Annotated in this window: 60 protein-coding genes (1 of these 60 cut by a window edge); 25 read left to right on the top strand and 35 right to left on the bottom strand. The window is 63.6% G+C overall.

The annotated features are described in order from the left end of the window. A protein-coding gene (locus AC04PH_RS08070; protein ID WP_483065229.1) for a beta strand repeat-containing protein crosses the window boundary here: on the bottom strand, positions 1–1,358 show its 5' end (the start). It extends 1,618 nt beyond the left edge of the window; 1,358 of the gene's 2,976 nt are visible here — the first part of the coding sequence; the start codon lies at positions 1,356–1,358; its stop codon lies off the left edge, out of view. Positions 1,359–1,722: 364 nt separating this feature from the next. Here AC04PH_RS08070 and AC04PH_RS08065 point away from each other — a divergent pair, with 364 nt between their 5' ends. The 3 genes from AC04PH_RS08065 (at position 1,723) to AC04PH_RS08055 (ending at position 3,598) form a co-directional block, all read left to right on the top strand. Further along, complete coding sequence (locus AC04PH_RS08065) at positions 1,723–2,169, top strand: DUF2852 domain-containing protein (RefSeq protein ID WP_483065228.1); 447 nt, start codon at positions 1,723–1,725, stop codon at positions 2,167–2,169. Between the two features lie 69 nt (positions 2,170–2,238). Beyond that, a complete protein-coding gene (locus AC04PH_RS08060) occupies positions 2,239–2,691 on the top strand; it encodes an RDD family protein (RefSeq protein ID WP_483065227.1) in 453 nt (150 codons plus the stop codon). Between the two features lie 91 nt (positions 2,692–2,782). Next, positions 2,783–3,598 (top strand): arginyltransferase, encoded by an 816-nt coding sequence (locus tag AC04PH_RS08055; RefSeq protein WP_483065226.1) that lies wholly within the window; start codon positions 2,783–2,785, stop codon positions 3,596–3,598. A 195-nt stretch (positions 3,599–3,793) separates the two neighbouring features. Here the strand turns inward: AC04PH_RS08055 and AC04PH_RS08050 are convergent, their stop codons facing one another. The 3 genes from AC04PH_RS08050 to AC04PH_RS08040 form a co-directional block, all read right to left on the bottom strand. After that, positions 3,794–6,148, bottom strand: coding sequence for a TRAP transporter large permease (locus AC04PH_RS08050; RefSeq protein WP_483065225.1), 2,355 nt, complete (start codon positions 6,146–6,148; stop codon positions 3,794–3,796). Between the two features lie 18 nt (positions 6,149–6,166). Further along, a complete protein-coding gene (locus AC04PH_RS08045; RefSeq protein ID WP_483065224.1) occupies positions 6,167–7,171 on the bottom strand; it encodes a TRAP transporter small permease subunit in 1,005 nt (334 codons plus the stop codon). Positions 7,172–7,298: 127 nt separating this feature from the next. Further along, the gene (locus tag AC04PH_RS08040) at positions 7,299–8,381 is read right to left on the bottom strand and encodes a TRAP transporter substrate-binding protein (RefSeq protein WP_483065223.1); all 1,083 of its coding nucleotides are present in this window, start codon (positions 8,379–8,381) and stop codon (positions 7,299–7,301) included. 255 nt (positions 8,382–8,636) lie between these two features. On the opposite strand from AC04PH_RS08040, the gene AC04PH_RS08035 reads away from it, so the two are divergent. From AC04PH_RS08035 to ilvN, 7 genes are all read left to right on the top strand, one after another. After that, positions 8,637–10,055 (top strand): cache domain-containing protein, encoded by a 1,419-nt coding sequence (locus AC04PH_RS08035; protein ID WP_483065222.1) that lies wholly within the window; start codon positions 8,637–8,639, stop codon positions 10,053–10,055. Next, complete coding sequence (locus AC04PH_RS08030; RefSeq protein ID WP_483065221.1) at positions 10,052–10,681, top strand: response regulator transcription factor; 630 nt, start codon at positions 10,052–10,054, stop codon at positions 10,679–10,681. The genes AC04PH_RS08035 and AC04PH_RS08030 overlap by 4 nt, the downstream gene beginning before the upstream one ends. Before the next feature lie 31 nt (positions 10,682–10,712). After that, entirely contained in the window at positions 10,713–12,695 is a 1,983-nt protein-coding gene (locus AC04PH_RS08025) for a PEP/pyruvate-binding domain-containing protein (RefSeq protein ID WP_483065220.1), read from the top strand. A gap of 200 nt (positions 12,696–12,895) precedes the next feature. Next, entirely contained in the window at positions 12,896–13,762 is an 867-nt protein-coding gene (gene yghU / locus AC04PH_RS08020; protein WP_483065219.1) for a glutathione-dependent disulfide-bond oxidoreductase, read from the top strand. A gap of 133 nt (positions 13,763–13,895) precedes the next feature. Next, positions 13,896–14,828 carry a fatty acid desaturase gene (locus AC04PH_RS08015; RefSeq protein WP_483065218.1) on the top strand — a complete coding sequence of 311 codons (933 nt, stop codon included), beginning with the start codon at positions 13,896–13,898 and terminating at the stop codon, positions 14,826–14,828. 259 nt (positions 14,829–15,087) lie between these two features. Next, the gene (locus AC04PH_RS08010; RefSeq protein ID WP_483065217.1) at positions 15,088–16,839 is read left to right on the top strand and encodes an acetolactate synthase 3 large subunit; all 1,752 of its coding nucleotides are present in this window, start codon (positions 15,088–15,090) and stop codon (positions 16,837–16,839) included. Between the two features lie 91 nt (positions 16,840–16,930). Beyond that, a complete protein-coding gene (ilvN, locus tag AC04PH_RS08005) occupies positions 16,931–17,503 on the top strand; it encodes an acetolactate synthase small subunit (protein ID WP_483065216.1) in 573 nt (190 codons plus the stop codon). Between the two features lie 70 nt (positions 17,504–17,573). Here ilvN and AC04PH_RS08000 read toward each other — a convergent pair whose 3' ends face one another. Further along, the gene (locus AC04PH_RS08000) at positions 17,574–17,852 is read right to left on the bottom strand and encodes a hypothetical protein (protein WP_483065215.1); all 279 of its coding nucleotides are present in this window, start codon (positions 17,850–17,852) and stop codon (positions 17,574–17,576) included. Between the two features lie 138 nt (positions 17,853–17,990). Then, positions 17,991–18,248 (bottom strand): EF-hand domain-containing protein, encoded by a 258-nt coding sequence (locus AC04PH_RS07995; protein WP_483065214.1) that lies wholly within the window; start codon positions 18,246–18,248, stop codon positions 17,991–17,993. A 330-nt stretch (positions 18,249–18,578) separates the two neighbouring features. Between AC04PH_RS07995 and AC04PH_RS07990 the strand changes: the two genes are divergently transcribed. From AC04PH_RS07990 to AC04PH_RS07970, 5 genes are all read left to right on the top strand, one after another. Next, positions 18,579–19,739 carry an aromatic ring-hydroxylating oxygenase subunit alpha gene (locus tag AC04PH_RS07990; RefSeq protein ID WP_483065213.1) on the top strand — a complete coding sequence of 387 codons (1,161 nt, stop codon included), beginning with the start codon at positions 18,579–18,581 and terminating at the stop codon, positions 19,737–19,739. After that, complete coding sequence (locus tag AC04PH_RS07985) at positions 19,736–19,945, top strand: hypothetical protein (RefSeq protein ID WP_483065212.1); 210 nt, start codon at positions 19,736–19,738, stop codon at positions 19,943–19,945. Before AC04PH_RS07990 ends, AC04PH_RS07985 begins: the two co-directional genes overlap by 4 nt. Before the next feature lie 74 nt (positions 19,946–20,019). Next, entirely contained in the window at positions 20,020–20,961 is a 942-nt protein-coding gene (locus AC04PH_RS07980) for a nucleoside hydrolase (RefSeq protein ID WP_483065211.1), read from the top strand. Beyond that, a complete protein-coding gene (locus AC04PH_RS07975) occupies positions 20,958–21,407 on the top strand; it encodes a GNAT family N-acetyltransferase (protein ID WP_483065210.1) in 450 nt (149 codons plus the stop codon). The genes AC04PH_RS07980 and AC04PH_RS07975 overlap by 4 nt, the downstream gene beginning before the upstream one ends. A gap of 1 nt (position 21,408) precedes the next feature. Beyond that, positions 21,409–22,821 carry a protein adenylyltransferase SelO gene (locus AC04PH_RS07970; protein ID WP_483065209.1) on the top strand — a complete coding sequence of 471 codons (1,413 nt, stop codon included), beginning with the start codon at positions 21,409–21,411 and terminating at the stop codon, positions 22,819–22,821. Here the strand turns inward: AC04PH_RS07970 and AC04PH_RS07965 are convergent. The 3 genes from AC04PH_RS07965 to AC04PH_RS07955 all read right to left on the bottom strand — a co-directional run bounded on the left by AC04PH_RS07965 (position 22,796) and on the right by AC04PH_RS07955 (position 24,930). Continuing rightward, a complete protein-coding gene (locus AC04PH_RS07965; protein ID WP_483065208.1) occupies positions 22,796–23,695 on the bottom strand; it encodes a DMT family transporter in 900 nt (299 codons plus the stop codon). The two genes, AC04PH_RS07970 and AC04PH_RS07965, sit on opposite strands and share 26 nt — an antisense overlap. A gap of 190 nt (positions 23,696–23,885) precedes the next feature. Beyond that, positions 23,886–24,431: a peptidylprolyl isomerase gene (locus AC04PH_RS07960; protein WP_483065207.1), complete on the bottom strand. Its 546-nt coding sequence runs from the start codon at positions 24,429–24,431 to the stop codon at positions 23,886–23,888. Further along, a complete protein-coding gene (locus tag AC04PH_RS07955; protein WP_483065206.1) occupies positions 24,424–24,930 on the bottom strand; it encodes a peptidylprolyl isomerase in 507 nt (168 codons plus the stop codon). The genes AC04PH_RS07960 and AC04PH_RS07955 overlap by 8 nt, the downstream gene beginning before the upstream one ends. Positions 24,931–25,059: 129 nt before the next feature. Here AC04PH_RS07955 and AC04PH_RS07950 point away from each other — a divergent pair, with 129 nt between their 5' ends. From AC04PH_RS07950 to AC04PH_RS07910, 9 genes are all read left to right on the top strand, one after another. After that, the gene (locus AC04PH_RS07950) at positions 25,060–26,250 is read left to right on the top strand and encodes a phosphoglycerate kinase (protein WP_483065205.1); all 1,191 of its coding nucleotides are present in this window, start codon (positions 25,060–25,062) and stop codon (positions 26,248–26,250) included. Positions 26,251–26,340: 90 nt separating this feature from the next. After that, positions 26,341–27,234, top strand: coding sequence for a fructose bisphosphate aldolase (locus AC04PH_RS07945; RefSeq protein WP_483065204.1), 894 nt, complete (start codon positions 26,341–26,343; stop codon positions 27,232–27,234). Between the two features lie 228 nt (positions 27,235–27,462). Beyond that, entirely contained in the window at positions 27,463–27,906 is a 444-nt protein-coding gene (locus AC04PH_RS07940) for a hypothetical protein (RefSeq protein ID WP_483065203.1), read from the top strand. A gap of 84 nt (positions 27,907–27,990) precedes the next feature. Continuing rightward, positions 27,991–28,290 carry an FtsB family cell division protein gene (locus AC04PH_RS07935; protein WP_483065202.1) on the top strand — a complete coding sequence of 100 codons (300 nt, stop codon included), beginning with the start codon at positions 27,991–27,993 and terminating at the stop codon, positions 28,288–28,290. Positions 28,291–28,453: 163 nt separating this feature from the next. Next, complete coding sequence (gene pdhA, locus AC04PH_RS07930; RefSeq protein ID WP_483065201.1) at positions 28,454–29,476, top strand: pyruvate dehydrogenase (acetyl-transferring) E1 component subunit alpha; 1,023 nt, start codon at positions 28,454–28,456, stop codon at positions 29,474–29,476. A gap of 3 nt (positions 29,477–29,479) precedes the next feature. Continuing rightward, positions 29,480–30,862, top strand: coding sequence for a pyruvate dehydrogenase complex E1 component subunit beta (locus AC04PH_RS07925; RefSeq protein ID WP_483065200.1), 1,383 nt, complete (start codon positions 29,480–29,482; stop codon positions 30,860–30,862). Further along, complete coding sequence (locus AC04PH_RS07920; RefSeq protein ID WP_483065199.1) at positions 30,859–31,167, top strand: hypothetical protein; 309 nt, start codon at positions 30,859–30,861, stop codon at positions 31,165–31,167. Before AC04PH_RS07925 ends, AC04PH_RS07920 begins: the two co-directional genes overlap by 4 nt. Before the next feature lie 13 nt (positions 31,168–31,180). Continuing rightward, positions 31,181–32,524, top strand: a complete 1,344-nt coding sequence (locus AC04PH_RS07915; protein WP_483065198.1) for a pyruvate dehydrogenase complex dihydrolipoamide acetyltransferase — start codon at positions 31,181–31,183, stop codon at positions 32,522–32,524. Positions 32,525–32,562: 38 nt separating this feature from the next. Further along, the gene (locus tag AC04PH_RS07910) at positions 32,563–33,117 is read left to right on the top strand and encodes a potassium channel family protein (protein ID WP_483065197.1); all 555 of its coding nucleotides are present in this window, start codon (positions 32,563–32,565) and stop codon (positions 33,115–33,117) included. Between the two features lie 171 nt (positions 33,118–33,288). On the opposite strand, the gene cysE is transcribed toward AC04PH_RS07910, so the two are convergent. The 24 genes from cysE to fabD form a co-directional block, all read right to left on the bottom strand. Further along, positions 33,289–34,098 carry a serine O-acetyltransferase gene (cysE, locus tag AC04PH_RS07905; protein ID WP_483065196.1) on the bottom strand — a complete coding sequence of 270 codons (810 nt, stop codon included), beginning with the start codon at positions 34,096–34,098 and terminating at the stop codon, positions 33,289–33,291. Positions 34,099–34,196: 98 nt separating this feature from the next. Further along, positions 34,197–34,478, bottom strand: a complete 282-nt coding sequence (locus AC04PH_RS07900) for a DUF7742 family protein (RefSeq protein ID WP_483065195.1) — start codon at positions 34,476–34,478, stop codon at positions 34,197–34,199. A gap of 3 nt (positions 34,479–34,481) precedes the next feature. Next, positions 34,482–38,390, bottom strand: coding sequence for a baseplate multidomain protein megatron (locus AC04PH_RS07895; protein WP_483065194.1), 3,909 nt, complete (start codon positions 38,388–38,390; stop codon positions 34,482–34,484). 4 nt (positions 38,391–38,394) lie between these two features. Beyond that, positions 38,395–38,823: an NlpC/P60 family protein gene (locus AC04PH_RS07890; RefSeq protein WP_483065193.1), complete on the bottom strand. Its 429-nt coding sequence runs from the start codon at positions 38,821–38,823 to the stop codon at positions 38,395–38,397. Continuing rightward, positions 38,820–39,701 carry a DUF2163 domain-containing protein gene (locus AC04PH_RS07885; protein ID WP_483065192.1) on the bottom strand — a complete coding sequence of 294 codons (882 nt, stop codon included), beginning with the start codon at positions 39,699–39,701 and terminating at the stop codon, positions 38,820–38,822. The genes AC04PH_RS07890 and AC04PH_RS07885 overlap by 4 nt, the downstream gene beginning before the upstream one ends. Beyond that, a complete protein-coding gene (locus AC04PH_RS07880; RefSeq protein WP_483065191.1) occupies positions 39,698–40,330 on the bottom strand; it encodes a phage distal tail protein, Rcc01695 family in 633 nt (210 codons plus the stop codon). Before AC04PH_RS07880 ends, AC04PH_RS07885 begins: the two co-directional genes overlap by 4 nt. Before the next feature lie 13 nt (positions 40,331–40,343). Continuing rightward, positions 40,344–41,003: a phage tail tape measure protein gene (locus AC04PH_RS07875; RefSeq protein ID WP_483065190.1), complete on the bottom strand. Its 660-nt coding sequence runs from the start codon at positions 41,001–41,003 to the stop codon at positions 40,344–40,346. After that, complete coding sequence (locus AC04PH_RS07870; RefSeq protein ID WP_483065189.1) at positions 41,000–41,194, bottom strand: rcc01693 family protein; 195 nt, start codon at positions 41,192–41,194, stop codon at positions 41,000–41,002. Before AC04PH_RS07870 ends, AC04PH_RS07875 begins: the two co-directional genes overlap by 4 nt. Beyond that, on the bottom strand, positions 41,191–41,505 hold the full coding sequence (locus tag AC04PH_RS07865; RefSeq protein WP_483065188.1) for a gene transfer agent family protein: 315 nt from the start codon (positions 41,503–41,505) through the stop codon (positions 41,191–41,193). Before AC04PH_RS07865 ends, AC04PH_RS07870 begins: the two co-directional genes overlap by 4 nt. Continuing rightward, the gene (locus tag AC04PH_RS07860; protein WP_483065187.1) at positions 41,505–41,921 is read right to left on the bottom strand and encodes a phage major tail protein, TP901-1 family; all 417 of its coding nucleotides are present in this window, start codon (positions 41,919–41,921) and stop codon (positions 41,505–41,507) included. Before AC04PH_RS07860 ends, AC04PH_RS07865 begins: the two co-directional genes overlap by 1 nt. 25 nt (positions 41,922–41,946) lie before the next feature. Beyond that, entirely contained in the window at positions 41,947–42,363 is a 417-nt protein-coding gene (locus AC04PH_RS07855; RefSeq protein WP_483065186.1) for a DUF3168 domain-containing protein, read from the bottom strand. Then, entirely contained in the window at positions 42,360–42,698 is a 339-nt protein-coding gene (locus AC04PH_RS07850; RefSeq protein WP_483065185.1) for a phage head closure protein, read from the bottom strand. The genes AC04PH_RS07855 and AC04PH_RS07850 overlap by 4 nt, the downstream gene beginning before the upstream one ends. After that, positions 42,695–43,297 (bottom strand): head-tail connector protein, encoded by a 603-nt coding sequence (locus AC04PH_RS07845; protein ID WP_483065184.1) that lies wholly within the window; start codon positions 43,295–43,297, stop codon positions 42,695–42,697. Before AC04PH_RS07845 ends, AC04PH_RS07850 begins: the two co-directional genes overlap by 4 nt. Before the next feature lie 169 nt (positions 43,298–43,466). Beyond that, entirely contained in the window at positions 43,467–44,648 is a 1,182-nt protein-coding gene (locus AC04PH_RS07840; protein WP_483065183.1) for a phage major capsid protein, read from the bottom strand. Between the two features lie 39 nt (positions 44,649–44,687). Beyond that, entirely contained in the window at positions 44,688–45,242 is a 555-nt protein-coding gene (locus tag AC04PH_RS07835) for an HK97 family phage prohead protease (protein WP_483065182.1), read from the bottom strand. Between the two features lie 11 nt (positions 45,243–45,253). Continuing rightward, a complete protein-coding gene (locus AC04PH_RS07830) occupies positions 45,254–45,463 on the bottom strand; it encodes a hypothetical protein (RefSeq protein WP_483065181.1) in 210 nt (69 codons plus the stop codon). Then, positions 45,456–46,631, bottom strand: a complete 1,176-nt coding sequence (locus AC04PH_RS07825; protein ID WP_483065180.1) for a phage portal protein — start codon at positions 46,629–46,631, stop codon at positions 45,456–45,458. The genes AC04PH_RS07830 and AC04PH_RS07825 overlap by 8 nt, the downstream gene beginning before the upstream one ends. Before the next feature lie 130 nt (positions 46,632–46,761). Then, a complete protein-coding gene (locus AC04PH_RS07820; RefSeq protein ID WP_483065179.1) occupies positions 46,762–48,141 on the bottom strand; it encodes a DNA-packaging protein in 1,380 nt (459 codons plus the stop codon). Beyond that, on the bottom strand, positions 48,029–48,385 hold the full coding sequence (locus tag AC04PH_RS07815; protein WP_483065178.1) for a hypothetical protein: 357 nt from the start codon (positions 48,383–48,385) through the stop codon (positions 48,029–48,031). Before AC04PH_RS07815 ends, AC04PH_RS07820 begins: the two co-directional genes overlap by 113 nt. Before the next feature lie 183 nt (positions 48,386–48,568). After that, complete coding sequence (gene mltG / locus AC04PH_RS07810; protein ID WP_483065177.1) at positions 48,569–49,723, bottom strand: endolytic transglycosylase MltG; 1,155 nt, start codon at positions 49,721–49,723, stop codon at positions 48,569–48,571. Continuing rightward, positions 49,723–50,982 (bottom strand): beta-ketoacyl-ACP synthase II, encoded by a 1,260-nt coding sequence (gene fabF / locus AC04PH_RS07805; protein WP_483065176.1) that lies wholly within the window; start codon positions 50,980–50,982, stop codon positions 49,723–49,725. Before fabF ends, mltG begins: the two co-directional genes overlap by 1 nt. A gap of 167 nt (positions 50,983–51,149) precedes the next feature. Continuing rightward, a complete protein-coding gene (locus tag AC04PH_RS07800; protein ID WP_483065175.1) occupies positions 51,150–51,383 on the bottom strand; it encodes an acyl carrier protein in 234 nt (77 codons plus the stop codon). Positions 51,384–51,530: 147 nt separating this feature from the next. Continuing rightward, positions 51,531–52,268 (bottom strand): 3-oxoacyl-[acyl-carrier-protein] reductase, encoded by a 738-nt coding sequence (gene fabG / locus AC04PH_RS07795; RefSeq protein ID WP_483065174.1) that lies wholly within the window; start codon positions 52,266–52,268, stop codon positions 51,531–51,533. Between the two features lie 24 nt (positions 52,269–52,292). Continuing rightward, positions 52,293–53,225 (bottom strand): ACP S-malonyltransferase, encoded by a 933-nt coding sequence (gene fabD, locus AC04PH_RS07790; protein ID WP_483065173.1) that lies wholly within the window; start codon positions 53,223–53,225, stop codon positions 52,293–52,295. A gap of 160 nt (positions 53,226–53,385) precedes the next feature. Here fabD and AC04PH_RS07785 point away from each other — a divergent pair, with 160 nt between their 5' ends. Beyond that, positions 53,386–54,576, top strand: coding sequence for a cytochrome b/b6 domain-containing protein (locus tag AC04PH_RS07785; protein WP_483065172.1), 1,191 nt, complete (start codon positions 53,386–53,388; stop codon positions 54,574–54,576). A gap of 63 nt (positions 54,577–54,639) precedes the next feature. Here AC04PH_RS07785 and AC04PH_RS07780 read toward each other — a convergent pair whose 3' ends face one another. Then, positions 54,640–55,230: a YceI family protein gene (locus tag AC04PH_RS07780; RefSeq protein WP_483065171.1), complete on the bottom strand. Its 591-nt coding sequence runs from the start codon at positions 55,228–55,230 to the stop codon at positions 54,640–54,642. Between the two features lie 146 nt (positions 55,231–55,376). Then, on the bottom strand, positions 55,377–55,964 hold the full coding sequence (locus tag AC04PH_RS07775) for a hypothetical protein (RefSeq protein ID WP_483065170.1): 588 nt from the start codon (positions 55,962–55,964) through the stop codon (positions 55,377–55,379). Positions 55,965–56,182: the final 218 nt, after the last annotated feature.

Genomic DNA, 56,182 nt, shown 5'->3' with positions numbered 1-56,182 from the left:
TCACCGGTCACGGTATTCACGTCGCTGTAAACGCCAAGACCAAAATCGAAAACCCGTTCGAAGCTGCTGGTATCGATGCCTCCCATGATGATCGTGTCGATACCGCCACCACCGAAATAGTTATCGGCGTCGCTCAGATCCTCCGCATCCCCGTTCAGGGTGACAAAGTCGTCCCCTTCGCCGCCGAAAATCGTGTCGTCGTCCGCTCCGCCAAGGAAATTGTCGCTACCCGCGTCGCCGGAAAGCATATCGTTGCCACCGCCGCCGAAAAAACCGTCGTTGCCGTCACCGCCGAAAAGTTCGTCGTTCCCGCCGACGCCGGTTGCGACGTCGTTGCCCTTACCGCCGAAGAAAACATCACCCTGTTGATTCCCCGTGTAGTTGTCGTTTCCGAAAAACCCGAAGATCGGGTCACCCGGCATTCCCGGCGGTGCCACGTCGACGGGCGACAGGGTATCGTTACCGTAGGTGCCCGAAATGTTCGCTATCTCCGTGATACCGTTCTGTGTCCCGCCGAGAACTTTCAGATCGCTGTCGCCCGGGCTGCCATCAACGAGGAAACTACTGGAGCCGCCCATACCGCCATTGACGGTATAGGTGATGAAAGAATTGTCGGTATCGATAGCAAGACCGTCGACACTGCCGGTGTTGATGATACCGGCCGCGTTACCACCGTCTCCGCCAACGTCGAAACCGTCAAAGTCATTGCCGCCGTCACCACCGGTCACCGTCCCGCCAAAGACGACCTGCGTTCCCTCGACCGAACCAGCATTGAGAATCAGCCCCGCATCTCCACCGTCCGTGGCCTCCTGGAAAGTACCTCCGTCCGCGTCCGCGCCGGCGCCGCCACGCACAGTGTTCGTGTCTTCGAAAATGACATCCCGCAGGACAAGGCTCCCGGCGAGAATGTTTTCGATGATCGCGGCACTGTCGCCTGCAACGCCAGACCCCTCCAAGGCATCAAACCCCTCCAGGACGTGATCCGTCAGCAGAACGTCTTCGAGCTCAAGCGTGGCAGAGTTGCGGATGATAGCGCTCCCGCCGTCCAGATCGCCGTCCGCAAGTGTCAGGTTCCGCAGAATGAGCGAATCCAGCATCTTGTCGCCGCTCACATCGAGCAACCGCGACGTGCCGCCCCCCGATATCGTGATCCCCTGATCCTCTCCCTCGACGATCAAATCCCCGCCGTCGATCCATTCGAGCTTGTCATCCAGCGTGATCGTCTGTCCGGCGATCGCGTCGTCGAACAAAATCCGGTGCGGTGTCGCAGGCCGCGGCCCGACGCCCGCGTCAAGAAACGCCTGCCGCAGACTGCCTGCGCCTGCATTGTTGGTGTTCGTCACGATAAAGTCGGTCATATTCCGTCCCCCGATCGGCGGGCCGAATATCCGGCACACCGCGTTGCGGTCGGAACACCGACCGGTATTGAATTACTTTTCACGATACTTCGCGCCAAGGTTCCGGTCATAGGCCACTATCGGGTGCTCTAAAGTCAACCATAATCGCCTTGAGTGCATACCCGTAGTCCGGCAGGTCCGCCTGCACCGGACGTTGTATCGCCTATTCTCTGAAAAAATCTCGACCCTAAGCGGCTGATCTTAATGCATTTCATAAGTTAATGTAAAAAACATTTACATCATCCCTTGTGGAACCTGCCATGCTGCCCAATATTGGTAATGTGAAAAGCATTCACATCACAAACGCATCAGAGGAGACATCGCAATGAACACCGCAACCGCGCAATACCCGGCGCAATCCACCTACAGCCCCGACCGACCCGGTTTCTTCGCCCGGTCCGAGGCCTGGCTGGACGCGCGCGGCAAGGGTGCCTGGATCGCTGCCATGGTGCTTGGCTTCGTGTTCTTCTGGCCTGTCGGTCTCGCCCTTCTCGCCTATATGATCTGGAGCAAACGCATGTTCGGCAAATCCTGTACGACCTCGACCTATCACCCGGCCCGCGCGATGCGCTCGGCCATGAAAACCTCCGGCAACAGCGCATTCGACGCCTACAAGGCCGACACGCTGCGCCGCCTCGAAGACGAGCAGGCCAGTTTCGAAAACTTCCTCGAACGCCTGCGCGAGGCCAAGGACAAGGCGGAGTTCGACCAGTTCATGGAAGACCGTGCCGGTCGCAACGACACCGCGTCCAAGGACGACGACGCGGCCTGATCCCTCCCGGCCGGCCCTTGCATCGTCGCAGGGGCCGCCCCACCTTTTCTGCAAAGACCCGAGGACCCGATGACAACTGCCCCGCTCCGCCTGCCCGATCCCGCCATGCGCCCCGATTTCTATGCCGGTGTCGTCACCAAGCGCACGCTGGCATGGGCCGTCGATCTGGCGATCACGGTGCTGATCGCGGCCCTGATCGTGCCGTTTACGTTCTTCACCGGGCTGTTCTTTTTCCCCGTGCTGGTGATGACCGTCGCCTTCTTCTATCGCTGGTTCACCTTTGCCGGTGCCGGCTCGACCTGGGGTATGCGCCTGATGGCGCTCGAGCTGCGCGACATGGATGGCAATCGCCCCGACGGCACGACGGCGCTGGCGCATGCCTTCGGGACGACGGTGGTTCTCACGATCCTGCCGCTGCAGGTCGTCTCGATCGTGATGATTCTGACCGGTGCACGCGCGCAAAGCCTGACCGACGCCCTGCTCGGCACGGCGATGCTCAACCGCGCACAGGCCCGACGCTAGGATCTCGGCGGCCATCATTGGTTTTCAGGGGGTTGGCCTGTGCGGCTGCGGTTGCTAACGTGATCACGCCCCGACACCACAGCGACCGATCATGCGTCACACCCTGCCCCTTGCGCCCCAGTTCTATGTGACGGCCCCGCAACCCTGCCCGTATCTTGACGGGCGGATGGAACGGAAACTGTTCACGGCCCTGCAGGGCGAGCAGGCGACACGGTTGAACGACGTGCTGTCGAAACAAGGGTTCCGTCGCTCCCAGAACGTGCTTTACCGTCCGTCCTGCGCCGAATGTTCGGCCTGCATGTCCGCGCGGGTGGACGTGACGCAATTCGCCCCGTCGCGCAGCCAGCGCCGGGTGATGAAACGCAACGCAGGGCTGATCCGGCGCGCGACTTCGCCCTGGGCTACGGAAGAGCAGTATGAATTGTTCCGCCGGTATCTTGACGGGCGTCATGCCGACGGCGGCATGGCCGATATGGATATGTTCGAATTCGCGGCCATGGTCGAGGAAACGCCGATCCGCTCGCGACTGATCGAATATGCGCCGGAAAATGCGCCCGTAACCGCCGTCTGCCTGACGGATATCCTCGATGACGGGCTGAGCATGGTCTATTCGTTCTTCGATCCCGCGCTCGAAAAATCGTCGCTCGGCACCTATCTGATCCTCGATCACATCGCCATCGCGCAGGAACTGGGCCTGCCTTACGTCTATCTGGGCTACTGGGTCCCCGGCAGCCCGAAGATGAGCTACAAGGCCAAGTTCAAGGGGCTTGAAATCTACTTCAACCGGGCCTGGACCCCCCTGACCGATCCGGAGGCGTTCGACAACGACGCCCATCCGCTCGCGGTGGATCCCATCGCGCAACAGGTGGCCAGCATCACGCTGCCGGACAGCCGCCCGGTGAAATGACCCCTGCCGGATGCGGTCCCGTTTCCCGTGGGTCCGGCGATCTGCATTATCTTGCCCGAAATACTCACATCCGGCGGGGGCGGCGCAGCCGCCCCCGCCCCCAGGCGACGTGCGCAGCACGGCGCAAAACCTCCCCCGAACGGTAAAAGGCCCACCGGTATGGCGGGCCTTTCGGGTTCACAGGCGACGCCGCCCCTATTTCAGCAGGTTCGGCACGATGGTCACCACGCTCGGCACCAGCGCCAGTAGCGTCAGTCCCACGACCTGAATCCCGATGAAGGGCATCACACCACGGTAGATCTGGCCGGTGGTAATCGACTTGGGTGCCACGCCGCGCAGATAGAACAATGCAAAGCCGAAGGGCGGCGTCAGGAACGACGTCTGCAGGTTCACCGCGATCATGATCGTCACCCACTTCGGATCGAAGGTGCCACCGTAGATCACCGGCCCCACGATCGGGATCACGATGTAGATGATTTCGAGGAAGTCGAGCACGAAGCCCAGCACGAACAGCACCAGCATCACGATCAGGAACACCGTCCACTCGTTGTCGAACGACCGCAGGAACTGCTGGATGTAATGCTCTCCGCCAAACGAGATCAGCACGAGGTTCAGAAGCTGCGACCCGATCAGGATGGTGAACACCATCGACGTGACCTTGGCCGTCTCGCGCACGACCGGTGACAGCACACCGCCCAGGAACAGCGTCCAGCAGCACCAGACAAGCCCGAACATCGCGAACAGGAACGCGCCGAACGCGACGAGGAACGCGATGTAGTTCTCGAAGGCGATGTCGTCCTGCCCCAGCCGCATGTCGAAGTTGGTGCCGATGATCAGCATGATCGCGATGGCCGCCGTGGTCCACAGCACCATGCGGCCCGAACGGCCCTGATCCTGCAGCTTGCGGAAGGTCGCCAGCATGATCGCACCGCCCGCCCCCAGCGCCGCGGCGGGCGTCGGGTTGGTGATCCCGCCCAGGATCGACCCCAGCACCGCCACGATCAGCACCAGCGGCGGGAACACGACACGCAGGATTTCATTGGCGAACATCCGGCGCGTCGCATGTTTCATGCCGTAGTAGAGCAAGGCCAGCGGGATCGCGAGCAGGACAAGCGTGGTCCCCGGCGAGGTCAGCGGCCCGATCAGCAGCAGATCGACCAGAAGCACGCCCAGCACACCCACTGCGCCCACGATCAGCGGCTTGGGATCGGCGGAGGGTGCCACACCGCGCCCGATCATCAGCGCCAGCCCGGCCAGCAGCGCCGTCAGCGCAAGCCCGGTGCCCAGCGAAGGTGCCGCGGCGATCTTGGCGGTCACGGCCTCCGCCCGTTCCTCGACGGACAGGGCGCGCGCCTCGGTCACGCCGCCGGCCTCGTCGATCGCAGCCTGCTCGGCCAGTGCCTGATCCCAGGCGTCCTGCCCGTGCAGGTCGATCATGGAGGCCGCGCACTCCGGGCTGACGTTGGTGCGTAGCGATGCGGTCTGCCCGGCATCGGTAAAGCTGTCGACGATCACCGACTGGCTGCCCACGACGTTGGCCTGCCCCATGCCGATGAAAAGCGCGATGGCTGCGACCGGGGCGGCCAGGAACCAGAACAGCGCGTCGTTGCGGGTGATCACCTCGCGCCCCGATGCGGCGCCGAGTTCCACCGCCGGTGCCTTCGACGGGTTCAGCAGTGCAAAGCCGAACGCGTAGGCGGCATAAAGGAACGCCAGCAGGATACCGGGCAGCAGGGCCGCCTGAAACAGCGTGCCCACGGATACGACCGCCGGTTCGCCCAGCAGCGTCAACGCGTCCGAACAGCCCGCCAGTTGCGCGCGGTCTTCCTGTGCTGCCGAATAAAGGTCACCGGCCAGGGTGCCCAGCAGCACGATCACGATGGAGGGCGGGATGATCTGCCCAAGCGTGCCGGACGCCGCGATCACGCCGGTGGACAGTTCGGGGGAATAGCCGTTCTTGAGCATCGTCGGCAGCGCCAGCAGACCCATCGTCACGACGGTCGCACCCACGATGCCCGTAGAGGCGGCGAGGAACGCGCCCACGATCACGATGGATACCGCCAGACCGCCGGGCAGCGGGCCGAAGACCTTGGCCATCGTGGTCAGCAACTCGTCGGCGATGCGCGAACGTTCCAGCACGATGCCCATCATCACGAACATCAGCACCGCCAGCAGCGTCTCGATCGACTGGCCTGCCAGCACCCTTTCGTTGATGCGGTTGACGAGGAAGCCGATGTTGCGGTCCAGTGCCTGCTCCCAGCCCTGCGGGAACAATGCCGTGGCATAGCGCGGCAAATCCGGGTTTCGGAATAGCGATATCGCCTCCGGCGGGGTGCCGGACGCCACCACCGCGCGGTATTCCGCGGTGCTGGTGTCCACCGCCATGTGGATCAGCAGACCGCTGGAATCAAGCGCCGCGATGATCGCAAAGGAAATGACCGCCGCTCCGCCGATGGCAAAGGCCACCGGAAAGCCCGATAGGATGCCCGCGAACAACGTGAGGAACACGATGATCAGGCCGATTTCTACGCCATCAAGACCAAAGAGCATGGGGTGTCCGTCCTAAATTCAGTGGATGTCAGCGGCGAGTTCGGCGGTCGGGTCGCCAAGGCTGTCTTTGTCGAGGTATTTTCCCTCGCTCTCCGGGCCTTCCTTCCACTCCAGATAGGAGCGGTAGAAGAACGCGACCGCCTGCAGCATGACCATCAGGGTGAAGGTCACCAACAGGATCTTGAAGAGGAAATAGGCGTTGAAGCCGCTGGGCGAAAACCCGATGGTTTCCACGTTCCAGCGCAGCGCGCGCGCCTTGTTGAGCAGGCGGTCCAGCGTATCGGAGGCCGAGGGGTTCGGCACGACCAGCACCCGCCACAGGAAGAACCAGCCATATAGCCAGGTCAGGAACGCCGCAGGCAGCATGAAGACAAGGCTGCCGAACATATCGATCACCCGTTTGGTGCGGTAGCTGACTGCGGAATAGACCAGATCGACCCGCACGTGGCTGCCCTGAACGAAGGTATAGGTCGCGCAGAGGCAAACGATCATCGCGTTGTAGAGCTTGAGTTCTTCCGACCACCAGCTGACGTCGTAGGAAAACGCCATCCCGAAGCCGAGACTGATTTCGGAGACCGCAAAGACCCGCTGCATGAAGATGATCACGATCTGCTGCAGCACCATGAGCAGACCCGCCCAGGCAAAGAACCGTCCGACCGAGTTGGCGAAGGTCTCCAGCACCCGCACGCAGCCCCACATGAACCGGTTGCTGACGAAACCGATGATCGTGCAGACGAGGAAGACGAAGAACACCGCAAAGAACAGCTCTGCCGACGCGCCGTAATAGATGAACCGCATCAGCGATTGCTTGACCTCTAGGTCTTCCATGTTGGCGTTCGTGTAGGGCACCCAGGCCAGCCATTCGGACGGGTGGGTCAATGCGTAGATCAGGTTATAGGGTGCTTCGAGAAGGTTGCCGGACAGATACTGCCAGGTTCCCTGCGATTGAAACTTGTCAAGGCAACTGACCGTTTCCTCGGTCGCGGCGCTGAAAAAGCCCGTGCAGGCAATGTCGTCTTCCATAAAGCCCCCCGATTGGTTGCGCGGGGTCCGTTGTATCCGGCCCGCTCCGCGCGAAATCTGTGTGTCGGGCCCCGCATCCGGCAGATGCGGGGCCCGACTTTTGCCGTCAGGTCAAACCCGTACGGGGTCAGCCCATGACGCGGTCACGCTGGGCGCGATACGCACCTTCGGACTTCTGGATCCAGCCAGAGGATGCAGCCATGGATTCGTTGTAGGACGCGCGCAGACGGTCATAGATGTCGTCGCCCGCATACTGGTCGAGGGTCTCGCTCGCGGCGGCACCCATGGCGTCCCAGACGCTTTCGGGGAATTCCAGAACCTTAACACCACCGGCCTGCAGACGCTGCAGCGCCGCACCGTTGTTGTTCATGAACTGCGCCAGGTTCCACTGGTGCGCCTCGCCGGATGCGATCTCGATGATCTTCTGGTGCGTCGGCGACAGCGATTCCCAAACGTCGAGGTTCGTGGCCAGCGACAGGGCTGCACCCGGCTCGTGCATACCGGCGGTGTAGTAGAACTTGGTGATCTCCTGGAAGCCGGCCTTTTCGTCAGCCCATGGGCCAATCCACTCGGTTCCGTCGATGGCGCCGGATGCCAGCGCCTGATACACCTCGGCGCCGGGCAAGTTCTGCACGGATGCGCCCATCTTGCCCAGTGCTTCGCCGCCCAGACCGGGCATACGGAACTTGAGACCCTGGAAGTCCTCGGGGCCCGCGATCTCCTTGGAGAACCAGCCACCGGCCTGTGGACCGGTGTTGCCGGCCAGGAACGACTTCAGACCGAAGATCTGGCCCAGCTCGTCGTGGAACGCCTGACCTTCGCCCTGGTAGTACCAGTTGGAGATTTCCTGCGGCGTCATGCCGAACGGCACGGAGGTAAAGAACGCATAGCCCGGATGCTGACCGACGAAGTAATAGTCGGCACCGTGGTACATATCGGCCTGACCGGACGTGACCGCGTCGAAGACCTCGAACGCGCCGACAAGCTCGCCTGCGGCTTTCAGGTCGACGGTCAGCGCACCGTCGGTCATCGCGGTGATTGTGTCGGCGGCACGCTGTGCGGCGTCATGCACACCGGCAAGGCCGCGGCCCCATGTGGTCACAAGCGTCAGCGTCCGGTTGCCCTGCGCATAGGCCGGCGCGGCCAGTGCCGTTGCAGCGGCAGCAGAGCCGCCAAGCGCGGAATTTCTCAGAAAAGAACGACGATCCATTTGGTTTCCTCCCATTATGTCACCTCTCCGGCGGGCGGACCCACACGGTAAGGCTGATCAATTCGTAGGCGGATGCTAGCCAATGCCGGTTCGGATCGGAATACGTAGTTCTGCGTAGTTTCGCCGTTTCCACCACATTTTCGGAGAGGATCGCGCCGGTGATGGCGCTAACGGACACGCGGATGCAGGCATTTGTGACGCCACGGCACGAATCGGCGTGGCGAAAGCGGCGATTCCCCGCTAACGATTCGTGGCATGGAAAAACCCGCTTTCCGCCTGCCCGGGCTATTCGCCATATCCTATGGCCAGAAGGTGTTTCTGCTGGCCACCGTTCCGCTGATCCTTGCGGTGACGCTGATCGCCCTCGTGGTATCGCGCGAATCGCGCCAGCTGGCCGAACGCGAGATTGCGGCGCTTGAGACCCAGCTAATCGACGCCAAGCGCGAAGAATTGCGCAACTACCTGTCCATCGCGCGCACCGCATTCATCAACACCTACGGGCGTGCGGCACCCGACGATGACGCGGCCAAACTCGCCGTGACCCGCGAACTGGCGGCGATGCTTTACGGGCAGGACGGCTATTTCTTCGTTTATGACTACGACGGGACAAATCTGGTGGCCCCCCGCCAGACGAACCTAATCGGGCGCAACTGGTCGGGTCTCGAAGACCGCAACGGCGTGCCGATCACCGACCGAATTATCGAAATCGCGCGCTCGGGCGGCGGCTATCACAGTTTCGACTGGCCCAAACCATCCACCGACGAGGTCGCACGGATGATCGTCTATGTGAACGGCTTGCAGGACTGGCGATGGGCCATCGGCACCGGCATCTTTATCGACGACGTGCTCGACACCGTGGCCACCGCCCGCGCGGACGTGGAGGACCGGATCAACCGCACGTCGTTCTACATCGCCATGATCGCCAGCATCGCGGTGATCGGCGTCTTTGTCTCTGGTCTGCTGCTGAACCTGCGCGAACGCAGGCTTGCCGATACCAAGCTCAAGGCGCTGACCCAGCGCATCATCGACACGCAGGAGGAAGAGCGCGGCCGCGTGGCGCGCGAGTTGCACGACGGGATTTCGCAGATGCTGGTCGGCGTGCGCTATGCGCTGGAACTGACCCGGCGGCGGCTGGGCAAGGACGACGACCGCGCCGACGAAAGCCTTGGCAAGGGCATCGACGGTCTGGGCGGCGCCATTCAGGAGGTCCGCCGGATCAGCCGCGACCTGCGCCCCGGTGTGCTCGACGATCTGGGGCTTGGCCCTGCCCTGCAGGCACTGACGGATGATTTCGAACAGCGCACCGGCATCACCACCGCCTTCGAGACGGTCGTTTTCCGCAACCGGCTGGACGAGGAGGCCCGGATTTCGCTTTACCGGATCGCGCAGGAGGCGCTGACCAACGTCGCGCGTCATGCCGGGGCCACGCATGTGTCCGTCACGCTCAAAGGCAATCGCAAGGGCGCGGTGCTGCGGATCACCGACGACGGAACCGGGATCGCACCGGGCCGCGACCGCGCCGGGCTGGGCCTGCGCAACATGCAGGAACGTGTCGAACTGCTGGGCGGAACGCTGCGGATCGACACCAGCCGCCGCGGGACCACGATCGAGGCCATGGTGCCGCTGACCCATATGCTGCGCGCGCAGGACCAGCAAAAGGAGTTCGCAACATGATCCGCGTGGTCATCGTCGACGACCACCCGATGGTGGCCGAAGGCATCCAGTCGATCCTCGAAAGCTATGACGACATCGCCGTCGTGGGGCTTTTGTCCAACGGTCAGGCCGCCGTCGATCAGGTTTTGGCTCTGGCCCCGGACGTGATCCTGATGGATCTGAATATGCCAGGTATTTCAGGACTTTCCGCGACGGAGATGATCCTCGAAATTCGCCCCGAGACCCGCATTCTGGTGCTGTCGATGCACGACAGTCCGGAATATATTTCCACCGCCCTGTCGCATGGCGCCAAGGGTTACGTGCTCAAGGACGTCCCAACAGAGGAAATCCACACGGCGATCACCGCCGTCATGGCCGGAGGGGAATATCTATGCACAGGTGCCGCGACATCGCTGAAACCCACAATCGCGGACGGACGCGAACCGCTGACCGGGCGCGAACAGACCGTGCTGCTGGAACTGGCGCAGGGCAAATCGAACAAGGCCGTGGCCGCACACCTGAATATTTCGGTGCGCACCGTGGAAACGCACCGCAACAACATCCGGCGCAAGCTGGGGATCAGCTCGACCGCCGGGCTGACGCGTTATGCGCTGGAACACGGTGTTTTGCAGGGCCCCGGTTTCTGATAGGATCTGTTGACCTGTCAGGAGGTGCCGCATGAGCCGCCTTGGACGCAACGCCGTCATCGTCCCGCCGCTGCCCTTGGGTGCAGACGCGGACCGCCTGCCGGACCGGCGCATGCTCTGGCGGGCGCAAGGCAGCGACCTGCACCGCTATGGCGCGCTGATGCTGCCGACCCGCGCCCGGTTCGAGGATTTCGCCCATCGCGACACAGTGCCCGGTGCCATCGGTGTGCGCGAGGTCAAGTTCATGATAACCGGCATCGGCAGCGGCCAGCCGATCCTTTATCTGATGAACATGGCTGCGGCGCAGCTGCACTATGACTTTGTGCGTCTGGGGCTGGGGCAGCGCATGCCGGTGCAGGAGTTCAATCGCCTGACCTATTTCGCCGAGGATCGCAGCTTTCTGGCAGGCTCGATCATCGCCCACGACAGCTATACCGACGCGGCGGGCGAAACCGGCATCTACACGATGGAGTTCTGGCCGTCCGATATCGTGCGTTTCCCGCAGGTGCGGATGGCGTACAGGGCGGTCAACGACGCCCTGCCCTTCGCGCGCGGGCGCATCGCCTATCATCCGACCGGCGACGGGCAGCGCGATCTGCTGGAGCGCGAGACGGCGCAGTTCGCCGCGGCGGGCATCCGCACGATCCAGACCGACGACCTGTTTGCCGGCGTGGCCTACAGCCCGCTGAACCTTGGCGTCACCTACGGGCGGCTCGACGTGTTCGACGGGCAAAGCGGCCGGCCCCCCGGCCCCACCGACATCGCGATCTTCCAGCGGTTGCCCAACGATCTGGCCCGCGTGGCCGGGGTGATCACGGAAATGCCGCAAACCCCGCTGAGTCACGTCAACCTGCGCGCGCAACAGAACGACATACCCAACGCCTATCTGGCGGATGCGGCGGAGGACCCGCGCATCGCACCGCTGCTGGGCGAGATCGTGCGGCTGGACGTGACGGCGGATGGGCTGACGGTCGCACCGGCGACGCGCGCGCAGATGGAGGCGCATTTCGCCACCCTGCGCCCGGCGGCGGGCCCCGCCCCGACCCGCGATCTGTCCGTAACCTGCATCGCGCCCCTGTCCGACATCGGTTTCGCCGATCACGTGGCATTCGGGGCCAAGGCCGCCAATGTCGCCGAACTGCGCCGGGTGCTGGAACCGCACCGGGTACCCGACGGCTTTGCCGTGCCCTACAGTTTCTACGACCGGTTCATGACCGAGACCGGGCTTTACGACGCGATCCGCACCATCATCGGCGATTTCGACTTTGTGGAGGTAGACGACATCCGGCGCGACCGGCTGAAGCATATCCGCCGCCTGATCAAGGACGCGCCCTTGCCCACAGACATCCATGACGCGCTGAGCGTGCTGCAGGCCAGCTTCCCGCCCGGCATCACGCCGCGCTGCCGGTCGTCAGCCAATGCCGAGGATCTGGCCACGTTTTCGGGCGCCGGGCTTTACGACAGCTATACCCACAAGGCCGACGAGGGGCATATCGGCAAGTCGATCAAGCAGGTCTGGGCGAGCCTGTGGACCTTCCGCGCGTTCGAGGAGCGCGAATGGCACCGGATCGACCATTTCGCCTGTGCCATGGGCGTGCTGGTGCATCCCAACTTCAAGGACGAGTTGGTCAACGGCGTCGCGGTCACGCAGAACATCTATTTCCCGAACTTCCCCGGATTCTATGTCAACGCGCAGGTCGGCGAAGACATGGTCACCAACCCCGAAGGCGACACGATAGCCGAGGAGGTCCTGATCATGCAGAACGCGGGGCTTGAGACGTTGCAGGACTATGTCACGCTGCGCATCCGCGAAAGCAATCTGGTGCCCGATGGCGGGGCGGTCCTGTCGCTGTCGCAAACCAACGTGTTGATCGCGCAGATGACCGCGATCCAGGCCCATTTCGCGCGCGCCTACGACCGCGTGGCGGACAAGACATTCGCGATGGAGATCGAATTCAAGGTGGATCGCGATGGTGTGCTGATCGTCAAACAGGCCCGCCCCTGGACGGCGTAACGCGGTTTGACCCGGCGGAGCGGCTGCGCCGCACGACATTTTTGGTAATTTGGCCCGTGCCGGGCCAAGCGGGGATTTTGCATCCCCACACCCCTGCAAGGTATTTCCGACCAAAAGAAGAGTGGCGCGCAGGGATGTGTTTTGCATCCCGCCGCCCCCCGCCCTACATCTGCGGCAGTGCAATGAAAGCGAGACGGCAGATGACACAGGACTATACACCCCCGAAAGTCTGGACATGGGATGCGGAAAGCGGCGGCAAGTTCGCCAGCATCAACCGCCCCATCGCGGGTCCCACCCATGACAAGGAGCTGCCGGTGGGCAAGCATCCGTTGCAGCTTTATTCGCTGGCGACACCCAACGGTGTGAAGGTTACGGTGATGCTGGAGGAATTGCTGGCTGCGGGCCACGCGGGGGCGGAATACGATGCCTGGCTGATCGACATTGGCGAAGGTGATCAGTTCGGATCGGGTTTCGTCGACGTGAATCCCAATTCCAAGATCCCGGCGCTGATGGACCGGTCCGGCGACGCGCCCGTGCGCGTGTTCGAAAGCGGCGCGATCCTGCTGTATCTGGCGGAAAAATTCGGTGCATTCCTATCCACCGAACCGGCGAAACGCACCGAAGCGCTGAACTGGCTGTTCTGGCTGCAGGGCTCCGCGCCCTATCTGGGTGGCGGGTTCGGGCATTTCTATGCCTATGCGCCGGAGAAATTCGAATACCCGATCAACCGCTTCGCGATGGAGGCCAAGCGACAGCTCGACGTTTTGGACCGGCGGTTGGGTGAAAGCGCCTACCTGGGTGGCGAGGATTACAGCATCGCGGACATGGCGACCTTCCCCTGGTATGGCGCGTTGGTGAAGGGGTTGGTCTATGACGCGGCCGAATTCCTTGACGTGGCGAGCTACGCCCACGTGAACCGCTGGGCCGATGCTATCGCCGAACGCCCCGCCGTCAAGCGCGGCAAGATGGTGAACCGCACGTGGGGCGACCCGGAAGGGCAGCTGCACGAACGCCATGACGCAGGCGATTTCGACACGAAAACCCAGGACAAACTAGCGCAGGATTGAGCCGTCGCGCGGCAGGCGCAGATCGCCCTGCCCGCCGCGCAGCTTGACAGAATGACGCACCTGCCTCAGTCTCTGGCCGTCCAGCACCGGTGGCGTGCGGACATTCTGACAGAGGCAACGCAAAGGGGCATTTGTGCGGACAGGTAAGGTGCGGGTCGAATGGGCCACGCTTGGGTTGATCGCCGCGGCCTATGCGCTGTGGTTTCTGGCGGGGCTTGCCTACACGACCGCCCTGTGGCCGCTGGGCATGTTGACCCTGCCTGTGCTGGCGGCCTTTCATACATCCTTGCAGCACGAAACCATCCACGGCCACCCGACGCAGCGGCCCTGGCTGAACGAGGCGCTGGTCAGCCTGCCACTTGCCGCCGTCTTTCCCTATCGCCGCTACCGCGACCTGCACCTGCGGCATCACCGCGACGAACATCTGACCGATCCCTACGAGGACCCCGAAAGCTATTTCTGGCCCGAAGATGCGGTCAACGGGATGAGCGATTTCGCCCGGCATGTCTTTGCGCTCAACAACACCTTCGTGGGGCGGCTGATCATCGGACCGGTGCTGACGATCATCGGGTTCGGGCGCACCGAGTGGGCGCTGCTGCGCGCGGGCGCGCCGGGTGTCCGGCTGGCCTGGGCGCTGCACGCCCTGGGACTCGTGGCGCTCGTCTGGATCGTCACGCAGGTCTTCGCCATGCCGCTCTGGGTCTATGCGCTGTGCGTCGTCTATCCCGCATTGTCGCTGACGGCGATGCGCTCCTACGCCGAACATCAGGCCGCCGAGAACGTCGGTGCAAGGTCAGCCGTCGTCGAAACACATCCCGTACTCGCCCTGCTCTACCTCAACAACAACCTGCATATCGTGCATCACGCCAGCCCCGCGACGCCGTGGTATGCGATCCCCGCGCTTTACCGCGAACGCCGTGCGCAATACCTCGCGGCCAATGAAAACACGCTGTTTCTGGGCTATGGCGACATCGCGCGGCGCTTCGCGTTTTCCGTCAAGCAGCCCGTGGATCACCCGCATTTGCACCGCGCGCAGGCCGGCGTGCGGGCTCGGGAAAACGCCTGAGACAACGCCAGAAATAAAGTTGCGAAAAATGTCCCGCAGACGACATTTTCTCCACCGGCCCCGGTTGACCCTGCAAATCGGGGTGGCTAGTGTCGCGCCACACGAAAGGGCCTTACGATGAAAACTGTCGTCGTCATTCTAGGAATACAGCGCATGGGCCGGTAACGGTAAAGCCATAACAGCTTCCCATGCGCCCCCGACAAAATCGGGGGCTTTTTTGTGAGACATCGAAACACGTGACGCGAAGGACGCGAGTGATATGACAAAACCCATGACGGGCGCGAGAATGGTGGTGCAGGCTCTGACGGATCAGGGCGTGGACGTCGTCTTTGGCTACCCCGGTGGTGCGGTCCTTCCGATCTATGACGAGATTTTCCAGCAGAACCACATCCAGCACATCCTGTGCCGTCATGAACAGGGTGCGGTGCATGCGGCCGAGGGCTATGCCCGCTCCACCGGCAAGGTGGGCGTGGCGCTTGTGACCTCCGGCCCCGGTGCGACCAACGCGGTGACGGGCCTGACCGATGCGCTGATGGACAGCATTCCGATCATCGTACTGACCGGTCAGGTGCCGACCTTCATGATCGGGTCCGACGCCTTTCAGGAAGCCGATACCGTCGGCATCACCCGGCCCTGCACGAAACACAACTGGCTGGTGAAAGAGACCGATCAGCTGGCGCAGACCCTGCACGAGGCGTTCCATGTCGCCCGCTCTGGCCGCCCCGGCCCGGTGCTGATCGACATTCCCAAGGACGTGCAGTTCGCGACCGGCAAATACATCCAGCGCAAAGAGATGCAGACGCATTACGCCCCACAGGTGAAGGGCGATCTGGAGGCGATCAAGGAACTGGCGAAAGCGATGGAAACCGCCAAGCGGCCCGTCGTCTATACCGGCGGCGGGGTCATCAACTCCGGCGATGCAGCCACGCAGCTGCTGCGCGAGCTGGTCGAGGCGACAGGCTTTCCCATCACCTCCACCCTGATGGGGCTGGGCTGTTATCCAGCCTCGGGCGACAAATGGCTGGGCATGCTGGGGATGCACGGCACCTACGAGGCCAATATGGCGATGCACGGCTGCGACCTGATGATCAACATCGGCGCGCGTTTCGACGACCGGATCACCGGCCGGATCGAGGATTTCAGTCCGAAGTCGAAGAAGGCGCATATCGACATCGACCCGTCGTCGATCAACAAGGTGATCCATGTCGACATTCCGATCATCGGCGACGTGGCGCATGTGCTGGAGGATCTGCTGAAGGTCTGGAAATCCAACGGCCGCAAGACCAATCGCGAGGGGTTGGCCAAATGGCACGCCCAGATCGACGAATGGCGCAAGGTCGACTGCCTGAAATTCGAGCAAACCGGCAGCATCATCAAGCCACAGCACGCCATCGCCCGGCTGGAGGCGCTGACCAAGGACCGCGACCGCTATATCTGCACCGAAGTGGGCCAGCACCAGATGTGGGCGGCGCAGTATCTGGGGTTCGAGGCGCCGAACCGCTGGATGACCTCCGGCGGGCTGGGCACGATGGGCTACGGCTTTCCCGCCTCCATCGGCGTGCAGCGCGCGCACCCGGACAGTCTGGTGATCAACGTCGCGGGAGAAGCATCCTGGCTGATGAACATGCAGGAGATGGGCACGGCGATGCAGTATCGCCTGCCGGTCAAGCAGTTCATCCTGAACAACGAGCGGCTGGGCATGGTGCGCCAGTGGCAGGAGTTGCTGCACGGCGAACGCTATAGCCAAAGCTGGTCGGAGGCGCTGCCCGATTTCGTGAAACTGGCCGAGGCCTTCGGTGCCAAAGGGATCAAGGTCGACGATGTCGCCGATCTGGACGATGCGATCATGGAAATGATCGACCACGACGGGCCGGTGGTTTTCGACTGTCTGGTGGAAAAGCACGAAAACTGCTTCCCGATGATCCCGTCGGGCAAACCGCACAACGAAATGCTGCTGGGCGATGCCTCGACCCAGGGCGCGATTTCCGGCGCAGGGGAGGCTTTGGTATGACCCGACTGACCCGCATTTCCGGTGCACGTGCTGTGCACGCCCGGTGCACGCTTTTCACACACGTAATTTCCGCCAATAAAGGGGCGCTTCCATGTCTCCGCTAAAACTGAAAAAAGGCGCGTCGAGCCACTCCGCCTATGACCTCAAGAACGCCTATGGCGACCGTGTCGAACAGCATACGCTGGCGGTGATCGTCGAAAACGAACCGGGTGTGCTTGCCCGCGTCATCGGCCTGTTTTCCGGGCGCGGCTACAATATCGAAAGCCTGACCGTCGCCGAGATCGACCACACAGGCCACCGGTCGCGGATCACCATCGTGACCTCCGGAACGCCGCAGATCATCACCCAGATCAAGTCGCAGCTTGGTCGAATCGTGACGGTGCACAAGGTCAACGACCTGACCGTCGAAGGCCCGTCGGTGGAACGGGAACTGGCGCTGTTCAAGGTCGCCGGAAAGGGCGACAGCCGGATCGAGGCGATCAGGCTGGCCGATATTTTCCGGGCCAACGTCGTCGACAGCACCTTGGAATCGTTCGTTTTCGAGATCACCGGCACACCGGAGAAGATCGACGCCTTCGCCGATCTCATGCGCCCTTTGGGATTGCAGGAAGTGGCGCGCACGGGTGTCGCCGCTCTGTCGCGTGGGGCGGACGCGACGATCTAAAGAATTGAATTAAAAAAAGGCCCGTGACACATGATGCCGCGGGCCTTTTTGTCCTGATCGAGCGTGCCGATCAGTTGTCGTCGTTGTCGATATTGAGATCCTGCGCGCTGGTCGCATCGCTCTCGCTGCGTGCGATATTGCTAGCCTCTTGCGCGTCGAGCACCTGATTGCCGTCGGTGTCCAGCACCGCGAATTCGGACAGACCCAGATCAGGGTACTGCGCCTGCGCCTGCGCAAAGGTCAGACCGGCGCTCGCCGGAGCGGCGGGTGTCGGCGTGATGCCGTCGCATGCCGCGAGGGTGACGACGGCGATACCGCCCAGGGCTGCAGTTTTCAAAGTGGTGTACATATTACTTCCTTTCGTCTTGTTGTCGGCACAACCCCGCATCGGCGCGGATCGTTCCATCACACAAACGTGCGGCCCCCCGCGCCCGATTGGGGCAAGCGCGAAGGGCCGCACAGGCCGAACGGGAAGGATAGCCCTCCGTCAGCCGTTCGCGGCAGGCAGGATACCCGCAGCGATCCCAACCGTGATTTCATCCTCATCCAGCAGCCCGTCACCAGAGGTGTCGAGCACGCCGAAAGTCTCTTCCGTCATGTCAGGCATGGCCGCCTGCACTTCGGGAAAGCTGTACATCCCGTCCCCGTTCACATCGATCACGGGATCCACGGCCTGCGCGAACGCCGGGGCGGTCAGCGACAGGGTGAGGACGGTCGTTGCAGCAAGGGATGTCTTCAGGGTCATTTTCAGTCTCCATGTGGAAATGCGAAGGCATCAGCGCCTTCTGAATAAAACCTCTGCCCTGTTTGCGTCCTTCGCCAGCATCACGGTTTAAGCCGCCCGAAAACGGCGCAGCGCCGCGCGTTCCGGGCCGGGTCATGGGCGGGCGATGGCTGACCGCGAAGGCCCGCGCCCCTGTCAGCGGACAACCGCGTCGCGCAAGGCGGTAATCTGGCAGGAAACAGCCTTGGTCCCGTGTCGCTCCGTGACAATCCGAAGTCGCGCCCATGGAACAAAGTCGCGACCCATTGGGCTATTTATTGAATTATCCAGACTGACCGAGGGAGATGCGCCATGCCCCGCGATTCGATCCAGACCGATCTGTCCGTCGTACGGCAACCGCTCGACCGGGCGCAGGGTTTGCCGAACGCGCATTACATCGACGAAGGTATTTTCGAAGAGGAAAAACACGCCGTCCTTTTTGCTAACTGGGCGGGTCTGGCCGCCGCCGCCGATGTGCCGGAGATCGGCGACGCAAAACCGATCGAATTTCTCGGCATTCCGCTGCTGCTGATCCGCGACCGCAGCGGCACTGTGCGCGTGTTCCAGAACATCTGCCGCCACCGTGGGATGATCCTGGTGTCCGAGCCGCGCAAGATCGAAGGCGCGATCCGCTGCCCATACCATTCCTGGTGCTATTCCACCGACGGCAAGCTCGTATCCACGCCGCATGTGGGCGGGCCGGGTCACAACACCCATGCGGCGATTGACCGCGACACGCTGGGGCTGACCGAAATCCGCAGCCACATCTGGTTCGGCGTCGTCTTCATCAACGTCGACGGCAAGGCCCCACCGTTCGAGGAGGCCCACGCCGACCTGCTTTCGCGCTGGTCCGAATTCGATCAACCACTCTATCACGGCGGCGACGACAGCCGGTTCGATCTGGCGGTGGCGACGAACTGGAAGCTCGCGGTCGAGAACTATTGTGAAAGCTATCACCTGCCGTGGATCCACCCCGGGCTGAACAGCTATTCCCGGCTGGAGGATCACTATCATATCGAACAGCCGGGCGCGTTTTCCGGGCAAGGCACCTATGTTTACCGGCAGTTGAAAGGCGACGAGGGACAGGTCTTTCCCGATTTCGCGGGTCTCTCCGCCAAATGGGACACAGGTGCCGAATATGTCGCGATCTATCCCAATGTCCTGCTGGGTGCGCAACGCGATCATTGCTTCGTGCTGATTCTGCAGCCCGATGCGCTGGACCGCACGACAGAGCACGTGCACCTGTTCTACGCCACCCCGGACACCGATCCGGCGATGCGCGCCAGAAATGCGACCCTGTGGAAAGGCGTGTTCGAAGAAGACATCTTTGTCGTTGAAGGTATGCAGAAGGGCCGTCGCGCGCCGCATTTCGACGGTGGCCGGTTCAGCCCGGCGATGGACGGGCCGACGCATCTGTTTCACGATTGGGTCGCGGCACAGGTCGAGGCGGGCCGGGCCATCGCCGCGGAATGAGCGCGCTGGACGCGCAGCTGCTTGCGGCCCATGCCGCCGATGACAGACGCGCGCTGGTGACACTCTATACGGAGGCCGCCGATCAGGCCGACAATCTGGATGCGGCGTGCTTCTATCTCACACACGCCTATGTCTTCGCGTTGGAAACGGCGCATCCTGATACGGTAACGCTCCTCGCGCGGCTACGCGCGCACGGGCGCGCCTGACGCCGCTTTCGCCTTGCCCCTGCCCCGCGCAAACGGCACTGTCCCGGCAATCCACGACAGACCTGAGGCATGACATGGCACCGCGCAAGATCATCATCGACACCGACCCCGGACAGGACGACGCGGTGGCGATCCTGCTCGCACTCGCCTCGCCCGAGGATGTCGACGTGTTGGGCATCACCGCAGTCGCGGGCAACGTGCCGCTGCCCCTGACGCAAAAAAACGCGCGCATCATTTGCGAATTGGCCGGCAAGACCGACGTGCCAGTGTTCGCGGGCTGCGACGCACCGCTGAAACGCAAACTGGTCACGGCCGAACACGTGCACGGCAAGACCGGGCTGGACGGCCCGCAGATGGCCGACCCGACGATGACCTTGCAAGACAAACATGCCGTCGATTTCATCGTCGACACCCTGCGCGCCGAACCGGCAGGCACCGTCACGCTCTGCCCGCTCGGGCCGCTGACGAATATCGCCACGGCGTTTCAGAAAGCGCCCGACATCGTGGAAAAGGTACAGGAGATCGTCCTGATGGGCGGCGGCTTCTTCGAGGGCGGCAACATCACCCCCGCCGCCGAATTCAACATCTACGTGGACCCGGAGGCCGCAAAGGCCGTTTTCGGCGCGGGCGTGCCGCTGGTCGTGATGCCATTGGACGTGACGCATAAAGCGCTGACGACAAAGCCGCGGGTCGATGCGTTTCGTGCCATGGGCACCAAGGTCGGCGATATGGTCGCCGCATGGACCGATTTCTTCGAACGCTTCGACAAGGAAAAATACGGCTCCGAAGGCGCGCCGCTGCACGACCCCTGCGTCATCGCATACCTGCTCCGGCCCGACCTCTTTTCCGGTCGTCACATCAACGTGGAGATCGAGACGCAGTCACAGCTGACGCTGGGCATGACCGTTGCCGACTGGTGGCGGGTCAGCGACCGCCCGGCCAATGCGCTCTTCATGGGCGATATCGACGCCGCTGGGTTCTTTGATCTGCTCGCAACGCGACTGGCCCGCCTGTGACCGCCGCGATCACATTGGCCGGGCCAGACCATGCGCCTGCCCTGCTGGGGCTGATGGCACGGTTTCACGACGAGCGCGGCATTGTGCTGAACGACGACCGCCGCGCCAAGGCCACGGCCCCCCTGCTGGCAGGCAGCCCGCTGGGCGCGGTCTGGCTGATCGGGCCGGTGCGTGCGCCGCTGGGCTATGTGCTGGTCACCTTCGGCTGGTCGGTGGCCGCTGGCGGCATGATCGGCTGGGTCGACGAGATCTACGTGCGCCCGTCGGTCCGCAGGCGCGGGATCGGCACAGAGGTGCTGCACGCCGTCGCCGTTTCGCTGGGCAAGTCCGACGTGAACGCGCTGCACGTCCGCGTGGATGAGGGTGACGACGCGGCTGCACGGTTCTGCGCGCGCGTCGGTTTTGCCGATGCGCCGCCCGCGCGCTGGATGACGGACACGCTGTAATATGCGCATCCCATTCGACAACAGTTTTGCCGCCTTGCCCGACGATATGTTCACACGGCTGCGCCCGTCATCGGTTGCCGATCCCTCGCTGATTGCGGTGAATGAAGAACTGGCCGAAACGCTGGGCATCTCGGGCGACCTGACCGGGCCGGAGGCGGTGACCGTCTTCGCAGGCAATGCCGTGCCGGAGGGTGCCGCACCACTGGCACAGCTTTACGCGGGGCACCAGTTCGGCAACTGGAACCCGCAACTGGGCGACGGGCGCGCGGTGCTGCTGGGCGAGGTCGTCGGCAAGGACGGCATCCGTCGCGATATACAGCTGAAAGGGTCCGGCCCTACGCCCTATTCACGCGGCGGCGACGGGCGCGCAGCGCTTGGCCCCGTGATGCGCGAATATCTGGTGTCGGAGGCGATGCACGCCCTTGGCCTGCCCACGACGCGGGCGCTGGCGGCGGTGCGCACAGGCGAAACCGTAATGCGCGAAACGCCCCTGCCCGGCGCGGTGCTGACGCGCGTGGCGCAAAGCCATATCCGTGTCGGCACCTTCCAGATCTATGCCGCGCGCGGCAACCTGCCCGCCCTGCGCGCGCTTTACGACCATACGGTCGCGCGCCACTACCCCGATGCCAAAGGCCCCGCCGATCTGCTCCGCGCGGTGCTGACACGGCAGGCCGATCTGGTCGCCCGCTGGGTGGGGCTGGGCTTCATCCACGGGGTGATGAACACCGACAACGTCAGCATCGCCGGCGAGACCATCGACTATGGCCCCTGCGCGTTCATGGATGTCTTCCATCCCGATACGGTGTTCAGCGCCATCGACCAATATGGCCGCTACGCATATTCGAACCAGCCCGGGATCGCGGTATGGAACATGGCGCAATTCGCGACCAGTCTGATCCCGCTGATGCCCGATCAGGACGCGGCCATCGAAGAGTTCACCGAAATCGTCAACGGCTTCTCAGCTATCTACGATACGTCCTATCGCCGCGTCTTCGCCGCCAAGCTTGGCATCGCAGATCCGACCCCTGACGACGACGCGCTGATCGCGGAGTTCCTTGCGATGATGCAGCGAGACGGGGCCGATTTCACCAACAGTTTCGCCGCGCTGTCGGGCGACGCCTTGCACGACCAGTTTCTAAGCCACCATGTGCTGGAAGCGTGGCAAGCCCGCTGGGACAAGCGCAAGACACCGAACGCTATCGAAATTATGGGTCGCGCCAACCCGAAGATCATTCCGCGCAACCACCGCGTGGAACAGGCGATACAGGCGGGCGTGGCAGGCGATGACGCCCCGTTTCACGCTTTGCTCGCCGCCGTCACCGCCCCCTATGCAGCCTTGACCGACGCTACGAGGAAATACGCCCGTCCGCCGGCTGACGATGAAAAGGTCACGCGGACGTTCTGCGGGACCTGACCGGACGGTTGATCAGGAAAATGCCCGCCGCGACCAGGACGAGCGCCACGATCAGCCACGGACCAACCACCTCGTCCAGCAGCAGCCACCCCAGAAACACGCTCAGCACCGGCGACAGAAAACTGAAAGAGGCGACACCGGACGCCGGGTAGATCGACAGCAGCCAGAGCCAGAAGATAAACCCCGCACTGACCACCACGACGATCTGAAACGCCAGCCCCGCCAGATGGATCGGTTGCAGATCACGCACCAGATCGCCCAGAAACAGCGACAGGACCAGCAGGAGAGGCGCAGAGACCGCAACCTGCCAGAACAGTTGCACCTCGGGTTTTACCTTCGACAGTTCCGTGCCCTTGACCACCAGCGCCGTCAAAGCCCAGCAGATCGCCGCCCCCAGCGCGAAGAAATCGCCCAGAAGGCTGCCGCCGCCCTGTGCACGGGTCAGGATCGCGACAGCGACACCGGTAAAGGCGCAACCCAGCCCTACGGTCTTGATCGTGGTCAGACGGTCACCGGGCAGAAAGAAATGCGCCATCAGCGCCAGCCACAAGGGCATAGAGTAGAAGATCACCGAAGATCGCGCGACGCTGGACAGATCGAGCGCCAGAAACAGAAAACTGAATTCCAGCGCGAAAACCCCGCCAAGAGCGATCCCCAGCCACATCACCCGTGGCGTCGTGCGTAGCGCGATCCCGCGCCAGCGCATCCAGCCATAGACACAGACCGCAGCCCCGAGCGAGCGCAACCCGGCAAAGAACACCGGCTGCAAGCCACCGTTGGTGACTTTGATGACGACCTGATTGAAAGCCAGCAAAAGCGCGAACCCCGTGAGCGCCACGGTGCCGAACAGGTCGATCTGGGATTTCTTTTCCATGGCGCCACCGGATGCGCAGCACCGAGAAGAGTCAAGCCGCCGCCTTGCGTATCACCTTGCCCGAAATACTCCCGCCGGAGGCATCCACCAGCTGCAAAAGGCGCGGCCCCCGAATGCGGACCGCGCCCTCTTTTCAAACGAAACCTGAAAAAGCGGGGTGCGGCCCGCAGGGCCGCTCCGCCGGATCAGGCTACTCCGTTACGCGCACGTCGACCATGCGGTCAGGCTCGCCGACGACAGCACCGTTCGGTCCTGTCCCGCGCTTGATGGCATCGACCACCCCCATGCCCGATGTCACTTCGCCGACGACGGTATATTGCCCATTCAGGAAGTAACCCGGTTCGAACATGATAAAGAACTGGCTGTTGGCGCTGTCGGGGTTCTGGCTGCGGGCCATGCCCACCACGCCGCGCTCGAAGGCGCGGTCAGAGAATTCCGCCGGGATATTGCCCAGATCGGACCCGCCTGTTCCGGCGCGGCTCAGGTCGCCACCGGCGACACCGTTCTGCACGTCGCCGGTCTGCGCCATGAAACCGTCGATCACGCGGTGAAAGACGACGCCGTCGTAGGATCCGGCCTCGGCGATGGCCGTGATCTGGGCCGCGTGCAGCGGGGCCACGTCCTCGAACAGGTCGATGACGATCGTGCCCTCGGCCTCTCCGGCCACGTCGATCTCAAGACCGGCTGCGAATGCAGGGCTGGCGACCAGCGCCAGAACGGATGCCAGCTTATACATCTGCTGCCACCTTCACGCTGATCATCCGGTCGGGGTTTGCGGGCGGCTCACCCTTGGCGATGTTGTCCACGTGTTCCATGCCCGACGTCACCATGCCGTAGACGGTATACTGACCGTTCAGGAAATCGTTGTCCTTGAAGTTGATGAAAAACTGGCTGTTGGCGGAATTCGGGTTCTGCGACCGTGCCGCACCCAGACTGCCACGGGCGTGCGGCACCTTGGAAAACTCGGCGGGCAGATCGGGCATGTCGGACCCGCCGGTGCCTGCGCGACCGGGGTTGTAGTTGTTTTCCATGTTGGCGTGTTCCACGTCGCCGGTCTGCGCCATGAAGCCGTCGATCACCCGGTGAAAGGCCACGTTGTCGTATTTGCCGGCACGAGCGAGGTCTTTCATCCGGGCCACGTGCTGCGGGGCCACGTCGGGCAAAAGCTCGATCACGACATCGCCGTCCTTCAGCGTCATGATGATGGTGTTCTCGGGGTCTTTGTACTCGGCCATGTGGCGCTCCTGTTGTCCGTTGTCCCGCTCCACATATTGCGCCGCGTCCCCTTTGCCAAGCGCGGGGCGGTTGACTGCAGCGGGGGCTTGCCGCAGGTAACGATGGAAACCTGCGACAGGAGCGTGACGATGACCGGCGACAAGACCTGGAAAACCCTCGACGACATGGACCTTGCTGGCAAGCGCGTGCTCGTGCGCGTCGATATCAATGTGCCGGTCGAGGATGGCCGCGTGACCGACACCACCCGGATCGAGCGGATCGCCGATACCGTCGACGACATCCGCGAAGCCGGTGGCAAGGTGATCCTGATGGCGCATTTCGGCCGTCCCAAGGGCAAGGTCGTCCCGGAAATGTCGCTGGAACACATCGCCCCCGCGGTGGCCGATGTGCTGGGCTATCCCGTCACTTTCGTGGACAGCGATTATGCCGGCGCGGTGGCCGAGATGGACGACGACGAGGTGCTGCTGCTGGAAAACCTGCGCTTCAACCCCGGCGAGGAAAAGAACGACGAGGCGTTTGCCAAGCGCCTCGCCTCGCTGGCCGACGTCTATGTCAACGATGCCTTCTCCGCCGCCCACCGCGCCCATGCCAGCACAGAGGCCATCGCCCACCTGCTGCCCGCCTGCGCGGGTCGCCTGATGGCCGAAGAACTGGCGGCACTTGAAAAGGCGCTCGGCACGCCTGACCGGCCGCTGGTGGCCGTCGTGGGCGGGGCGAAAGTGTCGACCAAGCTGGACCTGCTGGGCAATCTGGTCGGCAAGGTCGATCATCTGGTGATCGGGGGCGGTATGGCGAACACCTTTTTGGCCGCACAGGGCCATGACGTCGGCAAATCGCTGTGCGAACACGATCTGGCCGATACCGCGCGCGAAATCCTGAAAAAGGCTGACAAGGCCGGATGCGAGATCGTCCTGCCGCGCGATGTCGTCGTGGCGCGCGAGTTCAAGGCCGGTGCCGAGAACGAGGTCGTGGCCCCCGATGCCTGCCCCGCAGACATGATGATCCTGGATGCCGGACCCGACACCGTCACCTACATCAGCGAAGTTTTTGCCGGCGCGAAAACGCTGGTCTGGAACGGCCCATTGGGCGCCTTCGAAATCGCGCCCTTCGACCGGGCCACAAATGCCGCCGCCGGTGTGGCCGCGGCCCTGACCGACAGCGGCAAGCTGATTTCCGTCGCAGGCGGCGGCGATACGGTCGCGGCGCTCAATCAGGCCGGGGTCGCGGATAACTTCAGCTATATCTCCAGCGCGGGCGGAGCCTTTCTGGAATGGATGGAGGGCAAGGAATTGCCCGGTGTCGCGGCACTGCGCAACTGATTGCGCTACCGTTAGCGCGACCAGCATTGAGGGGACCGCGCGCCCGTGCTTAACGAGAGGTGAGGTTCAATCCGGCACAGGGACAGGCACATGACCAATCAGGCGCAACTGGATCAGGTCCGCAACGGCAAGGGCTTTATCGCCGCATTGGATCAGAGCGGCGGGTCGACCCCCAAGGCGCTGCGCCAGTACGGTATCGCCGAGGACGCCTATGCCAGTGACGACGAGATGTTCGCGCTGATGCATGCCATGCGCAGCCGGATCGTCACGTCACCTGCTTTTACCGGTGACAAGGTGGTCGGTGCGATCCTGTTCGAAATGACGATGGACCGCGAGATCGGCGGCAAACCGGCGGCGACCGCGCTTTGGGAAGATCATGGCGTCGTCCCGTTCCTGAAGGTCGACAAGGGGTTGCGCGACGCGCATGACGGCGTGCAACTGATGAAGCCCATCGACGGGCTGGACACCCTGCTGGCGCGGGCGGAGACGGCGGGCATGTTCGGCACCAAGATGCGCTCGGTCATCGGGGCGGCCAATCCTGACGGGATCAACGCCATCGTCGTGCAGCAATTCCAGATCGCGCAGCAGATCATCATGCACGGGCTGGTGCCGATCATCGAACCCGAGATTTCGATCGGCATCCCGGACAAAACACAGGCCGAAGACATGCTACTGGCGTCGCTGACGCAGGCCCTAGACGCCCTGCCCGACGACCAGCTCGTCATGCTGAAGCTGACATTGCCGGAGACGGCGAACCACTACAAACCTCTGGTCGACCACCCGCGTGTGCTGCGCGTGGTTGCCCTGTCGGGCGGCTACAGCCGGGACGAGGCGAACGCCCGTCTGGCGCAGAACGCAGGCGTGATCGCCAGCTTCAGCCGCGCGCTGACCGAAGGGCTTTCGGCGGACCAAAGCAATGCTGATTTCGACGCCACACTGGCCGCGACCATTGACAGTATCTATCGCGCATCCATCGCTGGCTGATAGACGGCCAGATCGAATCTGATATTGTGGCGTCACACCATTTGACGCGAGCGATTGATGCGAAACCACATTTTTGCGACGGCCAGCGTTGTCGCGCTGGCATCCTGTACTTCACCGCCTGCAACACAGTCCGGCCCGGCCCCGGACCTTACCCCTGTCGGCGAGGAAAATATCCGAACGGTCATGCCACCGCAGCCGACATTCGCGACCATTCCGAAGCTCGGCACGATGTCTTTGACCGCCGGGAATGAACAGATCGAACGGACCCTTGTGGATTTCTCTGTCGGCGCAATCGACCCGAGCGCATGGTTCGAAATCGTCGATGGTATTCCGACACTGTTCCTGCAGGGCTATGACCCCGAGGACGCGGACCTGACCGGCAATCGGCGGATCGAGATTATGGCGACCTTTCCCACCATCGGGCCAGGCGTGTCGGACACGGCGCGACTGCAGGCCATCGGCGACGGCGGGCGTGACGATCTGCGGGTCCTTGCGGAAACACGCGGCGATTTTCAGGTCTTCATCACCGGCGTCACTGAAACCGACAATCCCAACTTTCGCCGCATCACAGGCACCCTCACCGGGGAGATATGCGAACTGGAAGATCGTGAACCCACGCGATGCAGCACCGTCACCGGATCGTTCGACACGGCGGCGGGATTTGTGAACTGATCCTGAATTAAGGGATTCACAAAGCGAATCGGATGTGCGATTCTGCCGATCAGTCGCCCGTCAGAGGCGACGCGCGAGGCAGACATGACACGACGCAGCCGCCCGGCGATGGGCACGCTTTTGACATTTCTGGGCCTGTTGATGCTGGGCCTCTATTTCACCTTTGCCGCGGTGCAGGGTGACTATGGTGTCTTCAAGCGCGCCGATGTGAAGGCAGAGGCCCGCGCCCTGGAGCAGGAGCTTGCGGTTCTGCAGGCCGAGGTCACGCGGCTTGAGAATCTGACGCACCGGCTCTCCGACACCTACCTCGATCTTGACCTGCTGGATGAACAGGCCCGCGATGTGCTGGGCCTGATCCGTGCGGATGAAATCGTCATCCGCTGAAGGCCGCAAAGAAATCTTTCATACCAAGAATGGAACCCTGCCATGCGCCCGGCGCTTGTCTTTGCGTCACTTTGACTCTCGCCATCCACTCGGGCATGCTCTAGGAAATGGTTTAACGCTAAACTACTTTTGAACGCCCGGTCTGCACGACGGAGGAAACCAAATGCCGCCCAAGAAGGCTTCTGCCAAATCGAAGAACAAGGCCAACGTCTCGGCCGAGGAATTGCTGGGACACTATCGCGAAATGCTGCTGATCCGGCGGTTCGAGGAAAAGGCGGGCCAGCTTTACGGCATGGGTCTGATCGGCGGTTTCTGTCACCTTTATATCGGTCAGGAGGCGGTCGTCGTGGGGCTGGAAGCGGCGGCAGAGGAAGGCGACAAGCGCGTTACATCCTACCGCGACCACGGTCACATGCTGGCCTGTGGCATGGACCCAAAGGGGATCATGGCCGAACTGACCGGACGCGAGGGCGGCTTTTCCAAAGGGAAAGGCGGCTCCATGCATATGTTCTCGAAGGAAAAGCATTTCTACGGCGGCCACGGCATCGTCGCGGCACAGGTGCCGATCGGTGCGGGCCTCGCCTTTGCCGACAAATACAAGGGCAACGGTCGCGTGACCTTCGCCTATTTCGGTGACGGTGCAGCCAACCAGGGCCAGGTGTACGAGACCTACAACATGGCCGAACTCTGGGACCTGCCGGTCGTCTTCGTAATCGAGAACAACCAGTATGCGATGGGCACCTCGGTCAAGCGGTCGACCAAATCGCCATCACTGTGGGAACGCGGCGCGGCCTACGGCATCCCCGGGGAAGAGGTCGACGGCATGGACGTGCTGGCCGTCAAGGAAGCAGGCGAACGCGCGGTGGCGCACTGTCGTGCCGGCGAAGGGCCGTATATCCTCGAAGTGAAAACCTATCGCTACCGCGGGCACTCCATGTCGGACCCCGCGAAATACCGGACCCGCGAGGAAGTCCAGAAGATGAAAGACGAGCGTGACCCTATCGAACAGGTCCGCGACATGCTGCTGACCGGCAAGCACGCCTCCGAGGACGACCTCAAGGGCATCGACAAGGAGATCAAGGCCATCGTGAACGAGGCCGCCGAATTCTCCAAGGAAAGCCCGGAACCGGCACTCGAGGAGCTGTGGACCGATATTTACGCAAAAGAAGATCCGACGGAGGCTTGAGATATGGCTACTGAAATCCTGATGCCCGCCCTGTCGCCGACGATGGAGGAAGGCACGCTGGCCAAATGGCTCGTCAAAGAAGGCGACACCGTGTCGTCCGGCGACATCATGGCCGAAATCGAAACCGACAAGGCCACGATGGAGTTCGAGGCCGTGGACGAAGGCACCATCGGCAAGATCCTGATCGAAGAAGGCACCGAAGGTGTGAAGGTAAACACCGCCATCGCCATACTGCTGGAAGACGGCGAAAGCATGGACGATGCCGAGATCGACGACGGGAAGTCTCAACAGCCCGCCCCCGCCGGCAAGGAACAATCGTCGGAAACCGCACCTGCCGCCGGGATGTCGCACCCCTCCCCCGCGCAGCCCAAGGATACGTCACCCGACTGGCCCGAGGATACGGAGGTCAAGCAGACGACTGTGCGCGAAGCCCTGCGCGACGCCATGGCCGAAGAGATGCGCCGCGACGAGGATGTGTTCCTCATGGGCGAGGAAGTCGGCGAATACCAGGGGGCCTACAAGATTTCGCAAGGCCTGCTGGACGAGTTCGGCCCCAAACGCGTGGTCGACACGCCGATCACCGAACACGGGTTCACCGGCATCGCCGTCGGCGCGGCCTTCGGCGGCACGCGGCCCATCGTCGAGTTCATGACTTTCAACTTCGCCATGCAGGCGATCGACCAGATCATCAACTCCGCCGCCAAGACGCTCTATATGTCCGGCGGCCAGATGGGGGCGCCGATGGTGTTCCGTGGACCCAACGGTGCCGCCGCCCGTGTGGGTGCACAGCACAGCCAGGATTATGCCGCGTGGTATATGCAGATCCCCGGACTGAAGGTCGCGATGCCCTACTCCGCATCCGACGCAAAGGGCCTGATGAAGACCGCGATCCGCGACAACAACCCGGTGATCTTCCTCGAAAATGAAATCCTCTATGGCAAGTCCTTCGACGTGCCGGTGATGGATGATTTCACCATCCCCTTTGGCAAGGCCAAGATCGAACGGGCGGGTGACGACGTGACCATCGTGTCCTTCGGCATCGGGATGACATATGCGCTGGCCGCCGCTGAAAAGCTGGCAGAGGACGGTATCGACGCCGAGGTCATCAACCTGCGCACCCTGCGCCCGATGGACACCGAAACGATCCTCGAATCCGTGCGCAAGACCAATCGCTGCGTCACGGTCGAGGAAGGCTGGCCGCAGGGCAGCGTCGGCGGCTACATCAGCACCGTGATCATGCAGGAGGCGTTCGATTACCTCGACGCGCCGGTGATCAACTGCACCGGCAAGGACGTGCCGATGCCCTATGCCGCGAACCTCGAAAAACATGCGCTCGTCACCACGGACGAGGTGATCGAGGCCGTGAAAAAGGTGACTTACAAGTGATCCGGCTGGCGGGCATGATCGGGGCGATACTGACCGCCTCCGCGGCCGGTGCCACAACACCCGCCTGCCCACCTGCCGGATTGACCGTCGCCCGATCAGAGACCGCCATAACCGTCACGATCCTTCCCGATTGCCTCGGCGATCCCACCGATGTCGGCATCGTCCTGGGCGAAGCCGCACGCCACGCCATCGACGCGCTGCTGAAGGAAAATCCCGCCACCAGCTACGTCGCGGTCGAGGAAGTCGTCGTGGAATCCCTCGTATCCGAAATTCTGGAACCCAGCGTTCCCGCGCCCGCCAACTAACGGAGCAACCGATATGCCCACCGAAATCCTGATGCCCGCCCTGTCCCCCACGATGGAGGAAGGCACTCTCGCGAAATGGCACGTCAAGGAAGGCGATACCGTCTCCAGCGGCGACATCATGGCCGAGATCGAGACCGACAAGGCCACGATGGAGTTCGAGGCGGTGGACGAAGGCACCATCGGCAAAATTCTGGTCGAGGAAGGCAGCGAGGGCGTGAAGGTGAACACCCCTATCGCCGTGCTGCTGGAAGACGGCGAAAGCGCCGATGACATCGGCGAAGTTTCCACTGCCCCCAAGCAAGAGGCCAGCAGCAATGCCGCCCCCGCCGATGCCTCCGACAAGACCGAGCCGGAGAAGGGCTATGGCCGGGGCGAAACGGCTGCCAACGACAGTAAATCCGCCGCGCCCGCACCCAGGAAAGACGGCGAACGCATCTTCGCCTCCCCCCTCGCCCGGCGGATCGCCGCGGACAAGGGACTTGATCTGGCCGACATCAAGGGCTCCGGCCCGCACGGCCGGATCGTGAAAGCTGACGTCGAGAACGCGAAACCCGGCGCGAAGAAGGCCGAGGCGTCCGCACCAGCAGCAAAGGCTGACGCACCCGCCGGGGCCGCAATGGCCGCCGGTCCGTCGACCGAAACCGTCATCAAAACCTACGAAGGCCGCCCCTTCGAGGAGGTCAAGCTGGACGGCATGCGCAAGACCATCGCCGCCCGCCTGACCGAGGCCAAGCAATCGGTGCCGCATTTCTACCTGCGCCGTGACATCCAGCTCGACGCGCTGATGAAATTCCGCAGCCAGTTGAACAAGCAGCTGGAGCCGCGCGGCGTGAAACTGTCGGTCAACGATTTCATCATCAAGGCCTGCGCGCTGGCGCTGCAACAGGTGCCGGAGGCGAACGCCGTCTGGGCCGGCGACCGCACGTTGAAGTTCGAGAAATCCGACGTTGCGGTTGCCGTGGCGATCGAAGGCGGGCTGTTCACGCCCGTTCTGAAAGACGCAGAGATGAAATCCCTGTCGGCGCTGTCGGCAGAGATGAAGGACCTCGCCACCCGCGCCCGCGACCGCAAGCTCGCCCCGCATGAATATCAGGGTGGCAGCTTCGCCATTTCCAATCTGGGCATGTTCGGCATCGACAACTTCGATGCGATCATCAACCCGCCGCATGCCGCCATTCTCGCGGTCGGTGCCGGGGTGAAGAAACCCATCGTGGGGGCCGACGGTGAGTTGACCGTGGGCATGGTCATGTCCGTCACCCTGTCGGTCGACCACCGCGTGATCGACGGCGCGCTGGGGGCGAACCTGCTGCAGGCGATCAAGGACAACCTCGAAAGCCCGATGACCATGCTGGCCTGATGCTGCGGTGGGAGTTCCCGCCCGGTCTGATTAACTGTGTGCTGCCGACGGTGTTTCTGTTTCTGGCAGCGCTCACGGCGTTTTTCGGTTCGGCAAATATCCTGTCTAACAGCATCTTCGGCCTGCCGACCGTCTGGGTCGCGATCCCGCTCGTCTGTCTCGCCCTCTTCGCCGTGTTCCGATCGCATTTCAACGCAAGCGTCAGCGACCGCATTGTATGGGTCGCCATCGCCGCTTGCGGACTGTCACTGATCTCCTTTTTCGGGTTTCTGCACCACGCGGACGGTATTCTGTGCACCGCACCGGTCTGTCCAGGCACTGTCCGTATTGCAGCGGACGATCCAGCGCTATCGTCAGCTTTAGGAGTGGAAATAACGGCACCCCTTGTGATATCGGAAGGTGAAATAGCGCTGGACCGCTCGCGCTGGTCGGCGATCTACTTCTCGACAGTGACCTTCACCACGCTCGGCTACGGCGACTTCCAACCGACACCGCGCATGCGCCTGATTGCCGGAATCGAGGCGATTGTCGGATATCTCTATCTGGGTGTAATCGTGGGATTGCTGATCGACCTCGGCAACCGCCGGGGTTAGCCGATGACCGCCGCCTGCACGATCAGGACCAGCCCAAGACAAGACGCCGCGGTCAGTGCCACGTTCAGCTTGTAGGTCGTGATGATCGTTTTCAAGCTCATGATGTGGTCCTCCGCGCTACGCGCAATATAGGCGATACCGCGCAATTTTGCAATCGCGCCCGAAACCACCCTACCCCATGGATTTGAACAAATGGTCCATGGATACCGAAGGCTGCGAACATCCCGCCTCGCCCACGATCTTGGCCGGAATACCTGCGACGGTTTTCATCGGCGGCACGTCTTCCAGCACCACCGACCCGGCTGCAATGCGGGTGCAATGGCCGATCTTGATGTTGCCCAGCACCTTGGCCCCCGCCCCGATCAGCACACCATCGCCGATCTTGGGGTGACGGTCGTCGTCTTCCTTTCCGGTGCCGCCAAGCGTGACAGAATGCAGCATCGACACGTTGTCGCCCACAACGGCAGTCTCACCCACGACGATGGAATGGGCGTGGTCGATCATGATGCCCTTGCCGATCCGTGCGGCGGGGTGGATATCCACCCCGAACACTTCCGACACGCGCATCTGCACGAAATATGCAAGGTCCTTGCGCCCCGTCGTGAACAGCCAATGGCCAAGACGATAGGCCTGAACGGCCTGAAATCCCTTGAAAAACAGCAGCGGCTGCATCAACCGATGGCAGGCCGGATCACGCTCGAAAATCGCCACGAGATCGGCGCGCGCCGCATCCACGATCGTGCCATCCTCATGCAGTGCCGCATCGGCGATCTCGCGCAGAATCTGCTCCGACATCTCGGCCGAGGCGAGTTTCATCGACATCCGGTAGGCCAGCGCATCGGCGAAGGCCGCATGGTGCAAAATACCCGAATGGATCAACCCACCCATCAGCGGCTCTGCCACGATTGCGTCAGACGCTTCCTCGCATATCCGGTGCCAAACGGGATCGACTTCGGTCACGGTGGGGTGTCGTTGGGCCATGGTGCGGTGTCCTTCGCGCGGGCTGTCGGATCAAAACGGATGTCCGTCATAGATCAGATAGGCACGATGCGCCAAGAAAAAACCCGTGATCTGCGCCATCAGCGCCCGTGATGTGCCAGCAATGCCGACGTCAGGGTTTGAAGGGCAAGCAGATAGGCGGCGTCGCATCGCACGGGGTGCGGAGCATCGCACGACGAAACTGCCGACCCCAGCGTACCGGTGCCCCAGTCCGGATGCGCGCGGTGCAGGCGTTTGCGAAACCTGTCGGCGCAATCCGCCCGCGCGACGATCCTGTCGGCCAGCGCAGCCCGTTCGCCCGGCGGCACTAGCAGGAGCGCCCGCGTCGCACGGTCAAGATCGGCGATGTGAACAGGACGCATCGGCTAGCCTGCAACGCCAACGCTTTGAAACGGACCGGGACCAAAGCGCGCCGAAACCTGCGCCACCTGCACCTCGAACGCGCCGGTAACGCCGTCGGCGGCTTGTTGAGCGTCGGAATAGACGAATTGCGGGGTTGCAAGCACCGCCTCGTGCCGGGTCTGCCCCTGATCCAAGACGCGCAGCAGATAGGTCTCGGTATCCTCACCCAGCGGCACGTCCAGCCCGCCCCAGTCGTCGCCGTCGATACGGGTCTGTCGTATCCAGGTGATGTTTGTCTGCCCCGGTTCGGGCGTGGCCCGCAGATGCACCACCGGATATGGCCGCAATCCGTTGCCCTGAAACGCCTGCGCTTCATAGCGATAGCTGGCGTCACCCAAGGGGCGCTTGGCCGGGCCAAAGCGAAAGTGCCGCGTGGTCCCGCGTGCCGTCACGGGCAGTTTTATCTGCTTTGGCGTGCCGTCGATCAAAACCACGCGCGCGCCGGCGTCCCACTGCGGCGGCATCAACCCGCTGCTCCCGGCCTGCCCGCGTAGCATCTGTGACACCACGAAACGCCCGTCACCCAGCGGCTGAACGTCGGCCGCCTGCACAAGCTCCCAGTTTTTGGCAGACCCGTCACCGATCGCAAACAGGTTTGCGCCTGACAGGATGGCCTCTGTCGCCTGCCCCGACAGGCTCCCACGAAACAACCTGATCGTCAGGGATCGACGGTCCCAGCGTCCGACCGGCCCCGCGGTCAAATCCGTCTCGGTCACGCCCATTGCGGCCGCACGTGTCACAAGCTGCAAGTAGCTGTAGTTGCTGTCCTGCGGTGCGGTGTAGATCGCAACCGCGCCGGGCCAAGGCCGGGCAAAGGCGGCGACATGCGGGGCATGCGAGACCTCGGCGCCGGTCAGCAGCGGCAGGTCGAGGAATGCGAGTGTCACCGGAACCGGTGCGACGTAGGGTTTGAGCACCGCGCCCTCCTCGGGAATTTGCTGCGGCACATAGACCTCCGGCGCGACCCGCGTCGCCTCGATCAGCCGCAATCCGGCATCCTCGACCCTGTCGATCCTGAACCGCCCGTCCGCCTGCGGTGTCCTGATGCGCACCACATCGCCTGCCCCCGGGTCCGCGATGGACGGTGGCAGCGCAAAGCTGACGCTGTCCTGCGCCACCCGTGTCTCTGCGATCCAGCGGGCGACCGTCCGCGCGCCCTCGGCCCGGGTCAGGGCAATCGGGAACGTACTCCGCGTAAGGCCCAGCGTGCGCTCGTTCGGATGTACGGCCTCCGCGACGCCGCCTTCGTAATCGGCCTCGGAGTCGATGTACTCCAGTTGCACGCGGCCCGCGATCTCCGCCTCGGGCGCGCGTGTGACGCTGACCGCGGTGTCCTGCTCGGGATCCTGAGCCAGGTCATCCGCGGTGATCGTCGCGGATGCGCGGCCGTCACGGTTGGAAAATACGATCAATCCATCCCGGTCGGCAACCTCGATCCCATAGGTCAGGATCAGCGGTTGAAGCGCCGCGCGCGCAGAGCCGATGTCGGCCACGCTATACCCGCGCACGAGTCCGTAAAGCCCACTGACATCGATCTGCCCGATGCCGGAACGCGCGCAAATTTCCGCCACCACGCTGGCCAGCGTCCTGCTGCTGGCGCGCCCGTTCAGCCAGTGCCCGCGCGCATAGTTTTCGCTATCGGCCCACAACGACGAAATTGCTGGGAAGTGCGGAAACGGGCGCGCGTCCCAGGCCCAGACATGGGCACGGTCCATCGCGACCATCCGCCCGTTATAAACCTGCGAAACCGGATTGTTGGCGCCTTCGGCATAGTGCCGATAAATCGCCCGCAGATACTGCGCCTGCATCAGGTCGTCGCGCATACCGTTTGAATAATAGGGTAATTGCGATTCCGACGATTTCGGATCGAGAAACTTGTTCGGCTGGTTGGTGCCCTTGTCGATGGCAGCACACCCTAACTCGGTGAACCAGATCGGTTTCGACTGCGGCACCCAAGGTGTCGGCACCGCCGATCGTTGCCCGTCGATACGGTCATGATGGACGTTGCCCCACCACCCCGGCAGGTCTTTGTAGCGCCAGACCCAGGGTTCACCGTCGCCATCGGTGATCGGCGTGCGTCGCTGCGCATCGCGCGCCTGCGGGGTGGCGTAGTACCAGTCATAGCCTTCGCCGCCCGCAACATTGCCTGCAAGATAATCGGTATCGTAGATCGTGCCGAAATGGGCATCGGCGTGATCCTCGCCGTCGCGCCAGTCCGACAGCGGCATATAGTTGTCGATGCCGACAAAGTCGATCTCGGGCGCGGCCCAAAGCGGATCGAGGTGGAAAATCTTGTCCGCTGTCCCCGGCGGTTGATAGCCGTGATATTCAGACCAATCGGCGGCATAGCTGATCTTTGTCTCCGGCCCCAGAATACCGCGCACATCCGCGGCCAACTGCCGGAGTGCGGTGACATAGGGGAACATGCCACCGTCCCCCCGCACCTGCGTCAGCCCGCGCATTTCGGACCCGACGCAAAAGGCAGAGACACCGCCCGCCGCCGCACAAAGATGCGCGTAATGCAGGATGAACCGGCGATAGCCCCAGTCCGGCGGGCCGGTGTAGGTCACAGTCGTGCCGCTCACCGCAAAATCTCCGGCATCCGCCTGCCCCATGAATGCGGCCACCTGCGCATCTGCCGCTGCTGTCTGGTCCGGCGAGCCATCGACACCCGGCGCAACCGACAGCGTGATGCGGCCACGCCACGGCAAAACCGGCTGGTCGCTCCCCGGCGACCACGGGTTGTCGCGCCCGTTACCGGCAAGCTGCTCCATCAGGATGAACGGGTAGAATACCGGGCGCTGGCCCTTGATCTTCAGGGCGGCAATCGCCTCCACGACGGACGCATCGCAGGGTGTTCCACCATAGACCGGGCGACCATCCTGCTGGGCCACGGCCTGCGCCTGCGCCCGTGGCAACCCCGATACGATCCAGGGCATCGCGTCCGCGTCGATGTCCGTCTGTTCGACCTTGGGGCGAACGACGCAGTCGCCGCACCGCAGGTCATCGCCGAACCACGACACGACTACTAGCGCCGAACCGGAGCGCGGCAACTCCTCGGCCAAAGCTGTCGAAGACACGTCGAAGTCGGTCAACCCGGCAGGCGTGTTCAGGTTGACGCCAACCTGCGCGTTCAATTCCGAAGCCATATAGACGGGCGTCGTCGCCAACCCGTATTCACCGGTGCCGGGGATCAACGCCACGCCTTCTATCAGATTGGCGATATCTGCCGTCTCGACTGAGGCATCGGCAGCGGCCGGCCGCATCACCTCGAAGGTGAATTGAGGCACCCTGTTGCCGAATTGCGCAAGCGGCAGGTCCTCGAACACGACGTAAGCCAGCCCGCGATAGGCCGGGGTCTGGCCTGCGCCTTGCACGGCACTGATCTTGGGGTCGGGTTGTTGGTCAGCCGTTCCGGTGTAGATGCGCATGTTCAGATCGCGCGGCGCGACCTCCTCGCCATCGGCCCAGACACGACCGACGCGCGCGATCACGCCCTCGCAAAGCGCGATCGCCAGGCTGATGGAATAGCTGTATTCCGTCACCTCTGGCTGTTGCGGTGCGCCTTTTCCGCCCCCCGTGGTATTGCTGGTCTCGGCGAATTTCGTGGCCCAGATCACCTGCCCCGCCACCCGCATCCGGCCATAGACCTGTTGCACCGTGGCCCCTTCGCTGGCCCCGGTGAGGCGAAACCGGTCGACCTTGCCGGTTTCCACTGCCTCGGACCCGGCACCCAGCAGGCGCTGGTCGATGACCCGCCCCAGCGTCGCACCTGCGGCACGCCCGATCACGGCGGTCGACAGCCCCAGAACGGTCCCGCCAAGCGACGAGCCCAGCGCCAGACCGGCGGCGGACAGTACGAGAGTGGCCATGTGGCTATCCTTTCACAAATGCAAATCGCGCGACGATCCGGTGCCGCCATGCGTCCGACAACGGGCTCTCCACAACCCCGTGTCCGGCATAGGCGTGGATGAACGTCGCCGCCGGACGCATGGCGGCCAGAATGCCCAGATGCTTGGCGACCGCTCCCGGCCGCATCCGAAACAGCAGGATGTCACCCGGACCGGCGGCATCCGACGCGACCTGCTGGCAATGACGCAACGCCGCCCGCCAGAGTACCTCGTCCCCCTGCGGCTCCGACCAATCGGGCGTGTAGGGCGGCACGGCTTCCGGCTCGGCACCATGCACCTCGCGCCAGACGCCGCGGATCAGGCCCAGACAATCGCAGCCCGCACCCTGCACAGACGCCTGATGCAGATAGGGCGTGCCGATCCAGCGGCGCGCGATGGTGACGATCGCGCTCATCCGGTCAGGCTCCCGCCGGAATTGTCCTGATCCGCACGCGGCACCGACATCAGCCAATCGTCGCCGGGGATATGCGGAAAACCCTGAAAGTTGATGAGGTTGGCAAATTTCTGGGCACAGGTCGCGGCGCGCTTGTCACATCCCGCGACCAGTTTGATCGCGTCGCCGGGCGCAATCGGCACCGGTATCGCCTGCCACAGCGTCACCTCACGGCGGCCACCACCTGCGCGGTCGTGCTTGATGGCCGCCCGCAGGCCCTTGGCCGCGCCTGAAAGAACGTGAAGCATCCCGCCTTCGAACCAGCGGTCGTTGAACGTCTGCAACGCCAGATCGAAACGCTCGCCGTCCTGTGACCTGTCCACGACCGCCTCGCCCACATAGCGCGTATCGTCCAGTGAGACACCGCACCGCGCATCCCCCAGAACGGCCGAACAACTGCGCAGGTAGGATCGCCCCTGCGGCTGGTTCAGCGCCTCGGTCAGCCCGCGCAACTCGGCGCGGAAGGCGCTGCCGGCGCGGGTGATCTCGCCGATGCTGCCACGAAAGGTGATCTTGCGCGCTTCTACATTATCCCATTGGACCATCCACACCGTCACCTGCGCGTCGTCGTAACGCCCGGCGGCGATGTCGACCTCGGTTACGCTGTCGTCGGTCAGTATTCCCAGCGCCTCGGTGTTGTTCACCGACAGGCCGGACGTGCTGGCCAGCGCCTTCGCCGCCATCCCGCTGTCGGCAGCAAAGGTGATCCCGTCGAACTGCAAAGGCGTGTCATGATCGGTAAAGCCCAGCGTCACACCGTCACTGCGGGCAATCGCCCAGCAGCGGCAGATATGGGTCAGCCCGGTGGCCAGATGTGCGTGCAGATCGGCGCGGCTCATACCCGCACCTCGACCACCGGCACGTTCGGCACGTCGCCCGCGCGAAAGCTCGCCACCGAAGTCTGTATCCGGTCGGCATCGAACCGGACCGGCACATCGAACTCGAATCCTGCGCGAATTTCGGCCCCCATGTCCGGCGCGCGGACAAAGCTCACTGCACCGGTCGTGGTATCGACCTCGAAATCCACCGCTTCCTGCAACGTATCCCCCCCGACAGAGATCTGGACGGTTCCAGCCACAGGCTTCGTGATCGGGCGCGCATAGCTGTGTCCGCCCGACCGGTAGGTCTTGATCAGGCGCCAGGTCGCGGTCTCCTCGTCCCCCATGCCGATCAGCTGATCCAGCGGCGCGGGTTTCGCGGATGCGGTGCAGGATTTGAAATCGCCCCAATCCTTCCAACGGAAACCATGCAACTGCCCCTGCCGCGCCTCGAAGAACGCGACAAGCTCCGCCACATCGTCGAGCGACCGCAGCCCCAACCCCGCGTCATAACGCCTGCGCGAATGCGCCCACGGCGTGTTGCGCTCCTCGTGACCGTTGGCAAGTGTAACGATCTCGGTCCGGCGCTCCGGACCACCCATCGCACCGAAGGACAGCGATGCAGGAAAGCGGATTTCGTGAAATGACATCTGTGTCCCCCTCTCAACGGTTGCGGTTGGCATGGCCCAGCGCCCGCGACATCCGCGCCGCGATCTGGGATTGGCTGCGTTGGAAGCCCTGCACATCCGGGGTCTGGATATTCATCGTGACGTTGACCGCCCCACCCCCTTGCGTGCGCACGCCCAGCCGCCCGTCGGCACCCCGTGCCAACGGCATGATCGCCTCCGGCCCGGCCTCGCCCATCAAACCGGTGCCGCCGCGCATCGGAAACGTCGTCGGCCCGCTGACGACCCCGCCACGGGCGAAGGGCATCACCCGGCCCTGGCTGAACGGCGCACCGTCCGCGTGGGGCAACAGCCCCGAGACGAGCGAATTCACCCCGTCCGACAGCAGCCCGCCCAGATGCCCCGTCACCGGGCGCACCGCCGCGTTGTAAACCGTGTCGGCCATAGAGGTCGCCACGACCGACAGCGCGTCGGACAGTTTCAGCCCGTCGAACACCAACCCATCGAACGCCTTGCGCAGCCCACCAGAAAACCCGCGCTCCAGATTGCCCAGATCGCGGGTCGTGGCATCCAGCGTGCCCTGCACGTCGCGCAGCTGCCCGTCAAAGGCCGCGGTCATCGCCGCCGTATCGCCAAGCGTGCGCTCCAGTGCAGCGACATCGCTGTCCAGCACCTCCAACTCGTCGATCTCTCTCATGATCTCTCTCCTCTATCTGGATAGGCCGCCTGCAAGGTGGCCAGCGTCGCGCGGCCCATGGGCCTGCGCGCCGCGCCCCGCCCCAGCATCACCTGCAACTCCGCAGGCGTCAGCGCCCAGAATTGTTCCGGGCGCAACGCCAGCCCATGCAGCCCCGCCTGCATCAGCGTAGGCCAGTCCAGCCGGGTCATGCGGGCGGCGTGAAGGCGCGCGCCAGCAACAGCGCCGCCGTCTGCGCCGCCGCAATTGGCCCGCCAGCGATCTCTGCGGTCAGCAGGTCACCTGCAGTCCCCTGCCAGCCCCCGCCGCGCAACCCCGCCACCAGCAGCGCCATCACGTCGCGGCTGGCATAACCGCCCCCCTCAAACCGCTGCACCAGCGCCATCAGCGTGTCCTCGCCCAGCTGCGCCTCCAACTCCGCCAGCGCGCCCAGCGTCAGCTTGCAGACGTGTCGCTCGCCATCCACAGTCAGCGCCACCTCACCGGCATAGGGGTTGACCATCAGACCAGCGCCGTGAAGGTCAGCGCCCCGGCAGAGGCCAGGCTCAGCTCATAGGTCGCTTCGCCGTTGTGACTGCCCGCATATTCGACGGATGTGATCTGGAACGCGCCCTCGACGATGCCGAAATCCGGGATCACCACCTGAAACTCCGGCGTTTCCCCGTCAAAGAATATCTGCCGCGCCCGCTCGTCCGTCGTGTCGTCCTTAAACACGCCCGAGCCGGAAATCGCCGCCGTTTTCACACCGGCCCCCGCCAGCAACTCGCGCCAGCCGCCGCTGCTTTCCAGGCTGGTCACGTCGACCGCCTCCGCGTTGAAGCTGATGCGCGTGGCGCGCAGTCCCGCCACTGTTTCAAACGATCCGTCGCCGGTCATGTCGATCTTGACCAGCAGGTCCTTGCCGTTCTGAGCCACCATGTGTCAGGTCTCCTGTGAATTGAAATCAGACTGCGTCGTCATCGACGCGGGCGCGAAAGATCAGCGTGATCCGCCGCGTGTCGCCCGTGCCGATCCGCGCGGCAGAGGCTTTGAGGAAATTGAGCGCGATCACCCGCCCCCGCAACAAAACCGGCGTATGGTCAACCAGCGCGTCGGAAATCGCCGCCGACAGCGCCTTGGCCCCCGCAAAACCCGCGGCCTCGCTCACCACGTCGATGCGCAGATCGTGGATCGCGCCAGCGCCAGATTTGCTCGACGCATCGCGCACCGTTTCCGATCCCAGCACCGCATAAAGCGGCGGCACCTCGCCTGCCGGGATCGCGTCATAGATCGCCGTGCCCGCCAGCCCGGCCACGACCGGATCGGTATAAAGCTGCTGAAAGATCGCCGCCTGCAGCGCCTGAGACATCGCGTAACTCATGACGCCACCTCTTCCAGGCACAGGCAGGTCAGGTAATGCGCATCCAGATCACGCTCAACCACCGAGGAAATATCAAACACCCGTCCCGCCTTGGTGAACCGCTGCCCGGGGCGCGGCCTGCGCGGCGAACCCACCGGCGCCGCGCGCACGGTAATCCTGTAGGCACTGCGCGCCAGCGGCCCGCCCGCACCTGTCACCTCGCGGTGGCTAGCAGGCTTCATCTCGGCCCAAAGCACACCCAGCGAGGACCAGTTGGTCACGAACCCGCCCGCGGCATCGGGGCTTTGCACCGGGGTCTCCAGCGTCACGCTGCGGTTCAGCCGCGGCACGCTCATTGCCCCGCCCCCCCGCCGAACAGGCGCACGGTGCGGTAGGGCGCGATCAGCGCATCCACCGTGCCGGGGAACCGCACCGCGGCCCCGCCCGCATCATGGCGGAATTCATAGAAGTGCGCCGCCAGCATCAGCACCGCCTGCGCCAGATCGGCGGGGATACCGTCCCAATCGGCGGCATACCCGGCCTCCAGCGTCACCTTCACCGACGCACCCTCTGCAATCGTCGGCAGTGCCCCCCGCGCACCCAGCAGATGCGGGCGTTGGCTGTCGCGTTCCAGACGCCACGCCGTCGCGGGCCAATCGGTCTCGCTCCCGTCGCGGGCGACGCCGGTGATCGCGACGATCCCGGTCACCGGGGCCACGGGCAGCGGTTGCCGCGCCGGGTCGCGCCAGCGCATCACCGTCCAGACGAAACGGCGGGACAACAAGATATTTCCGGTCCGCGCCTCGATCGCCGCCATGGCCGACCGCAGGCTGACCTCAAGAATGCCGTCCTGCAGCCCCTCGTCCGAAAAACCGGAACCCAGGCGCATGTGATCCTTGAAAACGGCCATCGGCAGTGCGGACAGCGGCACCGTGGTCTCTTCGACGAGTATCATGAAAAATCTCCGGTATATCGGGCGGTCAGGCGTGTGGCCGGGCGCGCACCCCTCCCGCGTTGCTCGGACGGAAGGGAGCAGCTAGACAACGCGAAACGGGCATTGGTTCGCGCGCCCGGTCCCGGATGCCGCAGGGTCGGTCGCGGCATCCGGTTCGCGCAGCCGTGGTTTAACTGGCCGCGAACTTCATCAGCTTGATCGCCGCAAAATCGCTCACCGCCCCACCAACACGCTTGGTCGCGTAGAACAGCACGTGCGGCTTGGCCGAGAACGGATCGCGCAGCACCCGAAGGTCCGGGCGCTCGGCCACGGTGTACCCCGCGCTGAAATCACCAAAGGCGATGGCGTGGCTGTCGGATGCGATATCCGGCATGTCTTCTGCGATCAGTACAGGGTAGCCCATCAGCCGTGCAGGCTCGCCAGCCGCCAGACCGTCCGACCACAGGAAGCGGCCGTCGTTGTCTTTCAGCTTGCGGATCGTGCCCGCCGTCTTGGAGTTCATCACAAAGGTGCCGCCCGCGCGATATTCCGCACCGATGCTGTAGACCAGGTCCACAATCGGATCGCCGTCCGCGATGCCGCCGTCCGTGCCCGACGCGACATACCCCAGGCTGCCCCAGACCCATGCCGCGTTATCCACGACAGGGTAATCCAGAAACCCGCGCGGCTTGTCCACGCCGTCGCCCGACACGAACGCCTGCGCCTCGGACCGGGCGAACTTGTCGGCGATCCGGCCTGCCAGCCAGCCCTCGATGTCGAACGCAGAGTCGTCCAGCAGCCGCTGCGATGCCTTGGGCAGGGCCGACAATTCGTTCAGCGGAATGGAAATCCGGTCGATCTGCGCCGTGTCCGTCTCCGACAGCCCGCCGGTTTCGGTGGCCCAGCCCGCACCCATCTCCGTGTGGTCGACCAGCACGTCATAGGATGTCGCATCGACAGTGACGACCGATGCAATCGCGCGGATCGACGATGTCGCACTCAGCGTGCCCTTGATCCGGTCCGATGTCTGCGGGTCCACCAGATAGCCGCCATCGGCGGCGACAGAGGTGTTCAGCGCCTTGCCCTCGATCTCAAGGCCACGCAGCCCGTCGTCGTCGCCCGAACGCAGATAGGCGGCAAAAGCCTTCTTGTGCGGCGCGTCCACCTCGGCGGCCATGGCCAGCGCGGGGCGCGCGGACATCAATGTCTTTCGATCCAGCTTGTTCATGCGGTCATCCTGTTTTTGCAATTTGGCGGTCACGCCGTTGGAGAAATCCTTGAAGTCGGCCACGAAACCGCCAATTGCGGTCCGTAACTCCTCTGCCGGAGACAGATCTTCCCCGGCCCGAGCCTTCGCTTCGGGTGTCGTCATCACTTGATCCTTTTCGCTAATGGCCCGCGCGGGGCCCGGTTATGCGTGTTCGTGGCGGCCCAAACTGCGCCGGGCCTCCATGAACACCGCCGCAAGATCGCGCAGGTGGGCGTCCAGCGGGTCGTGCCGCTTGCCCCCCACCCGCGCATCGGGAAGCATCGGAAAGGTCACCAGCGACACCTCCCACAGTTCCAGCTCGTCCAGCAGGCGGCGACCGCCCGCATCCTTGTGCGCCTTCACCGTGCGATACCCGATCGACAGCCCGTCGATGGCCCCCGCCGTGATCAGCGCCGCCGCCTCGCGGCCCTTTGCCACATCCGTTAAAATACGCCCCTTGACCCACAGGCCCGTGGCATCCTCGCGCACCTCGTCCCAGACGCCGATGGGCTGAGCGGGGTCGTGCTGCCACAGCATCTTGATGTTGCGCTTCTGCGCGGCCACCCGGCCCAACGACGCGCCATAGGCGCCCGTCTGCACGATATCGCCGCCCTGATCGCATTTGCCGAACAGCGACGCATAGCCGCTGATCACCGTGCCGTCCTCGATCTGCACCGGCCCGCCGGTGCGGCAGAATTTATGTTCCAACTCGGTCATATCCGTTCCTTTCACTGCCCGCGCAGCACCTGAATGATCTCCAGCACCAGCAACGCAAAAGCCCCGCAGGCGATGCACAGCATCTGTATCTCCAGCCGGGTCACCAGCCGCTCGATCCGGCCCAGCCGCACGTCAAGCTGGGCAAACCAGAAATCGGTCGCGGCGGGCCTGCGGTCACTTTCGCGGCGGCCCTGCCCCATCTCGACGATGTTGTTACTCATCGCCCACCTCGCGGGCGGGCAGCCCCAGCAGGGCGCGCTTTTCCGCATCCGTCAGGAACGCCGCATCGCTGACCCGCCGCCACTGCGCATCGCGCTCGGCAGCCAGTGCCGGCACCTGGTCGAGGTCGGGCCGGATATCCAGACGCTCACCCGTGAAATCCGACAGCCAGTCGGCAATGGCGCTCGTCACTCGCGCGGCCAGTGGCAGCACCGTCAGGCGATAGAACGCGCGGTTCGCCTCCTGATAATTGGCATAGGTGGCATCCCCCGGTATCCCCAGCAGCATCGGCGGCACGCCGAAGGCCACGGCGATCTCGCGCGCTGCCGCCTCCTTGGTCTTCTGGAACTCCATGTCGGAGGGGGAAAAGCCCATCGGCTTCCAGTCCAGCCCTCCTTCCAGCAGCATCGGCCGCCCCGCGTTGCGCGCGCCCTGATGCTGGCTCTCCATCTCCTCGACCAGCCGGTCGTATTGATCCTGGCTCAGCCCCGCCTGCCCCTCGCCACCGCGATAAACGATCGCCCCCGATGGCCGCGCCGCATTATCCAGCAGCGCCTTGGACCAGCGCGAGGCTGCGTTGTGCACATCGATAGCGTTCGCCGCAGGCTGCAGGATCGACATGCCGTAATGATCGTCCTGTGGGTGGAAGGTCTTGATGTGGCAGATCGGGCTGGCCCCTTCACCCACCGCAAACCGCAGCTTGCGCCCGTTGACACTGTATTCATACCCCGCAGGCCACCCATCCGCCCCCGGCACCACGCTCATCCGGTCCGACCGCAGCACATGCAGCTCGGCCGGCAACTCGTCCAGCACCGCCCCTTCGACATAGGCGTTGCCGGTCAGCAGCAGCTGACCGTAGAGCGCCTCCAGCAGTTCCGCGCGGCCCTGGCCTGCATTGGGCCGGTCGATCAGTGCCTGCACCGGGTGGGTGTCATAGCGCTGCAACCGGTCCTGCACGACCAGCGGCAACGCCGCCGCGGCCTCCGCGATGATCTTGACTGCACGAAAGCCGACGGGGTTGCCGTTGAACCCGGTGCGCGTCAGCGACACCGCATCACGCGGGCTCCAGGCGACGCGCCCCGCACCCTGTATCGCGACCAGCGGACCGGTGGCCGATGCCTTCTTGGCGATGGCAGGTGCCTCTGGCTTGCGGCTGAAAAATTCGAACATGCGGCGGGTCTCCTCGACGGGCGATACGTCAGTTGCGCTTCGTTGGGGAAAGGTATGACAGCCAGTCCTTGCCAAGTGGCGAAGCGGGCGTGCGGTGAGCCATGCAACGGCCGGCCCACCGCAAACCCGTTCAGATACGCCGCACCCGTGGTGCCGCCTGCACCTTCAGCGACGGTGCGATCATCAGCTCGTGCAGCGCCCAGACCAGGGCATCCACCCGGTCGGGCGATCCCGCCCCGCGGAAGCCCTGCGCCGTCATCGCGCACATCTGGTCCTCCAGCGCACCAAGGCCCCGCACATGCTTCACGCGCCCCTGCTCGTAGAGCGCCGCCGCAGGCTCCGCGCGCAGCACCTTGCCCTTGCTGGCGTGCACCCCGCGATAGGGCACCAGCGCGGACACCTGACGCACGACGCTTTCCACAAGCGCGCCCCCCTGGTTGACCTCCGCCACCAGCCGGTCGGCCCCGTGGCGCTCGAACGTATCCACGGCGATCTGCGCCCATTCCAGCGGCGTGGCGCCGTGCACCGTGACATCCTCCAGCACAAAGGCCCGCCAGTCCGACACAGGCCCTGTGGTCACCGCCCCCGCGACGATAATCCCGCAGGCATCCGATCGCTTGTTGCTGGACACGGACGGATCGACCGCCACGACGGTCCGCATGTCCTCGGGCGGATCGTCACAGATGCAGTCGACCAACTGCCCGGTCGTCCACAACGCCCCCTCCACATCGCTCGTCAGGATTCCGTCCAACTCCTGCCGTCCCTTGCGGGTGCCGCCGTATTTGGCCTCGACCTCTTTCAGAAAACTCCGCGCCAGATTGGCCCGGTTCGCCCGCGTCGGCGCATGGGTGATCTCGGTGCTGTCCTGCGCCATCAGGTCCTTGAGGACGGCCACGTTCTGCGGCGTCGTCGTCACGCAGGCACGTGGGTCTTCCCCCAGCCGCAGGCAGAATTCCAGCATATCCCAAGCCTTCAGGCCATTTGGCCACTTCGCCAACTCGTCCGCCCAGAGCGCATCGAACTGGTAGCCGCGCAGACTGTCCGGCTCATGCGCCGAAAGTACCTGCGCCACGGCTCCGTTCGGCCAGTGCAATTGCTTGCGCCCGGCGACCCACAGCGGGCGATTGTCGGGCGGCGACACGGCCATCAGCCCGCTTTCCCCGAACACCATGACCTCACGCACCTCGTCGAAGGTGCCGCCGATCAGCCCGATCCGCCGCGCGCGACCCGGCAGATGCGGCCGCGGCCCTTCCGCCACGCTGCGCACCCACTCGGCCCCGGCACGGGTCTTGCCCGCCCCGCGCCCGCCCAGAATGATCCATGTGCGCCAATCGCCTTCGGGCGGTACCTGATGCGGCAAAGCCCAGAACCCGAACAGATGCGGCAGCGCGATCAGTTCAGCCTCCGTCAGCCTTTCCAGAAACGCCGCCCTCTCGTGCAGCGGCGCGCAGGCGATCAAGTTTGCGCCCGATGTCAGCGCAGATGGCGTCGATGTCAGGGCTGTTGTCATCGGCTTTGTCATTTTTGCATAGGTCATCGAACCGCCCCTCGGCTTTCAAAAGCTGGCTGTGCGCCGCCTGGATTTCGTTGATTTTGGCAAGCGCCGTCTTGCAGATCGCGGCGGATGGCTCGGGGTTCTGCTTCAGCCAGACTTCCAGCCATTTGCGCATGGAAAGGTAGAGCCCATTGATCTCGTCAATACGCTCACGCGCGCTCGCCTTGTGGCGACCGCCGTCATCTTTGGGTGATGTCATGTAGATTTTGCCTGTATGGAACTTCCGATACAGTCGAGAACCATTCCGGCCGTTACACGGGTGACCAACCAGGCAGAATTGTCTCTAGCTTACCGATGACGCTACGCCAAGACGGTAGAAAAGTCAAGAAACCGGGCCGCCTAAGCGCCCGGTCCCATTAACAAATTCCTAATCCGGTGAGGATCAGTTCCCGTTCTGCTGCGCCTCGATTTCACGCCAGATCGCCACATTGCGGTTGTGATCGTCCAGGTTGGTCGCAAAGGCATGACCGCCAGTGCCGTCCGCCACAAAGAACACAAACTCCGTCGTCGCCGGCTTCAGTGCCGCTTCGATACTGGCTTTGCCGGGGTTGGCGATCGGCGTCGGGGGCAAACCGTCGATAACATAAGTATTCCAAGGGGTTTCACGGCGAAGCTCACTCTGTCTCAAGCCGCGCCCTAGCACGCCCTCGCCTTCGGTAATCCCGTAGATCACCGTCGGGTCCGTCTGCAGCCGCATGCCGCGGTTCAGACGATTGACGAAGACGCTGGCGACCTGCCGCCGTTCTTCTGCCACGCCGGTTTCCTTTTCCACGATACTGGCGAGGATCAACGCCTCTTCCGGCGTCGCCAGCGGCAATCCATCCGCCCGCTCCGCCCAGGCCTCTGCCAGGATGACCTCCTGCGCCGAGGTCATCCGCTCCAGCAGCGACGCCACCGTTGCCCCCGGCGCGAATTCATAGCTGTCGGGCGCCAGCGATCCTTCCGGCGGCGTCTCTGCCACGTCGTCCTCCAGCAGGTCCAGATCGTTCAGCGCCGTCTTGATCTGCCAGCTTGTCACGCCCTCGGCCACAGCCACGCGGTAGCGCGTGTCGTCCTCGGCGCGCACGGCGGTGTATTCCGCTGGCGTCTCGTCCTCCGCCGGGTTGAACTCCGCCACCTCGACAAAACGGTTCGTGGCCGGGTCAAGTTCGCGCACCTGCACGGACGTGCGCGTCACGCCGACGCGATACACAACTTCGGTGCCGCAGGTGCTGGCCCCGCCGCGCGTGACCAGATCGACGATGCCTTCCATCGACGCGCCTTCCGGCACGAGGAAGCTGCCCGCCTTCAACTGGCTTGATTTCTCGGAATAATCCGCACCGATCCGGAAGATCGCGGGCGACGTCACAGCCCCCTGCGCGTCAAGCTGTTCGCTCACCGCGCGCATGTTCGTGCCACTTTCGACCCGCAGGCAGATCGCCTGCTCCAGCGGCCCCTCGGCGCGATACTCCTTCGCACCCCATGCAATCGCCCCGGCCACTAGAAACAGCGCGACGATCAGGAACGTCAGCGCATTCGCCGCGATATGTCGCCACATTATTCAGTCTTTCCGAACAGGACGCTCGCGTTGGTGCCGCCGAAACCGAATGAGTTCGACAGCGCGAGATTGATCTCACGCGCCCGCTTGGCGTTCGGCGCGAGATCGACCTTTGTTTCGACCGCCGGATTGTCGAGGTTGATCGTCGGCGGGGCCACCTGATCACGGATCGCGAGGATCGAAAAGATCGCCTCGATGGCACCCGCAGCACCCAGCAGGTGGCCTGTCGCGGACTTGGTCGACGACATGGTGACCTTCGCCGCCGCGTCACCCATCATCCGCTCCACAGCACCCAATTCGATGGTGTCGGCCATCGTCGATGTGCCGTGCGCGTTGATGTAGTCGATATCGGCGGGTTCCAGCCCGGCATCCTTCAGCGCGGCGCGCATCGATCGCTCGCCACCCTCGCCGTCCTCGGACGGTGCGGTGATGTGGTAAGCGTCGCCCGACAGCCCGTAACCCAGCACCTCGGCATAGATCTTCGCACCGCGCGCCTTGGCGTGCTCGTATTCCTCCAACACGACGATGCCCGCACCCTCGCCCATGACGAACCCGTCGCGGTCCGCGTCATAGGGGCGGCTGGCCTTTTGCGGATCGTCGCCGCGTTTGGTCGACAGTGCCTTGCAGGCGTTGAACCCCGCAATGCCGATCTCGCAGATCGCGGCCTCGGCCCCGCCTGCGATCATCACATCGGCGCTGCCGTATTTGATCAGCCGGGTCGCATCGCCAATCGCGTGCGCGCCGGTGGAACAGGCGGTCACCACCGAATGGTTCGGCCCCTTGAACCCGTATTTGATGCTGACCTGCCCGGAAATCAGGTTGATCAACGCGCCGGGAATGAAAAAGGGCGACACCCGGCGGGGACCCTTTTCCTTAATCATGACAGCAGTGTCCGCGATGGACTTCAACCCGCCGATACCCGATCCGATCATCACGCCGGTGCGGTGCTGCTGTTCCTCGGTTTCGGCGGTCCAGCCGGAATCCTCGACCGCCTGCTGTGCAGCGGCGATGCCGAACAGGATGAAGTCATCGACTTTCCGCGCATCCTTGGGGGCCATGTAGGTATCGGGGTTGAACGATCCGTCGGAGCCGTCGCCGCGCGGCACTTCGCAGGCATAGGTTGTGGCAAGACCGCTGGCATCGAACGACGTGATCGGCCCGGCCCCGGACTGGCCATCGAGGATCCGTTTCCAGCTGTTTTCGACCCCGTCCGCCAAAGGCGTAACCAGACCTAGTCCTGTAACAACGACGCGCCGCATGATGTGCCCTCACCTTACATCTTGGGTTCTTGCCCCGTGATAGCCCAATGCAACCGACAGGAGCAAGGGCACCGGGGCACCGGCAGGCAGCTTCACGCAAGGCCCGCATACAGAAAAACGGCGCCCGCCATGCGAACGCCGTTTTCAAATAGCAATCAGGCTACGGCTTACTGCGCGCCCTTGATGAACGTCACCGCGTCACCGAACGTCTGGATCGTCTCGGCTGCGTCGTCAGGGATTTCGATGCCGAATTCCTCTTCGAAGGCCATCACCAGTTCGACGGTGTCAAGGCTGTCTGCACCCAGATCGTCGATGAAGGACGCACCTTCGACAACCTTGTCTTCTTCAACACCAAGATGCTCTACAACAATCTTGCGTACGCGGTCTGCGACGTCGCTCATGGCAATTCCTCACGTTCGTTGTGGGCCGATGGCCCGGTTTTTGAGAGCGGCCCGCAGGCCGTTCTTTTCGAATCTGCGTGGCTTCTAACAGAGAATTGACGCTACGCAAATGAAAACGACTGACCACCTTGACGGCCCGTCGAGTGATTACAACATGGCCATACCGCCGTTCACATGCAAGGTCGTGCCGGTGACATAGGCCGCTTCGGGGCTGGCGAGATACAGCACGGCGGCCCCGATTTCACCCGGATCGCCCATGCGGCCCGCGGGCACCTGCCCCAGTATCCCGGCCTTCTGATCGTCGGTCAGTTTTTCTGTCATCGGCGTGGTGATGAAACCGGGGGCGACGCAGTTCACGGTGATCCCGCGGCTGGCGACCTCGTAGGCGATGGATTTCGACATGCCGACCATACCGGCCTTGGACGCCGCATAGTTGGCCTGCCCGGGGTTGCCGGTGGCCCCCACGACAGATGAGATATTCACGATCCGGCCCCAGCGTGATTTCATCATGCCCCGGATCACGCCCTTGCACAGGCGCATGGTGCTGGTCAGGTTGACCTCCAGCACGCTGGCCCATTCCTCGTCCGACATGCGCATGAAAATATTGTCGCGGGTGATCCCGGCGTTGTTGACCAGAATATCGACCGATCCCATCGCATCCGCCGCCTGTTTGGGCAGCGCGTTCACGGCCTCGGCGTCGCTCAGGTTGCAGGGCAGCACGTGGGTGCGGTCGCCTAGTTCCTTCGCCAGCGCCTCCAGCGGATCGACGCGGGTGCCGGACAGGGCAACCGTTGCGCCGGCCTGATGCAAGGCACCCGCGATCGCGCCGCCGATGCCGCCGGACGCGCCGGTGAGAAGGACATTTTTACCTGTGAGGTCAAACATATATTGTTCTTTCTTGAAGTGGTTTCAAAGACTGCTCGCAGCCGCTTTCACATCATCCGGCGTGCCGACCGCCTGACAGGAAATCTCCTTGTCGATCCGACGGATCATGCCCGACAGCGCCTTGCCCGCGCCGATTTCCCAGATGCTGTTCACGCCCATTTTGCTCATCCAGAGCACGCTTTCGCGCCAGCGGACAGAGCCGGTGACCTGTTCGACCAGCAAGTCGCGGATCATATCGGGTTCCGTCACCGCCTCTGCCCGGACGTTGACGACGAGCGGCACGGCAGGGGCGTTCACGGTCACGTCAGCCAGCGCGCTGGCCATGGCGTTTGCGGCGGGTTCCATCAGGGCGCAGTGGAAGGGTGCGCTGACCGGCAGCAGCATCGCGCGTTTGGCACCCTTTGCCTTTGCCAGTTCGACAGCGCGTTCCACGGCCTCCTTGTGGCCGGACACGACGACCTGCGATGGGTCGTTGTCATTGGCGGCCTGACAGATGCCTTCGCTGGCGGCCTCGGCGGCGATCTCTTTCACCGTAGCGAAATCCAGCCCCAGCAGCGCCGCCATCGCACCGACGCCGACCGGCACCGCCTCTTGCATCGCGGAACCCCGCAGGCGCAACAGGCGCGCGGTATCGGCGACACTCAGCGCCCCGGCGGCGGCTAATGCGGAATATTCACCCAGCGAATGCCCGGCCACATAGTCGGCATCGGTGATCTTCACGCCCTCGGCCTCCAGCGCGCGCATCGCGGCAAGCGACGTCGCCATCAGCGCGGGCTGGGCGTTGCGCGTCAGGGTCAACTCGTCGATGTCGCCATCCCAGATCAATGCCGACAGCTTTTCGCCCAGAGCATCATCGACCTCGTCAAAGATTGCTTTCGCTGCCGGATAGGCGTCCGCCAACGCGCGACCCATGCCGATGGCCTGAGCACCCTGCCCCGGAAATACAAATGCCCGCATCGCGACATCCCCTTTTTCTTCTGCGTTGCCAAAGCCTAACCCGGCGTGGGCAGGCGCACAAGCAACGCAAATCCGCACAAGCGCCGCGCGCGCAGTGAAATTGGCGCGCGGTGCAAAGCCTGCTAGGACGGGGCAACACGCACGCAGAAGGACACCCGACATGCCACGCCGCAACACACAGACGCGCTATGGCAGCGTCACCAAGACCTTTCATTGGCTGACCGCCCTGCTGATCCTCGCGATCATCCCGCTGGGTGCCATCGCCAACCGGCTGCCGTTCGAAACCGATGCCGAACTTGCGCTGAAAGCGCAGGTGTTTTCGGCGCACAAGACGCTGGGTGTCGCGGTGTTCCTTGTGGCGCTGCTGCGGATCGCCTGGGCGCTGGGGCAGTCGCGCCCCGGGCATCTGCACCCCGAACGCAAGGTCGAGACACTGGTTGCTTCTGTCGTGCACTGGGCGCTCTATATCTCGCTGGTGATCGTGCCGTTATCGGGTTGGATCGAACATGCGGCCACGACCGGGTTCGCGCCGATCTGGTGGCCGTTCGGCCAATCGCTGCCCTTCGTGCCGAAAGACCCCGATCTGGGGCATATCTTCGCCAGCCTGCACTGGATCTTCGGCAAGGTGATGATCGCGGCGATCCTGCTGCATATCGCCGGTGCACTGAAGCACCACTTCATCGACCGTGACGCCACGCTGCGGCGCATGTGGTTCGGCAGCGCCGACGCCCCCGCCGTGCAGGCCCAGCGGGCGAGCCTTGTGGCACCTGTCGTGGCCATCGCGATCTTTGCGGCGGCGACGGGTGCTGGGGCCATGGTCGGGTTCTTTCACACGGGTGACCGGGCTAGCGGGGCCACACTGGCCGATGTCGCCTCTGACTGGGCGGTGCAGGAGGGCGAGATCGCACTGACCGTCACCCAGCTTGGCAGCCCGGTCACCGGGCGTTTCGCGGACTGGACCGCCGCGATCAGCTTCGACCCGGACGCGACGGGCACCATGGGCCAGGTCGAGACGACCGTCGCCATCGGATCGCTGTCGCTCGGGTCGGTCACGGAACAGGCGATGGGCGCGGATTTCTTCGACGTGGCACAGCACGACACCGCCGTCTTCGCCGCCGAGATCATGGCCGACGGTGATGCCTATGTCGCGGACGGCACGCTGACATTGAAGGGGCAGACGGTGCCAGTCACGCTGCCCTTTACGCTGGACATCACAGACGGCACGGCGGTCATGATCGGCGAGGTCACGCTGAACCGGATGGATTTCAACATCGGCGAGAGCATGGCGGGGGAAGCAAGCCTCGCCTTTGCGGTGGATGTGGCAATTGCGCTGACGGCTACGCGGAACTGAGTGATGAACGAAATGGGCCGCGCCAGTTTCCCGGCGCGGCCCTTTGGTCCGTTTGGACTTCGATTATTCGGCAGCGACGGCTTCGAGCGAGATGGTCACCGGCACTTCATCGGGGATGAAGGGCGTGAACATGCCAAGGTTGTAATCGCTGCGGATCAGCGTGGTCGTGGCGTCAAGACCGATTGCCTTTTTGCCCTGATACGGCGGGAATGGATATTCGTCCGTCTGCTGGTTCAGCGTGGTTTCCAGAACGATGGATTTCGTGACGCCGTTCAACGTCAGATCGCCGGTGATGTTGGCGGTGTTGTCGCCGGTGACCTCGATCGCGGTGGATTCAAAGGTGACATCGGGGAATTCATCGAGCTTGAAGAAATCGCCCGATTGCAGGAAGTGACCGCTGCGCGCGTCCCAGCCGGTGATCATCTCGGATGCGGGGAAGGTCACGCTGACGGACGAGTTTGCGGGGTCTTCGGCATCGAACATGATGTCGCCGCCAAAGCCCGAATACATCCCGTAGGTGGTCGAGAACCCGGCGTGGTTGTAGGTAAACAAAGCCTGGCTGTGGCTTTCGTTGAGGGTGTAGGCCTCGGGTGCGGCGGCGGCGGGAACGGCCACGAGCGCAATACCGGTGGCGAGTGCGATCTGCTTGAGCATCTGGAATCCTCCTTGATGGAATGCTGTGAGTCAAACTGGCGTAGCGCGCGGAAATCTCAATTCCGCATTTGCGAACATGGGCTGTTCAAAACGCGAAAGGGGCCGCAAAAGCAGCCCCTTTTCCCAGATCGCAAAGCGTTGCGGCCTCAGCGGTCGCCACCTGTCAGCATCAGGTCGCGGCCCAGCCGATCCCTGAGCCGCTCCAACGCGTCTTCTGTGCCGGTCGCGACCAGAACGGTTTGCGCCGTGTTGCGGTAGCGCATGACCAGCGTTGCGGACTTGTCCGCCCCCGTCCGCTGCAGGAAGACCCCGCCGATCGCGTCGAAGCCATAGCGGCCAAGCAAGGTGCTGCGCCCGGCGCGGTTGCGCACCACATCCCGGATTTCGCCCAATGTCGTGTCGATCTGCAGTTCCGGCTCTGTCCCGCGACTGGCGAACCACAACAGCAACCCGGCGAAGGCCACAAAGATCAATGACGCGCCGAACCGCATGATGCCTGCGTCCGCTCCGACCGTCTGCAGCGGGATCAGCCAGATACCAAGTGCCGCCGCCAGAAATGCGGCCCCCAGAAACATCGCGATGACCTGCGACAGAATGATGCCGGCACCCGCCTTCATGCCTGCGCGGATGATATAGCCCCAGTGCGCCTCGTCGACGGTGAACGCGGTGGGAGAAACTTCAAGAAACTGGTTACTGACCGGAAGTTGGCTTTGTACGTTTGCCATATCAGTCATGTTAAGGTGTCCTTTGTTGTCACGGTTGCAACCAAAGCGGGAAACGGGGCAGCATCGTGGCAGGTCGGTGACAAGGTTGCGAAAATGAACCGCCGTTAAGGTTGACGTAGCGGCAGCCTTTGGCAGTGCGATTGTCCTGTTCCGTCGGCCCTGCCTCTTGCGCGCGCGCGCATCGTCTGTATAAGGCCGCATCTTCTGCACACTTGATGAACTGCGCA

This window comes from Yoonia sp. KMU-150 (assembly GCF_056858355.1).
This window is presented reverse-complemented; position numbering and strand designations above follow the sequence as displayed.

Bases quoted from the DNA above. Each gene is read 5' to 3' on its own strand.
- AC04PH_RS07890 (WP_483065193.1), bottom strand. From the start codon at position 38,823: ATGAGCGCGATCGTCACCATCGCGCGCCGCTGGATCGGCACGCCCTAT.
- AC04PH_RS07840 (WP_483065183.1), bottom strand. From the start codon at position 44,648: ATGACGACACCCGAAGCGAAGGCTCGGGCCGGGGAAGATCTGTCTCCG.
- AC04PH_RS07830 (WP_483065181.1), bottom strand. From the start codon at position 45,463: ATGAGTAACAACATCGTCGAGATGGGGCAGGGCCGCCGCGAAAGTGAC.
- AC04PH_RS07945 (WP_483065204.1), top strand. From the start codon at position 26,341: ATGACCAATCAGGCGCAACTGGATCAGGTCCGCAACGGCAAGGGCTTT.
- AC04PH_RS07855 (WP_483065186.1), bottom strand. From the start codon at position 42,363: ATGAGTTACGCGATGTCTCAGGCGCTGCAGGCGGCGATCTTTCAGCAG.
- AC04PH_RS07970 (WP_483065209.1), top strand. From the start codon at position 21,409: ATGCGCATCCCATTCGACAACAGTTTTGCCGCCTTGCCCGACGATATG.
- AC04PH_RS07940 (WP_483065203.1), top strand. From the start codon at position 27,463: ATGTCTTTGACCGCCGGGAATGAACAGATCGAACGGACCCTTGTGGAT.
- AC04PH_RS07935 (WP_483065202.1), top strand. From the start codon at position 27,991: ATGACACGACGCAGCCGCCCGGCGATGGGCACGCTTTTGACATTTCTG.
- AC04PH_RS08060 (WP_483065227.1), top strand. From the start codon at position 2,239: ATGACAACTGCCCCGCTCCGCCTGCCCGATCCCGCCATGCGCCCCGAT.
- AC04PH_RS08065 (WP_483065228.1), top strand. From the start codon at position 1,723: ATGAACACCGCAACCGCGCAATACCCGGCGCAATCCACCTACAGCCCC.
- AC04PH_RS07925 (WP_483065200.1), top strand. From the start codon at position 29,480: ATGGCTACTGAAATCCTGATGCCCGCCCTGTCGCCGACGATGGAGGAA.
- AC04PH_RS07915 (WP_483065198.1), top strand. From the start codon at position 31,181: ATGCCCACCGAAATCCTGATGCCCGCCCTGTCCCCCACGATGGAGGAA.
- AC04PH_RS07860 (WP_483065187.1), bottom strand. From the start codon at position 41,921: ATGGTGGCTCAGAACGGCAAGGACCTGCTGGTCAAGATCGACATGACC.
- AC04PH_RS07955 (WP_483065206.1), bottom strand. From the start codon at position 24,930: ATGGCCGAGTACAAAGACCCCGAGAACACCATCATCATGACGCTGAAG.
- AC04PH_RS07825 (WP_483065180.1), bottom strand. From the start codon at position 46,631: ATGTTCGAATTTTTCAGCCGCAAGCCAGAGGCACCTGCCATCGCCAAG.
- AC04PH_RS08045 (WP_483065224.1), bottom strand. From the start codon at position 7,171: ATGGAAGACGACATTGCCTGCACGGGCTTTTTCAGCGCCGCGACCGAG.
- AC04PH_RS08000 (WP_483065215.1), bottom strand. From the start codon at position 17,852: ATGTACACCACTTTGAAAACTGCAGCCCTGGGCGGTATCGCCGTCGTC.
- AC04PH_RS07835 (WP_483065182.1), bottom strand. From the start codon at position 45,242: ATGACCGAGTTGGAACATAAATTCTGCCGCACCGGCGGGCCGGTGCAG.
- AC04PH_RS07885 (WP_483065192.1), bottom strand. From the start codon at position 39,701: ATGAGCCGCGCCGATCTGCACGCACATCTGGCCACCGGGCTGACCCAT.
- AC04PH_RS08055 (WP_483065226.1), top strand. From the start codon at position 2,783: ATGCGTCACACCCTGCCCCTTGCGCCCCAGTTCTATGTGACGGCCCCG.
- AC04PH_RS08010 (WP_483065217.1), top strand. From the start codon at position 15,088: ATGACAAAACCCATGACGGGCGCGAGAATGGTGGTGCAGGCTCTGACG.
- AC04PH_RS07780 (WP_483065171.1), bottom strand. From the start codon at position 55,230: ATGCTCAAGCAGATCGCACTCGCCACCGGTATTGCGCTCGTGGCCGTT.
- AC04PH_RS08040 (WP_483065223.1), bottom strand. From the start codon at position 8,381: ATGGATCGTCGTTCTTTTCTGAGAAATTCCGCGCTTGGCGGCTCTGCT.
- pdhA (WP_483065201.1), top strand. From the start codon at position 28,454: ATGCCGCCCAAGAAGGCTTCTGCCAAATCGAAGAACAAGGCCAACGTC.
- AC04PH_RS07850 (WP_483065185.1), bottom strand. From the start codon at position 42,698: ATGAGCGTGCCGCGGCTGAACCGCAGCGTGACGCTGGAGACCCCGGTG.
- AC04PH_RS07990 (WP_483065213.1), top strand. From the start codon at position 18,579: ATGCCCCGCGATTCGATCCAGACCGATCTGTCCGTCGTACGGCAACCG.
- AC04PH_RS07785 (WP_483065172.1), top strand. From the start codon at position 53,386: ATGCCACGCCGCAACACACAGACGCGCTATGGCAGCGTCACCAAGACC.
- AC04PH_RS07900 (WP_483065195.1), bottom strand. From the start codon at position 34,478: ATGCGTCCTGTTCACATCGCCGATCTTGACCGTGCGACGCGGGCGCTC.
- AC04PH_RS07775 (WP_483065170.1), bottom strand. From the start codon at position 55,964: ATGACTGATATGGCAAACGTACAAAGCCAACTTCCGGTCAGTAACCAG.
- AC04PH_RS07995 (WP_483065214.1), bottom strand. From the start codon at position 18,248: ATGACCCTGAAGACATCCCTTGCTGCAACGACCGTCCTCACCCTGTCG.
- AC04PH_RS07875 (WP_483065190.1), bottom strand. From the start codon at position 41,003: ATGAGAGAGATCGACGAGTTGGAGGTGCTGGACAGCGATGTCGCTGCA.
- AC04PH_RS07980 (WP_483065211.1), top strand. From the start codon at position 20,020: ATGGCACCGCGCAAGATCATCATCGACACCGACCCCGGACAGGACGAC.
- AC04PH_RS08050 (WP_483065225.1), bottom strand. From the start codon at position 6,148: ATGCTCTTTGGTCTTGATGGCGTAGAAATCGGCCTGATCATCGTGTTC.
- fabG (WP_483065174.1), bottom strand. From the start codon at position 52,268: ATGTTTGACCTCACAGGTAAAAATGTCCTTCTCACCGGCGCGTCCGGC.
- AC04PH_RS08030 (WP_483065221.1), top strand. From the start codon at position 10,052: ATGATCCGCGTGGTCATCGTCGACGACCACCCGATGGTGGCCGAAGGC.
- mltG (WP_483065177.1), bottom strand. From the start codon at position 49,723: ATGTGGCGACATATCGCGGCGAATGCGCTGACGTTCCTGATCGTCGCG.
- AC04PH_RS07985 (WP_483065212.1), top strand. From the start codon at position 19,736: ATGAGCGCGCTGGACGCGCAGCTGCTTGCGGCCCATGCCGCCGATGAC.
- yghU (WP_483065219.1), top strand. From the start codon at position 12,896: ATGACACAGGACTATACACCCCCGAAAGTCTGGACATGGGATGCGGAA.
- AC04PH_RS08025 (WP_483065220.1), top strand. From the start codon at position 10,713: ATGAGCCGCCTTGGACGCAACGCCGTCATCGTCCCGCCGCTGCCCTTG.
- ilvN (WP_483065216.1), top strand. From the start codon at position 16,931: ATGTCTCCGCTAAAACTGAAAAAAGGCGCGTCGAGCCACTCCGCCTAT.
- AC04PH_RS07800 (WP_483065175.1), bottom strand. From the start codon at position 51,383: ATGAGCGACGTCGCAGACCGCGTACGCAAGATTGTTGTAGAGCATCTT.
- AC04PH_RS07820 (WP_483065179.1), bottom strand. From the start codon at position 48,141: ATGACAACAGCCCTGACATCGACGCCATCTGCGCTGACATCGGGCGCA.
- AC04PH_RS07950 (WP_483065205.1), top strand. From the start codon at position 25,060: ATGACCGGCGACAAGACCTGGAAAACCCTCGACGACATGGACCTTGCT.
- cysE (WP_483065196.1), bottom strand. From the start codon at position 34,098: ATGGCCCAACGACACCCCACCGTGACCGAAGTCGATCCCGTTTGGCAC.
- AC04PH_RS07815 (WP_483065178.1), bottom strand. From the start codon at position 48,385: ATGACATCACCCAAAGATGACGGCGGTCGCCACAAGGCGAGCGCGCGT.
- AC04PH_RS07870 (WP_483065189.1), bottom strand. From the start codon at position 41,194: ATGACCCGGCTGGACTGGCCTACGCTGATGCAGGCGGGGCTGCATGGG.
- AC04PH_RS07895 (WP_483065194.1), bottom strand. From the start codon at position 38,390: ATGGCCACTCTCGTACTGTCCGCCGCCGGTCTGGCGCTGGGCTCGTCG.
- AC04PH_RS07865 (WP_483065188.1), bottom strand. From the start codon at position 41,505: ATGGTCAACCCCTATGCCGGTGAGGTGGCGCTGACTGTGGATGGCGAG.
- fabF (WP_483065176.1), bottom strand. From the start codon at position 50,982: ATGCGGCGCGTCGTTGTTACAGGACTAGGTCTGGTTACGCCTTTGGCG.
- AC04PH_RS07965 (WP_483065208.1), bottom strand. From the start codon at position 23,695: ATGGAAAAGAAATCCCAGATCGACCTGTTCGGCACCGTGGCGCTCACG.
- AC04PH_RS08035 (WP_483065222.1), top strand. From the start codon at position 8,637: ATGGAAAAACCCGCTTTCCGCCTGCCCGGGCTATTCGCCATATCCTAT.
- fabD (WP_483065173.1), bottom strand. From the start codon at position 53,225: ATGCGGGCATTTGTATTTCCGGGGCAGGGTGCTCAGGCCATCGGCATG.
- AC04PH_RS07880 (WP_483065191.1), bottom strand. From the start codon at position 40,330: ATGTCATTTCACGAAATCCGCTTTCCTGCATCGCTGTCCTTCGGTGCG.
- AC04PH_RS07960 (WP_483065207.1), bottom strand. From the start codon at position 24,431: ATGTATAAGCTGGCATCCGTTCTGGCGCTGGTCGCCAGCCCTGCATTC.
- AC04PH_RS07845 (WP_483065184.1), bottom strand. From the start codon at position 43,297: ATGATACTCGTCGAAGAGACCACGGTGCCGCTGTCCGCACTGCCGATG.